This is a genomic window from Candidatus Cloacimonas sp., assembly GCA_035403355.1.
Lineage (GTDB): Bacteria > Cloacimonadota > Cloacimonadia > Cloacimonadales > Cloacimonadaceae > Cloacimonas.
On the sequence record DAONFA010000019.1, the window covers coordinates 1 to 42867 of the forward strand.

A 42867-nucleotide genomic window follows, 5' to 3' on the forward strand; every position below is an offset into this window, starting at 1 on the left:
GTTTTTCTTCCGGCAATGCCGGTGTTTCTACCGGCGTTTCTGGCACGATAACGGGCGTAATTTCGGGCGTTGCTGGTGTTTCTGGGGTTGAAACGGGGATTTGTTCAGCCGGTTGTGAAACTTCCGTCTGTGGGGCTTGTGGGGCGTGATATCCATATTTCAAGAAGGTTTCGCCATTTCCATTGAAAACATCAAGGTCAAGCGGATTGATTCCTGCAACATTTCCATCATTCCAATACTGTTTTATCGCTACAAAAGCCCAAGGCGTTTTTTCTTCTTGAGGATTTTGTTTGTTGTCGAAATGAGCTAACCAAAGTCCATAATCGCCAGCGACAACATTAGCAAAATTATATTCAGTCAAATATGATTTATAACTGTAAAACAATGGCTTGTATCCGTTCATTCTTGCTTTTACAGTTTCAAGAAAACGGAAAGCCCAATCTCCGGAATCACCAGTCCAAGGTTTTTTGCTGTTTTTATTCTCTTCGAGATCGAGAATTAACAATTCGCCTTCTTGGGGAGTGCCTACAACATCGCAGAAATAATTTGCTTCTGCTTCCGGTTCATTGTATTGAGGATAGGCATAATGATAAAAGCCACGCAACAATCCGACACGCCTTGCTTCGTCTCGGTTTCTATCAAATTTGACATCACGATAACCTACTCCATAAGAAGATCGGATAAGAATAAAATCAAATGCTTCTTTTAAAGCATCGAAATTTACATCTCCCTGATGTTTTGAAATGTCGCAACCTTTTAGCATAATTTGCCTCCAATTTATATTTTTCTAGCGTTGATAATCCAATCAACAACCTTATCAAAAACGAACATTATCGCCATTCCCAGACCGGCAGCTAATCCAACATACCAAGCGAATCTTTGCTGTTTAACTTCAATTGAAATGATACGCTTATTGAATCCTTTTTGACAGTTAGCTTCTCTGTCTTTACCTTCCTTGATAGAACTTTCAATATTACCGGTTTTAGTGCGAATCTCGCCCATAAAAGTATAAATATCTTTTATCGTCTGCTCGTCTATTTCAGCCATAATATTTTTGCCCCTGCTTAATGTTTATTTTAATTTTATTGTAAAGCAGTCGGACTTTTTTTACAATTTATTGTTCTGCTTTGAAGGTTATCCCAGACATCGAAGCAAAAGTATTTGTTACATAAGCAGGGTTAACACCGCCGGAAGCATATATATTCCAACGAGCAGCTCCGTTTACACTACCGCCAACAACAATATTGTCTTCTGCTGGACGATAACCTGCCGGCAATCTGAACGCAACTCCGGTAGTATCATTGTCTGCAACAGTTCCGCTTCTTATTAAACCTTTCAAATGAACAAATCCTAGAGCATCTTTCATAAAAGCAGCGACAGCCCAACCAGAACCATAATTTTGCCAACCATTTTGAAAAGCAGGTTCTCCGTCAGCTCCCACTAAATGCCAATCTTCTTTCCCCGTTGTAACTTTATCGGTTTCTATCTTTTGAATTTGTTTTTTTATTTCGCTGATCGTCTTTGCTCCATTGACTGGAAAAGCGCCCAATTGCAAAACGGCTTTAGTGCGGTAAAGATCAACTGAAACAATTACCATATTATCATTGAATGTCTTACTTGTATTCTCGTCAAAGTTCAAAATTTGACAAGTTTGACCTGGTTCTATGCTTTCAATATCATATCCCTTTCCATCGCCTCTGCCGTTATTATCCAATATTTCAAGAACAGTATTTACAGTTAAATTTTTTAAATTTCCCAAGTTTCCAAGTCCTACATTGTCAGCCGTGTCTTGATCTGAAACTCTGTCATCAGAAAGAAATAAATATCTGTCATCAACTCCATCTTCTCCTGAAATTGAATCAGCATCTGAATAAATGTCTGTTTGATCTGCTCCAGCGCTATCTTTATGTTTGAATACGACAACATTCCTTGTCGGTTCCATTCCCTTGTCGGTATCAATTGAAGAAATATGTTTTTTATGAATGAATGTATGCGTTGCAGTAAGTGGTTTCGGTTTTAAATAAATAATATTATCAGCATCAATATAAAAATAAGTTCCCGCCGGAGCTGCCTGTTGGCATTGATTTAAAACATCAATAAAATACTTCATATCAAAAGTATATTTTAGGGTGTTGCCTGTGTCTTCAATAGAATCTGCCGTATAATTTACGATAGGATTTGTCGCATTGGCTCTGTAATAATCAATCGCCTTTTTAAAAACATCTGCTACTTCGGTTGTCTGTTCTTCGTCTTGAGTTCCTAGTCCATCAGCAGTTGAAGTTCTCAATAAAAATGTTGTTGCATCTGATCTTAAACCAGAAGTTGCAAGTTTTGAATTACCTCCCAAAGCAATAAATTGAACTTTTTCTTTTGTGCCTGATTTACTGATCTTATATTTTGACATCACCCCGTTATAAATTCTTTTTCCGATTGAACCGGTGTCACCATCTGAAACATAAATTTCAACTCGATTATTAGCTTTTACGACATATCCTTCATCAAAATCTTCAAATCTTCGGGGAATTGTAACTGTAATTTGACCAAGTCCGCTGTTTATCTGCTTCGGTATTTTATCAAAATCAAAATCTTTCGTTCCGTATGAGATTATAAACGCACCTTCTTCGCCAGGTTCATAAATTTTTAGCAGATAATCTTTATCCATTAAATAAATCTTTTTACATAATCAAAGAATAAATCAATATCCTGTGAACCGCTTATTGCAGAAAGATATGTTTTAAATAAGATATCTTCTGCTACTGATTCAGTATAAGCGCCTCCGCCGTTTGTGGAAATTTTGAGTTTTCCGGCGGGATAAATATCACCTCGCTTGCTTCTGATGTAATATCCATTGCTTGCATCAACTCCTGCCGCCGAAATTACAATCCAATACTTTGTGCCTAAAGTTTCTGCTAGAGCAGTTGAAAGACCAGCCAAAGCCCAAGCAAATTGATCTGTTGAAATATCTCCGGCTGTTATAGTAGTTGATTTTAGTTCAGTATTGGGAGCATCACCACTATCTGAATAAAGTTTGAGAGTTATATTGCCAGGTGTGCCAAATTTTCGTAGATCGAGCAGAACTCCAAACATATCATCATTAACGCCGGAAATATAACTTTGCGCCACTCTATGATTTGTATTAGCCAAAATACGAGCTGATTTGCAAGAAATAGACCAAGAATCAATATAAGGTTCAAGATATGCAGTTCCGGCTAGAACGGCTTTAATCATCAATCCGCTTCCGATTGTGGTAAATACTTTTTCCGTATCAAGAGTGATTGCTTGCCAATTTGAACCCCCGTCTATCGAGGCATAGTAAGTTATTGAACAACCTGTAGGGACTGTCTGCGTGGCACTCAATGTCAATGAAATTATCCCAAAACCGTCAAATGAATCTATACTTGCAATGATATTTCCCGAAGTAAGACATAGATGGGATGTTTTCATAACCTTGCTTATAAAAGTATATTGATACCTATCCCAAACCCCAAAATATAGATTACCTCCGGCTGCGTTTTTAATCGCTGATGCGGTAACGCCATATTGATAACTAAATTCTTCAAACATTTGGACGGCTGCCGAAACTGTGGAAGTGTCCCAAGTCCTCATATATGTTTTTGCCGTAAATTCACCTGTTTGAACATTAAAAATAATATAGAATTTTCCTGAATCGTAAATGACATCAAAAGAAGCGCCTGCACCACTAAACAAATCTACTGGAGAACCGAAAGCAGTTCCATTCCAAGAAACAGCATAGATATGACCTCCAGAATAATAAAAATAATAACAACCCAATGCTGATTCTACTAATTTACCGATATAACTAGTAGTAGCAGGGGTTGACCAACTTGTTCCGTTGTATTCTTTAATATTTGCCATTTATTTTATCCTTTCCCGCTATCATAAGTTGAAATTACTACTAATTTTCCGTCTCTGATAAACATTCCGTTTATAGCTGTATCCCCACCATAACCATTATTAGACCAAGAAGCGCCACCGTCAGTTGATTTGGCTAAAACGTCATAAATAGAACCTCCGCCAGCATTATAATTGAAGGCAACGAATATTCTTCCCGAACTATCAACTGCCACCAATGAAGGACCTGGAGAATTGGCAGGGGTTCCGACTAAACTATAAAAATTACCTGCTGTTTCACTTCCTACCGACCAAGTTTTTGTGCCTGAATTATAAGTTAGTTTTTTATATCTTCCGTAGAAAACGCCGGAAACATAGGTTATATAAACAATATGAATATCGTTATTGGTATCAATAAAATGCCTAGATTGATAATACTGATTCATTGTGCTTATTAAAGTTGTATAAGCATCAACTGTTCCAGCTAAGTTTGTCCAAATAATTCCGCCGTCAATTGATTTCTGCATATACAGAGTGCCACCACCTTGAGAAGTCCCGCTTGCTGGAACTAATCTATACAATGTTCCGTCAGTAGCAGCTCCTACGGCTGTCATTTCGTTGACTAATCCAGTAGAAGGAATCGTCTTTGGTCTAAATCCTAAATCAGCTACGCCGTCAGTTCCCCAATATCCTGTCGTGCTTGCGTCTCTATTTGTTGTCGAAGTAAATGCCTCTGTTTCAGCATCTGCACTTTCGTCTGAAACGCTTTGGTCAAGAATTGATTTATACATTTTGAAGCAAAAATCAGAATTAGGAACTGCAACCCAAGCATTATATTTTCTCATTGCTTCGCCGTCAGCATACGGATTTTTATTTGAGCAAAACCAATTGTAATAATTGTCTTCATCTGAATCAGGAGCATTGACCACAATCCAATATTTAGTTTCAGGTTCAAGCACCGGTTTTGTGTTAAATCCGTAAATCTCATAAATCCAAGAAGCCAAATCGTGAACATTATCTTTATCAATCGTTATTTCTGAATCATTAATGATCGTTCCGCTTGGAGCGGTTGAGTTATCTGTTTCAATCCTCAAACTGATATCGCCAGGTGTGCCGATCTTTTGAAGTAGTAACGCCAATCGTGGAATAACATTACTGATAGAATCGTCAGTCGTGAATGATTGCGCTAATTCTATTTGACCATAAAATGATTTTTTATTTACATTTTCGGTCTGATAATATTGTAAAACTGTTTCGCTAGGTGAATAAAAGTTGATTAGAACATCGTTTAATCCAACTACAAAGTCGGGGAAAACGCCGGAAAAATCAATATCATCTCCGTTTTTGCTTACTCGTAAATTTTCAGTATCAACAACAAATACATCGCCGTCAACAATGGTGTCATCTGAAATTTTAATTTCTTGACCGGTTGTGGCATTTATTATTTCGATTTCGGTCATTGCATTGGCTGTCGCAATTTCAATCCTGATCTTTGGCTTTGGTTTTGCCGTGCCAGCGAATAATATTGATTGAGAAAATAAATCATTTCCAAATCCTTCCGAAGTATGCGCATTTGTTTTAATCAAAGCGCCGGTTGAATCTGAATCAAGACCGAAAGGCGGGTTTGAGGCAATGTAACTGATCTGATAAATACAATCACCGCAATAATCATCGTCCCGTGTAATAGTGCAAGAAGAAGGATAGACAATAAATGTTCGGAATGCATCGCCAATCGGAACTATCAATTTTCCACCTTCGGCAAGGGCATTTAGTTTTAACTCATCAATGGCATCCTGTAATTCTTCGTAAGTATCAAATGCTAATTTTCCGGTAACAATTATTTTCTTCGGGGTAAAATTGCTATTTACAACAACGCTGTCGTCAGAGCCGGCGACTTCCGTAATGTCATTTTTCTTTTCAGTATTTTCATCGTGTCCAGTTTTTTCGATGAAATTCCATTCGGCTGAATCGAATTCATAAGAATTATATTTTAAATTAGCCATTGAATACTCCTTGATCTGCTAACTCGATTCCTCTATTTATGTCCATTCCTATTCTTTCGAGTGTTTTGCTTTCAGTATTATTTATTGTGTCAATATTTATATTGATTTTTTTAATTGAAGTATTGCCTCCACTATTCAAAATGCTTCTCGTGTCGCCTGTGTTGTAAACATTAGAGCCACGAGGCAAGGCAACTAATTCGGGACCGTTTTCGCCAACCATTGCTAAACCGCCGGCAAAATTCCTCACGCCAGTTGCAAAGCCAGGTATGCCTAGTTTTTTGAGAACAGAAGTGCCTACACTTTTTACCTTGTCAAAGTTAGCGATTAAATCTTTTACGGCGCTGATGACTAACCCAACGGGACCGAGCATTGCCCTGAAAGCATCGCTTGTATTCCAAATCCAACTACCGACAGCTTTAAATTTATCAATTATCCAAGTCGCTGCTTCAATTAAATTGGAAAATCCCACAACTAACATTTTTACGAATTGCGCCAATCCTATAATTGCGGCTACTAGGATAACACCGATTGCTTCTCCTAAGAATTTAAGAACTGGTAACAAGATAGGACCTACTTCTGTCCAAAGATCACGCAATGCCGGCAATAACTGATCTCTTATTACAACCCAAACGGAATTTATTGCGGGGAATATAAAATTTGTCCAAATTGAATACATTGTTTCGAGAACGGGTCTTAAAACATTTATTGTTTCTGTAACACCTCCGAAATGCTGTATCAATTGCTGAACCAGAAGCCCCAACGCTGCGCCCGCAATCAAAAAAGGTATAAGCGGAGCCATCACCGCCCAAACGCCCGTAGCCATACCGTAGAGAGCCGGTGTGAGACCTCCAATTATGATTCCGGCTATGACATAACCATTATCAGCAATCCATTGCATTTTTTCATTTAGCAATTTCATCATTCCGTCAGCGCCACCCATTGACTTCATCCAATTATCGAAAGCCAAAGCAAGAGGCATCAAATATGTTGTTATTGCCTGACCGACATTTTCCATAAAATCGCCGAAGTCATTTTTTAATCCGGTCATTACGCCTTGCGGGGTTTTGCGCAATTCTTCATTTACCTTGCCGTAATTCTGCGATAATACCTCGACCAATAAATTTGCTCTTTCGGTTTCATTTGAATTTTTAAGTTGTTCTTTCTGTGCATCTGAAAGAGTAACGCCGTATTTGCTCAATGCACCGATATTTCCGGTCATTACTTTACCAACCAAATTATTTATTGCGACCATATCTTCGGCGGTTGCATTGTGTCCTTTGAGTTGAGCAACCATATCAGTAATTTTTGGTGTCAATGTTTCAATCGTTTTTCCTTGTAACGAAAAAGTCGCCAGTTGAGACATACCGGCTTTGATGACATCATCTTCAATAACGCCAACGCTCTGCAATTGAGAAGCCAACTTTCCGAGAGCAGTGACATTGTCCATTGTGTTGCCTTTTACGGCAAGAAGGTTAGTAGCTAATTTTGTTTGAGCTTGGACTGATTCATTGTATGCTTGAACAGATTTTGCGCCGAAGGCGACAACGGCGGCACCGGCTGCGACTAATACTTCGGCAAATGCTTTTGAACCGGCTTCAGCTTTTTCTAAACTTTGTTTTACTTTATCGAGACCACTTTTAAGAGAGCCATTCGCTTTGTCAGCAACATCGGCTACCTGATTCATAGCTTTCAAGGTAGCGCTGGCATCTGATTTAAATTGAACTAGAGCTTCCCCTAATATCATTTTTTTCCTTTGGCATTCTTATTTCTCTAATATTGAATCGTGTTTTTTCTACTTGAGTTAATTCACTTACTCTTTTTACATTATATCGCTTTGTGCCTTTGGACAACAACTTATCCATTTCAGCAGGGTCTTTCGGGTGAATTATTGACAGTAGTTCTCTTAAATGAGTAGTCCTTCTTTGCTTAATTTTTTCTGAAAGTATTTTTATTTGATTGATCGGATAATTTTGCAAAAAATCTTGCAATCCTATTCCGTATTCACTCATAAATACATCCGCTAATTCAGCCGATAGATCATCAAAGTATTTAATCGCTTCCCGCACTGCCTCTCCGGTAGTTACTTGCTTGCTTTTACCATTGAGATTAGTTCTAAAAAATCGTTTTTTACCCCCATAATATCATTTTGAGAAATGAAGGTTTTTGCTATTGAAAGCAAAGTTTTTAAACTACAATTTTTATCAATGTTTTTTTTGTCTTCTTCTGTTTCTGCTCCGAGTAAAATGCAGACCATTTGAGTAACAATTTCGGGCGCTTTTTTCAACAGCGTTGATAGCATTTTGAGCATATCTTCCGATTTTTCTGTATCTACTTTTTTTAGATCAACATTTTCTTTATCAAGATCGAGCTTGTTGATTGATTCCGCTATTAACGACAAAAGCTCTCCAGTTTTACCTAGTCCTAGAGGGCTTTGTTCGTAGTTTATTTCGCCGATAATATAATTGACCGGCTTTGTTAAAAATTTTGCTTCTTTTTCCATAGTGATTACCTCACGATTTAATTTTTATATAGAGAGGAGAGCGGGAAACCCGCCCCCCTATTTTTTGTTATTCAGTCGGCATTTGGCGAACAAGTTGATGAGTTCTATCGCCTTTTGCTCTAGACATCAGCGTTAAGCCAGATAGTTTGACTTTGAGCGTGCTTTCCTTGTCTTTGTTGAATGGGATTTCTGTATCATTATCAACATAACCAGCATACAAGCAAGCAATCAAATATCCGCCGTCATCTTGTTCGGAAACAAGAGTGATAACTTTGGTAGCCACTACCGGATCGCCTCCGCCCGTGATTGTCGTTTTATTTGGGGTTGAAACTTCGTCAATGGTCAAAACACCGCCATTCATTACATTGATCATTTTTTCAAGATCAATTTCCTTCATTTCAAACTCGATTGAAGGTTCTTCGAATGTCTTTTTGACTTTGACATTTCCTAGTGCTTGCTGTGCGCTTACTTTAACTAGATTTTGTGCAACTTTAAATAATGCATCTCCTTCTGTAAAGCCGACATTCGTTCCGCCGGTTGAAGGAACGCCTGCGGTAACAGAAACAGCTTCACCGCTTGCTGGGAGAGTGCCACCTACATATATTTCAGCAGGTCCTATGTGCAATGCTTCTGGATCCATTTTTTTAATTCTCCTTAGTTAGTTTTATTAAATCTCTTTTCTTGATTTTATTATAGACCTTTTCGGACATTTCTGCCACATAGCCGTTTTCTTTATTGAATGTTGTCGGCTGTGAAGGATCACCGCAAATATATATGTGAGCCGGTCCCACATACTTTACGAGTATATTTTCTTCGATGATTTTTCTTTTAGCCATTTAAGAACCTCCATAAAATTATAGCATTGTTTTATTTAATTCGTGCAACCACACTATATCTTATAATAGTGTGCCATATTCCGGTTTCATTATCTCTCGCAGGCGGTTGAGTTACGCCTTCTTTTTGTGCTTGACCTGAAAATAGCAACCCGTCATATTCGATTTTAACGCCTTCTAATCTTTCGAGAATTAGTTGTTCTATTTCACCGGTTTCAAGCGATGTGCTTGAATTTGAGAAGATATTTACATCAAAATATGTTGATGCTTTGCTTTTTCCCGCCATTTTTAGAACTTGTTGCGGGTGATAAATCTTTTCGGCGCTTGTCCCGATGCCTATACGAGGATAACTGACTTCATTAAGATTGAATGATTGATTTTCAAAAACTCCGTTGGGCGCTTCAACTGTGTAACCCAACTTTGTCATAAGCGCCGTATCTTTGCGCAAGTGATCAATTATTGCCATTATTATTTGAATCATTTTTTGCTTTCTACCTCGTCACTAGCTTTTTTATAATAGTCACGATATTTATCAAGCGCTTCGTCAATGCCTTCAATAAGCGCCGGAAATAAATATGGATGTGGCGGTTGATACCTAGCCGGAATGTTTGCACTTTTTCCGAAAAAATTTCCTTTGCCGTCAGCGAGGACTTTTCTTGTCCTGACTTTTACTGTGTGGGCTTTTATTGTTCCGCCCAATTCCTGAATCGCTGAATATGGAAGGTTTGAGCCGTAAGTGCCGATAATCGTGTCGCCGTCCCTTTTTATTATTTGATTGTTAGGGTCAAGAACATCTCTGCGGAGTGCGCCGGTTTTATATCTTGCTTTTTTACTCGCCCTTTTCGCAAGCATCGAAATATTTTCTTTCGTTGCCTTCGCATTCCAATATCGCAAAATCTCAATAGCGCTTCGGGCGCTTTCCGCAATATCCTTGAATCCTTTTATTTCTATTCCTACCATTATTGCCCCTGTGTTTTCACGCAATCAACCTCGATGTGATGTTCCTGAATGCCCGCAAACGCTTGATTGACTGTCTTAATGAGGAAATGGTCAGTCCCGACAGTAAAACGATTCTGTGCGGCAATGTAGGGGTGATCTGATAGCTTTCCAATGACATAAATGCGTGAATTTACAACCGATTCCTGACCTTGCGGTTTATATTGTTCTGTTGCGCTCAACTGCCTAATTCTGCCTCGCAATGTTTCTTTCAATTGCCATTCACTAACAGAATTCGAAAGTCCGTCAAAAGAACTTATCGGTATTTCTAATTGCAATGATGTTGTCATTAAGCCGTCTAGCATTATGCTTCTTCCTCGAGTTCAGCAAGTCGAGTAGGTCCGCTTGCCGACATAATCGGAGGCGGTTCGATTTCGTAACCTGTTATTGAGCTGATACTCGAATTGTATTCTGATAATAGTTCTTTTTTCTTGCTCGCCCAATCATTTATATCAAAATTGGTGTAACTGTAATCAATAATATTCTCGCTTTTGACCAATTTTTGCACCAAAGGAAGCAACAAATATGAAGTCAGGGCAATCGTTGCGACTTTCAAGAACAAAAGATCATCGCTATCAGCCGTTTTAATTGCTTCGTAGTTTGTTACTCTTTTTTTGATTAGGGCTTCCGCTTTTTGGAGATACGATAATTTTTCGATTATTTCATCGGTAATAATATCGTCTGATACATTTCCAAGGCGCTGTCTGATCTCTTCGTAAAGATTAGTATCAATTATTGCGGGAGTAAAACTCATAATACTCCTTTTTATTTATTCTAAAGTTGGAATTTCGTCAACGGCAGGCAATTCATCACCGGCGTTCTCTGCCATATTTTCTTCTGCGACCTTATTCATCTCTGCTTCTTCGGTTTTGAGCGCTTCTGTTCTAGCTTGCTCAATTGCGGCGATTAACTTTGGCTTATTGCCGTAATCTTTTGGAATTAATTTTAAACCGATTGCGATTTGCTCAAGTTCCGGTCTTTTCATCTCGATCAATAGCTTTTCAGTTTTTGGTTCAATAACTTCTTCTTTTTCTTTCGGCTCTTCCACTTTTTCAACTTCTCCAACGATAACAATGCGACCTTTTTCAATCGCTTTTTTAATCTCAAAATTGTGTGCTACAACAAGTTCCTTGTCGCCTGTCAATCTTACGCAACCTCTCTTATTAAGAGAATTGTTTGCTTCTTTATGCTCTGGATTTTCAGCCCAAAACATTTCTTTCGGGTTAGCTAACTTGATTTTTACTTTCTCCATTTTTGACTCCTTGTTTTAACAATTTTTTAATAGTCCTTGCTACTTTATATTTTAATATTATACTTTTTCAAAACAAAAAGCGAGTAACCGAAGCCACCCGCTTTTTTATTTATTTGAAAAGATTGATTCTTTAGTTTGCTAGATCAAGTATTCTGGTAGCTTCGTTATACAACTTAGCGTAGCCGTTTACTTCGGTCAAAACGATTTCATTGAATTGAGAACTGATGATCTTATCTGTTTCTGTGATATTAGCACCGATCTCGGTTACTTCTTCAAGAGCAAATCGCTTGTCGCAAGCTGCTAAGGTGTCATCAGGAGCGCCGTTTAACAAGACCAATCTAACAGTTGTGAAAACGCCTTGTGCAAGCTGAACCTGCATTGGAGCGCCACCAACATACTGCGCTAGAGCCATCATCGGGTCAATGCCTGGGAATTGCATTGTCATTATCTGCAATAATGCTTCCTTGTTACCTACGACAGTTGTTCCCTGATATGGATAGAAGTTCATCAAGAAGCTAATCCAAGCTTTGTATGTCAATGAGCCGTTAGATGCGCTGTCAAGATCAGAAAGTTTGTCAACTGTAGCTGCATTGTCATTTCCGTCACCATTTATAAGAACGCTAACCGCTGCCGAACCCTTGTCTAGAGAAGTTTGAAGACCAATCATAGCCAAGTGAACACGAAGCAGATCAATTCTTACTCGGCGCAATGCCTCGTAGGTTGCCTTAATTCTGATACCGAACTTGTTTAGATTGATAGCGTTTTCGCTAGTTTTCAAGATTGCGGTTGGAACTTCTGAACCTTCTGCAACTCTCTTCATTCTAAACTTGGTTACATCGGACATATCAAGATAAATTGATTTGTAAACAGTAGCATCAATAGGAGTTCGGGCTGCGATCAATTCTCCGGTGATATCCTGCTCAACTCTTGCAGCTCTCATTTCCCTGTTCAAAAACTCTGGAAATAGGAACTGTGATTGAGGTTGATCTGATGCATAAAAGTTTTCAATCTTATCTGCAAAGATCCCTTTTTCAGGAATTGATTTTGTCCTGATGCCACGAACAGCAAGTTGTCTCTCAAAAGCATCAAGTGAATCGGCTTCGTCCGAAGGATCAATCGTTTCCAAATGAGCTGATAGGGAACGACCTTCCTTGAAAGCATCCTTGTAGAGATCAAGCCCTAATTCGACTTTTTTTGTTCTCTCTTCAAGTTCTTTTCTGGTATAAACTCTTTTATTCTTTTCGTTCATTGTAGTTTAATCCTATTTTTTATATTAGTTGATTATAATTTGAAAGTAACCAATTTATTTGTAGTGTCGACCGAAACTACAATGTTTGTGCTGACGTTGTTGCTTGTTGCGATTTGAACTTTTCCGTCACCATCGCATTCAACTGATTCGCCAAGCGTAGGAGCTGAACCGCTATACTCGATTGTCAAGTAACCAGCATCAGCTACGGAAACAATCCCGTCGCTTTCATACTTTTTAACTTGACCAACTAACTTATCACCTGCATCACCTTTTCCAACAGTTGCATTGTCAACCATTGTAACGGCTGCGCCGGTGTTGCTATCTCCGCCGGTTGGGGCGTCATTTGCTGTTAAACCAGTAGATTTGAAGCTTGTTAAATGGAGACCAATTTCTTCAAATGATACTTCTGCTCTTGGATCGCTCATTTTAGTTTCTCCTTAGATTATTAGATTTGTTAAATTTATTGTAACACTTTTTATTTTACAATACTATTTATATTCTTCGGCTGGAACAATTTTTTCGCCTTCTTTGTCTTCCTTGCCTTCATCACCTTCTGCGCCTTCATTGGCTTTGTCGGGATCGGTATCGGTTGTGTCCTTGTCTACTTCATTATTCTTTTTTCCGAATAATTTTTCAACAATGGTATTGTATTGTGCTTTGTGAGCTTTTATCACATCTATTGTAGCACTTTCGAAAAAGTTTTGCATAGTTTCTTTATCAAAACCTTTTCCCATAGCTCGGACACCTTCTGCAAGAGTGCTTTCGATAAGATCAGCTTTGTATTGATCGCCAATTTTTGCTCTTTCTTCCTTAGCGATGTTTTCAGCTTCAAGAGTTTTTACAGCGTTACCCAAAACTTCAAGTGCTTTTTCAGCGCCGTCTTCATCTTGTAATTTTTCGACTTCCTCGCCGATAGAGTTCTTTACAGTATCGGATATGCCTTCAACGGCTAAGAAGTTTTTGAGGATTTCTTTTGCTTTCATCTCTTTTTCTTCTCCTTTATTATTTTGTTCTATCTTTATATTAGCACGCAAATTTTTATTTAGCGAATTCACTTGTGCCGATGATAATTTTCCTGATTTGAATAGGTTTAATGCTTTGTCAATGATCGCTTCTGGTGTAGCTCCAGTATAGCACAATGTGCCTTCAATAACATCTCCGTCTTCAACCCAAGCATATGCAGTTTGTCCGTCATAAGTTGCTCCGATGACGTGTTCACATTCAACGCCTACCGCTCGGCTGAACCAACCTGGCACCATAGCGCCACCGCATATTGAGCAAGTGTAACCGCCGGCAATAAATCCTATTGACATATCCTTTTGCACGCCGGTTTCAATTTTTCGGATAACTACATCGCCGGAAATGATTTCATTGCTGTCGCCTCTGACAATATATGATCTGATCTTCAAGCGATTAACGCCTGAATCGTCCCTGATAACATCACCTTTGAATATTCTCCCCATTGGAAATAATTCTTCAATGTGATGAACCATAAGAGGAATGCCTTGACGATTGATCTTATCAGCGTAATTCTGCAAGCTCTCGATGGTCATTCTCGTATAGTAATAGTCAATGTTGCTGTTTGAAAGTTCTGCTTCAAAAATAAATACATCTTCGGCGGTCAACTTTATTGCGCCTTCGGGCTGTTGCGCATTGATTGCCTTGATGTCTGATTCAATAGTTCCGTTGTCGCCTTGAAAAGCAATGTTCGTGATATTACATTGAACATTACCCATCAATTTATTCATTGTTTTTTGAAAGTTTTTCATATGCTCCTTTTATTTTAGCACATATTTAATAAATGTTGGCAAATCTTACATTCTGATCTCGTAATCCCGAAGCATTTGAGTATTTTTCAACCGCATTTTAGGGCTTAACCGGTGGCAATTAGGACAAGCCCCGTCATCAATTGGAGTTCCGCACTTTGCACAAACGGGACCTATTTTAGCCGTTACTTCTTCACTGCTTTTTTTGGTCATAATAAAGTCGCTTCCATTGTTTTTTAATTCATACCAATTATTACAATCTCCGCACTTCAATAATAGCGGACTGTCTGAAAAAATTAAATATCGGCGCTTTTTAATAAGAATATAGCCGTTCCTGATTTCCGCAAGAACGGGGTAATGATCGCAACCGCATCTAAAAATTTTATTTATCATTTTTTGTATGAATACATTCCTTTGCAGGGAATGAATTGAAGATTATGACTTTTATTTAGCTTCTCACCGCACTCATCGCAATAAACAAAGTTCTGTTTTCTTCGTTCTGCGCATCGTTTACATTTTTTCTTTTCTTCTGCCATTATTGCCCCTGCCAAAGTTCAGCAGGCGGATCCCAATCTTCATCAATCACTTCGGCGATTTGACAACGGCAATTAAAGTCAGCCGGAGGCGCATCATCACCGCTTTGAAATGTTTCATAAACCCCTATCGCTCCTTGATCTTCGTTTGCTTGATGTTCTGGACGAACTCTATCATCTCCAACTGTCTGCCATTCCTTTTTACTTACGCCGTTTTTCTGCATCGTTGTCAGAGAACCTTGAGAAGTAGCCCAATTCAATTCTTGATTAGCGATCAGGTTTGACCGGCTCGTGCGCATACTTTCAAACTTATCTCTCAAATCAGTAGCGATTTCACTAGCGCCTTTGTTTTCTTGATATCCCCGTGTAACAACTTTAGCGATGTCATTTTGGGCTGTTTCAAATGAACTGGTAGGGAAAAAGCTCGCTCTTTCATCAATAAGCTTCTGAATTCCTAAATTGTCGAGTTTGAATTCAGCGCCTTTGTAAGTAGCGTTTTTTCTGCCTAGATTTATCAAAGTTCTTTGAGCATAGTTCTCATACGCTTCGGTCAATATGCCTGCGCCTTCTTCGCTCAAATTGTTCATTATCTTTTTGACTTTGTTGCCTTCAAAATACTTCTTTACAATATTGAGAGTATCTTTATAAACCGGCGAATTAACATCTAGCTTGTTGCTATCCGTTGGAATGGTGTTTTCAGGGCTTTTCGGGTGTAGTTTATAAACTTCATTCGCTATTTTTTCGGAAGGAATGATTGCTTCTATTTCTGAAAAAGTATCGCCCAAAACATTCAGGAAATTATCACGGAGTTGCTTATATTTTCTTTTCTGCTCCGTTATCGTGAGCTTTCTATCTTTTTTTTTAGAGTTTGTCAGTTTGTTTCCTGTGGGCGGAATTGTTTCCGTGTTATCACCACCCGTTGGCGCCGGATTACCCCCAACTGGAATATCCGCCGGAGTAACTTTTGGCGTAGGTTCTTCGATTGCTTCACTACCGGTTATTTCAATAGATGCTTCGTCCTGTGATATCCAACCCTCATCACGCTTAGCAACAGCATTTTGAATTTCAATAGCTTCCGCATCGGCTTCAACTTTTCTATCGGTTGTTTGGACTTTTTCAAATTCAAATTCTACTCTTGATTGAACGCCTTCCATTCTCAAATAAAATTCCAAAAATCTTTCCATTAAGTTTTCACTCATTTGCTGAATTGAATTTATGCCTTCCGCATATATTTCAAACTGGACTGTGCCGTGTGTTTCGGTTGTGCCTTCGTTGCTTCCCATAAATACCGGCAATTGTTTTAGCGCTCTGATAACTCGGCGCTCAATGCAACGCAACAATGCTGTCGGGTCAAATAGTCGTCCGCCTTGGCTTGCAGGATTAGCGCTTCCGACTTGAATAGCATCTAGGTGAATATAGGTATCGTCTGGCTTTACGCTGTTATAGGTTGATTCGATCTCCTTGAGTTGTTTGTTGATAAAATCGTTTAATTTATCCTCGTCCATTTTGATACTCTCGGGCGCATTGGCTCTCAAAGTATCAGACATTACGGTTACATCTAGTCGAGGCCAACCCTGACTATGAATAACTTTCCTTAGATCAAACATCACTTTCAAATTGAAAAATACATCAGCAATAGCAGCCGTTGCCGGACCTCTGCCGTAAGGATCGCCAATTGCTGGGTCAAGCGGAATATACCAAAATCTTTCTGTGTTTAATTCTACATAATTGTTATCTAAAACAATTGCGCCCTCTTTTGGCTTTAATTGGTATTGATATGTTTTAAGAGTGCCGTCATCTGGATCAACTTTAAAATGAATTGTATGAGGGTTTGTAGGAGCAAAATCAATTACTTTTTTTAAATTGCCGTCCATTACTGCTTCACCGCAAATAGCACCTTGCAAAAATGCTGAACGATGCATTTGATTGATGAGATTATTCAATCCGCCGGCTCCCTTGTTTATTTCAAGAACGAAATTATCAACAAGTTTCTGCCCTCTAGTGTCAATGATGTTATCGCTTGTTTGCTTGTAAACTTTGATATTCCAACCCTTATTAGAAAGGCGGAGCGTATTCCAAAGCGCCATAGAAACATCGGGGTCAATATCAGATAAGAGTTCGAGAATTTGAGCTGAATTAAGATGCTTTGATTCTAGAACATCTTCAATATCAACATTTCGGTAAGCTCTGCGGGGAATAAATGAAAGGTTACTTAACCAATTTTCGTTAAACTGGACGGTCTGCTTTCCTTTTCCGAACAAGCTGGCTTGACTGCTAGTGCCACCAACTGCTCTTTTTCCAAGACCGAAAAAGTTTAGTATTCTATCAGTTAATTTCTTTTTTGCCATTGTTTAGTCCTTTATTATTATTGTGAGAATATGAACAAAATCTTTTTATAATATTAGTATACACTATTCAACCCGATTTTTAGAGGCGATACCGGTAGGTATACCCCAATGCTTACGCTTCTTGTCTTCTTCTTTTTCGCCAAATAAATATTTCATTAAATATCTTTCATCGTCCATAAGGTGATTGTCTTCATCGGCTGGCTTGTCTGTGCCTGGCAAGTAGTGATAGCTTCTCTTTTCCCGCAAGTAATTGTGTAGATCGGGGCTGATCTTTATTCTATGAGCTTCGTGCAATGATTTAACAAGTTGAACACCTTCTTCAATGCCTGTCGGCATAGGAATTAAAGCGCCGATCTTTCTGCCTTCTTCATCTTTGGCTTCTTTCATTTCTCGGGCATAACCTTTTCCGGCGGGGTCGTGAAGTCCGCAAATTAAATTCTTGCCCCATTTTACTTTCCTCGGTATTAAATAAGTTTTCGCAAAACGGCTTGCGCTTATTTTATTAACATACAATTCATTGAATAATACGATAGTTTTTCCGTCATCTTGTAATTGTCCAAACAATGAAGCCATCGGGTCATTATCTCCAAAGTCCTGTGCAAAATAGATAGGAAGTCCGGCTTTAGGTTTATAAACTTCGGGCAAAATATCTGCTTCATCAAATTCGTTTCCATAAACAAGACCTTCTTTGCTCGGTTTTTCACAAGCCCATTGAGTTTGAAAAGTATCATAACTCATTGAACTAAATTTTTTTACAAGGTCTTCAATCGGGTAAAATCCATTTGTTCTTCCGGCGTATTTCTTAGCAATATCATAAAAACTAATGTGTCCGTCTTTTGTCGGTTTGATTATTTCTTTCCATTCTTCTTTCAATTCAAAAGGTTCTGTTACTTCCCAAATGCACCACATATAAATCCTAAACCCTGGCATATTTCCGCTTTGTATCTCATCTAAAAGCTGTTGAATCACGCCGTAAGCGTATTTTCTTGTGCTGCCTAGAACATCAGTCGCTTTGATACCGATATTCTTTTCTGATTTTGACATTGAAAAAAATTCCTGCAAAATATCCCATTTCGTAAGTTCAACTTCATCGAAAAAGGATTTGTGCGGGTGAGGTGAATTCAATGCGTTTATAGTGCCTGGCGCAATCTTTACTTTTGAACCATTCTTAAGCGCTGTTTCCATAATAAGAGGATCACGATATATTTCCGCAAATGCTGGCGCTTTTATAAACTGCTTAAAATATGAATAGCACTTTTTAGCTTGTTCTTCGACTGCACCGATTGAAGCGGTTTCACAACCTGAATAAAACCGGCTATGTAAAGCGTGGAGAATAGCAAAATCAAATGTCTTGCCTCCGTCACGATTAGCAACTGCAAGCGCTGACTGAACCTTCTGAAAGAAGACATCAGCAATAAAGTCCATCGGTGAACAATGATTTTCACATACTGATCTATTCGGAATCCAAATACCAAATTCACGATGAATAAAGCGCCTTAGCCATTCCTTTTTTTCTTCATAAGTAAAATCACGCTCAAAAATTAGTTCATCAAGCGCTTTTGTCGGGTTCTGGCTTTTTGCTAGTATTTGCTTCGTTTCCTTTTGGTTTAGAAATTCCTCTAAATTCATCTAATAATTCCCCAAGTGATTTTTTAGTAATGTCAATTTCTCCTGAATGCTCAACAAGGATTTTCTTTAATCCTAACAATTCAGCTCTTTCTCGGAGTAAATTAGCTAGTGATCTAGTGTCGCCGGAAGTATAGGCAAGTCGGTATGATTCATCATTGCGTTCAATCATTAAGCCCAATTCAGCGAGCCGGTCAATATCCGCCGTCTTCTGAAAATACGCATTGGCTTTGACGATGTATTTTCTAAGCATACCTTCCGTTATATTCCAACCTAATCCATTTGTTGAGCCGTCCTTCTTTTTTGTTGCTGGGTTGGTAACAAATTGGAACATTTGAGAGAAAGTATAGCCCTGTCTTTTCATCGTAATAACAATAGAAACACGGTCAATTACTTCCTGTTTCGTGATTCTCGGCGTAAATTTTTTAACTTTCTTTTCCATTTTTGATCACTTTACACGATTAGTTTTTTTGGAGCCGGCGCAAATATCTTACTTTGCTTTTTGGGAGTAATGCCTGTTAACTGTTCTACAATCTCTTGCTGTCTTCCTGCTAATTCCATTAAATCTTTTTGAGATTCAGCTAATGACTTTTCTTTTTCTGCTACTTCATCGCATTTAGTAATAATGCCTTTTCTTACTGCTATTAAATCTTGCAGTAGTTTTTCCTGATTGTTTGTCATAACGCTCCTTTGCGTGTTTTTAATTTATTAAAATTGCTCGTTATCATCATTATTTTTCATCGCCCAAATCATCGCTACAAAAATTACAAGGATTATTCCTGTGCCAACGCCTATCCAAAACGATTTAATTTGTTCGAATATTACCATCTTTGACCGCCTCCATTATCCAACGATAGAAATTTTGTTCAGTTACTAATTTTCCCGTTTTCCAACCTAATGCCTCGTAATTCTTTATCAATTTACGATTATACTTCTTCTTTTGAAGCCATTCCCAAATTGTTTTTAATTCTGGTTTCATTTTATTAAGATTTCATTTGCTCTTTTTGGGTTTCTTTTTAAAAACTTGGGATACTTTCTTAATAGATAATTGGCGCACTCTCTTTCAATCTGCTCGTTTCTGTAATCTACGCAACCGCCTTTGTTAGTGTAATGTTCGGCTTCTATTGTATAATAATCCAATCTTAAAGCCCCGCCAAATTTTATTATGTTCTGCAGAGTAAAATCGTAATCTTCTTTCACTTTCAAATTGCTGTCATATCTTAATTTATTGTTGATTATTCCTGTCAATGTTCCGATTATAAAGTGATGATTGCTCAATTTTGGCTTCATAAAAAAGGAATTAGCGATAGGATAAACGCCCCAAAGTTTATAATTGTGCGCCGTGCATAGTGAAAATCCGAAAGAAAAGAACTGTTTTACACTTACATTTGAACTCAATCTTTTGTTAATGAGCTTTTTGACCTTCTTAATATCATCATCTAGCATTATTATTTTTTCACCTTCTGGGAAGTAATCAAGTATGAAATTGCGCTGATTGACGATTCCCTGTGGGGCGTTGGTTTGTATGATCTGCGCTCTACCGGCGTTTATCTGATATTTAGCATAATCTTCGGCATCGTGAACGAAAATAAAAACTTCTTCTTTGCTGAATTCTTTCAAAAGTTCAAGAGTTTTTACATTTGGTCTGCGATAACTTGGGATTGCGATTTTCATTTGTTTGCCTTAAAAAATGCTTCTGCGAACTTAGGATTAGTAATGCTTCTTTTAATAGCCGTAATTGACATATTAGCGTCTATAACATAATCGGCTGGGATTTCTGGCAATTTTCTTGAATTTGTATCAGTCGTATCAAAACGCTTATAGCCAAATTTCTTCTTCGGAGAATTAAAATATCCCCAAATGTCAGTTGCCTTATTATAATCTGCGCCAAACTCAGAAGGATCGAATGTAAACACGGGTTTTCCTATAAATTGTCTCAATAATCCTTTAGGGTTTTCCATTGCCCAAAATTGCAATTTGTTTGATAATCTAGCTTTCCATATTATCTCTAAACAAGCCCTGACTATCTTCATTGCGCTTTCTAAATCGCGGGGAGTTTTTGCTGTTGTTCTGGCTAAAGAAAACATTGTGCAGGGGGGGGCTGCTAAAATGCCATAAACATTGTCGGGCATTAAATCAATATAATGAAGCACATTGTAAGCTGGAAAGGTGATAACCCTTACATCGTATCCAGCTTTTTTATATGGCTTTGACCAACCACCGGTTCCTCCGCAAAGATCTAATATAATTTTGTTTTTATTTTCTTTCATTTCCAAACTCCTACATATTTATAAATTAAATCTCCGTTTTCATCTTTATCGAATGGTCGTAAAGCCCCGCCAAAGTATTTGTATGGACCGTGCAAATCTTTCGGGTTATTCCAAGCGTTTCTCATAAAATCATACATTGTTAAGTTTTTGCGTTTTAGCCGTTTGTCATTATTTCCGGTATTAAAGCCCTCCGCATTACGCCAAAGGAATGATTTCAACCATTCAAAATCTTCACTAATTTCGCTGAATTTGACTGTCCCGTTTTTGCGTGCCATTACGATTGCGTTTGTGAACTGTGATTTTTGATAATTGCTCAAAGTCGGGTGATTATCTGGAAGCCCGCAACAACTGCCCGTGCAGGAAAGTTCTTTGTGGTGAGCATCGCTGACGTGCAATCTTATCCCGTATTTTTCGCATTCTTCTTTAACTGCCTTAATGTATTTTTATTTAATTTGATAGTTCAGGCGCAGATAACCGCACCCTGTGGACAACTTTTTATAATAATCTACTATGTCGAATCCGCACAATTTGCTCATCGCATTGTATCGAGTTTTTAGCGCCGGTGTCATTCTAGTTTCTAGGCAAAAGAACTCTGTGCTTACGCTCTTGACACCCGCTTCCGCTCCCATTCTGATTAACTCTGGCATCGTTTTGTCAGTGATTCCAATGATGAACGGGAGCATTCTTAAGGTTGTTTCAACTCCGGCGTCTGAAAGGGCTTTTAGCACCTCAAATCTTCTCTTAGGCGTTGGAACGCCCGCCTCAATAATTTTAGCGATTTCCTCGTCTGCCGTAATAATGGAAGCTTTATAGTGGTAGTTTTCTTTATTAGCCATAAAGATATCCCAATATTTTTTATCAGTAAGAAGAAGATCACCTTTACTAGAAAAGGAACACGGGTATTTGTGCTTTGCGAGAAGTTGTAATATCTCATAACCTACTCCTAATTCTTTCTCAATCGGGCAAAAGGGGTCGCTTAATCCGCCCCATTGCATCGGTTTGCGGTTTTTAATGATGTATTTGAATTGTCCTTTGTATTCGGGAGTAAATAATTTTGCGAATTTTTTGACATCAACCGCCTTAACTTCTTCTCTGTGCCAATAATCTTCTTTTGTTGATCCGATTGCTCTCTGAAAAGTCGAAAAACAATATAGACAGTTATGCCCGCAATTATTGTATTGATCGAAAGTCATCGGCATCGAACAATCCAAAATTTCACCCGTAATTCTAGGGCTTCCGTATTTATCCTTGCTTATTCTCATTTAATTTCTCTTCCTTCTCTTGATAGAGAGTTACACAACTCAATAATTTTTCTAAATCGTGATCTGCTTTTCCACCAAAGAACTCGTGTAACTGATTGAAGATTGTCTCGCTTTCAATATAAAAGGTCAGTTTAAAATTTCCTTCGCTTATTTCTCCTTGTGGAAGTTCAGCATCACTTCCGTTTTCGCTTCCGCTTGGGCTATTATTACCGCCGTCTGGATTGAAAGTTATAGTGTCATTAAAATATTGCAACTCGCTTTCAGTAAAACCGGTTAAGCTAATATCATCGAGTTCATTCAATAAAACTACCAATTTTTCAGGATTAAATTCACCAACTATTTTATTGAGGGCTAAATTTAGCTTCTTTTCTTGGTCTTTTGTAAGATCAACTACAATAACCGGAACTTCTGTTAATCCCAAATTTTCGGCAGCGGCAACTCTTTGATGTCCACCAATAATCGTATTGTCTTTATTGATTATGATCGGTTCTACAAATCCAAATTCACGAATAGAATCCTGCAACTTTTGGAGCATATGCTCGCTGATTCTTCGGGGATTGTATTCCGCCTTGATTAACTCTGTAATTTTTCTGGTTTCCATTTTTCGTTCCTTTCTAAAATTATATTTTTTACTTCATCAATATCGGTTACAACATAATATTCAAAGCCAAGTAATTTTATTTTAGCTTCGAATAAATGCTGGTTTTGATTTTGCTTCCCGCCTTCTCTTTTTACTTCAACAAATACGGTTCTGCCTTCTGGCAAATAAATTATGATATCGCTACTGCCCGACTTTCCAAAGCGCATAAAACGCCTTGCACCGCCAACCGGCTGAACAGCAAAAGCGCCGGTATTATTTCGGATAAAATAAAGTTTTTTCATATTCTCTAGCATCTGCAAATAATTGCAAATAGCGGTTACAATCTGACTTTCTTTTACTGGCATAATTTACCCCATTCACTTAAATAATTTTCATACCATTTCGGAATTATTACCGAAGCGCTTCTTTCTCTTAAAACATAATTTTGAGCCGTTTTTCCCATTACTTTTCTATATTCTGCGTTTTCTATCAATAATTTTAATGATTTGAACCAATCATTTTGTTTGGCTAAAATACCTCTAGTTTTATCAATTACTTCGCAATATTCTCCTACTTTTGAGGCGATTGTTGGAATTCCGCACATTGAATATTCATAAAATTTGATAGCGCTTTTTGACTGATTGAACTGATGATCTACAAGCGGAGCGATACCAATGTCAAGATGCAAAGATCTTAATTTTATCGGGTAATTTCTAACTTCAACCATTTCTTCAAATTCAACTCTCGGAATGTCTTTGAATAATAATCTTAAATCAGTATTCGATACAACCGGTCCTGCCTGAATTCCAAATATTACCAAAGTTGTATTTGAATAGTGTTCTTGAACATATTTTAAATCTCTAACGATTAATTTCAAATCATCATAATGAGTATTCGAACCGGCGAATCCTATTCTGATTTGGTCTTTATATTTAACCGGTCTATTGAATTTATATCTGAATTCCCAATTTTCAGTATCAACAGAATTAGGATTGATGATTAGATTTTTGTTCAAATATCGGTATCTTTCAGCGAGTTTTTTTGTAGAAACTGACAATGTATCGCTTTTCTTAATCCACTCTTCCATTACCTTAAATATCGGGCTATTTGGCTTGTAGGAAGCATAGCAAGGATTATTCTTAGGAACATCGTGCAAATAGTCATCAGTATCATAAATAAAAAGTTTCGGGAATTTAATTCCAGCGCTTTCCATTTGTTTGACACCTTCCTTTGATTGTTCGAATACGCCTTTAAATTCAGAACTATCATATTTTCTTTGGCAAATAATAATGTCAGACCAAACTAGATCACCTTTACCGAATTTGTCCATAAAAAGAATTCTAGTCCTAGCTAGATCAAGCTTCGTAAGCCATTTTGAGATCATTTCAACTCTATAATGGAATACTCCGCCTTTATCGCTCGGCAAAAATAAAATATTCAATTTCATTTCTTTTTTCCTAGTGCGCAAAGCGTTGGATACCCTGCGTTATCTTTAACCTCTATTATTTCGATAATTTCAAAACCTTTTAAAATAACATCTTCAAAACTGTCTTTTGTGAATCGCCAATAATCTTTCGGGTAAGCGTGATAAGGAAAGCCCAATGTGGGAGCAGAAACAAGAAAATATCCGCCATTTTTTAATATGCCGTTTATATTTCTCAAGGTTTCCCAAGGTCTGTCATCGTGTTCAAGCATTTCTAAACAAATAACCATATCAACTGACGCTCTATTTTTTTGAGTATAAATTTTATGAGAATTTATGACTAAATCTACGCCATTGCCTGCTTGCATATCTGTGCTAAAATAATTTTTCCCATTATCAAAAATATCTCTTACGCTTCCGTTTATGTCTAATCCTCCGATTTCAACTATTTTTTCAAGATCAGGAAGGAATCTTTCATTAACACTTTTAGCCCATTCTTTAATTTGATTTGTCATTATTCCTCTTTTCATAATAATTTTTAGCCCAAAGTTGATGCATTCCGTTATCTGAATAACTTAACCAATAAGCATAACCTTCCTCTTTGGCTTTTTCGTCCTTCAAAAACGAAGCAAAATCTTTTTTATAAGTTCCCAAAAAACCATAGACATATTTCCAAAGCATATAATCAGGATCAATTTCATCGTTTCCGACTGTTCTAGCGCCGTGCATATAAAGATAGGCATATTGCAATCCGAGTTCATTTGCCTTCTGTGAAATATATGCTTCCTCTCCGCCGTATAAATGATCTTGGCTTTTTATTATTTCGTTTCTTGCGTTTCTATAAGCGACTTTGAATCCGCCAATATTTTTGAAAAAATTTGCATCAATAAATCCGAGTGGGATATTGGCTATTTTGGGATTCCAATAAACAACATCGGTCATATACTTTGCATTTTCGCCGTGCATCTCCCGCACAATCAGTTCTTCTTGTAAACGATTATCTCCGAAAAAATTTGTCCCCAAAAAAGCAATGCCGGTTTTTTTGAATAAGCTTAATATCTCATCAAAATCAATGCAATTATAAAGCATTGTGTCGTCATCGCATTTAACAAGCACCTCAACGCCTTTGTAGTTAGTGATAATATGATAAAAGCCGTAATTGAAGCCATTGTGGCAACCTAAATTCTTGCCAGGGCTTAAAACTACGACATTTTTATTCATCATTTCCAAGTCAACTAAATATGAGATCGTTTTAATATCGGGAGAACAATTATCAACAATAAAAAGAGGGTATTTGCCGTCAATCAATTTTAAATTTTCTTCGACTGATTTTTTAACGGATTCGTAACTGGCATAAGCCACCATTACAATACCCATTTTTAGAGTTTTCATTTTACCCTCTGCGATTATTTCGCTTTTAATATATGTATCCTTTGATTTCGTTTGCTGTAAGAATGTGTTGTGTTATCTTTCCGACAATCCAGTTTGTATCATTAACTATCAATTTTCCGTCTTCTGTCTTTCCGAACAAAGCGCCGGCGTGATGATAATTCCTGAATATTACGATTGCTCCGATTACCGGTTCAGTTCCTTCCGGCTGAACAGTAATTCCATAACCTAATCGCTTATTAATTCCCGTGAATTTTGTCGCATAAATTGCACAATTACTTTTTCCTTTTTCATCTCTATACGCTGTGTCTTCGCCTATTATTTCTACTGAATTATCGTATCTTTTCGCTGGACTATCGTCTCTAGCAATGGGATCGGCTCTTCCTGAAACTGGATTATGTTCACTTTGCAAAGGTTGCTCTGCCGGTTTAACCGGATCAGCGAAAGTGAATTTACGAACTGGAGCAATAGAATAATCGCCAACAATAATATGAGATAAATTTTGTTTGTTGATTGTGATTTCATTCTGTATACTCGGAGGCTCGTTGTCTGAATTTATTTTTTGATTGTCTTTTGTGGCTACCATAACTACCGTGACAGATACCGCTATCGCAGTTGCGACAATGCTTTTGGTAAATTTCATAATGTTATTATACACCTTTTGCGAACTCGGGGAACGACACTAAATTGGGCGGAGGGGGAAATTACCCAACTCCTTGTCGAAGGGAGGTGTCGCTCCCTGAACTCACAAAAAGCCACCTTTTTGGAGTGGCTTTTTTATTATAAAAAAATTATATTTTGGTTCCCACTCCAATTACATTTTAGTTTTATTTATTTTGTGTGTCAATCCCTTTTTAGAGTTATTTCTTGAATATCGAGTTCTTTCCCCTTCGCTTTAATAATCCATTTTCCGTCTCTTAATTTATCAACAGCTTCTTTTTGATCATTAGAGTTGATTTTTATGCAATATTCTTTATGATATTTGACTTTAAAAATAAACTGTTTCATTTTTTCCTAAAATCATCAGCGTTCGGGCAATTTATCCAATGAGGTTGATTGATATATACTTTCTCAATTTCACCGGCTTCATTTAAATTAGTCATTTCTATCACATCAACAGGCATACATTTACCCGCTTTAGTTTTTAGAAATTTGATCGGCGCCCCGCATTTCTTACAACCATATTTAAAGTCCGTCATTATAAATATCCTTTCAAAATTACCAAGACAATGGGAACATCTTCCGCCCATTCTTCTATATCGAATCCTTCAAAATCGTGCTTAGACCAAGTGGAAATATGAGATTCGGAAGCGTGTCCACCGACAGCGCCTTGGATAAATCTAATCGGATATTTAATAATGAGCCATTTGCACCGGTAAATCATATAATTTATGAAGTCAATCCCTTGCGATTTTGGCATATGCTCAATGACATCTCCCATTATGCAAATATCGGTTTTAAAATCGGCATTCCTGATCAATTTGTGGGCATCAAAATCGTAAATTGAATCATACACATTATTCAAAGAAAATTCTTCAATATAACTTTCGTCTTTCTCTATCCCTACAAGCTTACAATCTGGTCTTGATTCTTTAACCATTCTGCCATATTTGCCCGAACCGCAACTAATATCAATAACCTTTTCAAATTCTATCTTTCTCAAAAAATCTTTCACATTATTATCAAGCGCCATTGATGAACCAGCCATTATTTACCGCCTTCCCAATGGTCAGCCATTATGGACAGATCAGTTATTTCAACTTTTCCGTCAAGATTAAGATCGCCTCTTTGTGCCATTTTTAATTCGTGTTCTGAAACGAAATAAAATATTGTTATCATCACTACCCAAACAAAGAACATAAATTTTAGTATCTTGTCTTTACAAAGCAAGCCGGTAAACTTTCCAAAATTTTCTTTTAATTCTTCAACCGCTTGGCTGGTTGTTTGTTTTTGACTGATGAATTGCTTCAAGAATTGACGATACGGTTTGTCAATCTCGCCCCGCTTATTCATTGGCAAAAAATGATATTTGTTTCTCGTGGGATAAATATCCAAAATCCCGTTAATTCTGAACTGATACGGTGTCAACTCCTTCACATCGTAACCATACTTCGACAAAGCAATTATTTGCTCTGTTCTACTGTCCCGTGCTTGTGCCTTTGAAAAACGATTGTGATCGTTCATCATTCTAAAATTTTCGACTTGTTCCGAGGGCATACCTCTCCTTTTTTTAGTTTATATTTTTTATAAAGATCATTGACTGCCGATATCAGCTCAAACTTAAATTTTTTTATGATTTTTTCAGTTGCTATCATACCTTCTTTGACTAGTATCGCTATCATTTCTTGATCAGATTTCATCTCAAATCTTTGTTTTGGATAAACCAAATCTCCGTTTTCATACAAAGCCACTAAAGCATCTCCGAATATTTGAAGTTCAATGCAAATTTCAAGTTCATTTTCCTTGTAAGAAAGATAAGGTATTCCTTCCAATTTAATTGTTTCAAAATCTCCGAAGTTAATAAATTTCATAGTGAACCGCCAATATTAAATAACTTACTTTGAGTAGCTTTTTGATTGGCTTTAACACCGGCTTCGTAATTGGCTTTAGTCCAATATCCCATCGCTTTAAGCCATTCTTCTTCATTCATTCCACGCTGTAACGCTATTTTTAAATCAGTCGGAAGAAAGCGGGGTTTGATAGGGTCATTCTGAATTTTAGCCCGAATTCTTTTGATATTATCTTCTCTTGGTAATTCATACAGATCAGAAACTCTTATCATTCCGCTACCGATTATTTTGCTGTTATAAAAGCACTTCCAAATCTGAATCATCAAAGTAATGTCGCTGTTGCGTGTTTCTTCGTAATTTTCTAAAGTCCATTCGACTTGGTCTTTTAGATTTTTTATTGATTGATAGTTCATATCCGCCTCGCTTTTTTTTAATAACCTGACCGAGGAAGGAGAATTTTTTGGAGGGTAAATTGCAATTGGTGGTAGCGTTTCGACCTTCCCCTTGTTCTCCTATCGGTAAATTGTGATGAGGTTTCCCTCGGTCAAATTATTATGTGAGCCGGAAGGGATAGAAGCAGAGTGTCGAGGAGAGGCATCCGGTTCGAACGGACATTAGCGTGCCAATTTCGCTTACCTCTCCCCGACATTCCGCCACTATCCTTCTTCCTTTTTATGGCTCTAATATTTCAACGCCTTATGGCTTGTTGACTAATTTTAATTTCTCTGTCGTTTCAAGAATAGCTTTTGCTATCAATTCCAATTCATCAATGCTGAAAATATTGAAATGTTGATTGAATAATGGAATTACTTCCTGATTTGTTTCATCTCCACCAAACATAACCGATATCCCTGAATTATAGAGTGTAAATTCTTCGCCATATTCATTTTTGAATTTGCTTTTTGCTATTGTAGGTTCTGGAAATTTTTTCTCGAATTCTTTTATTTTCATTTCATCCTTAATCATCGAGTAATTCGATGTCATTTAATTCTTTAAACTTTGAATACAGATCATTTTCCATTAAGTAAGCGTGCATATCACTCGCCATAGTGATTAACCATTCTTTCGCCATCATATTTGTTTTGTTGGTGATCCAAACAACCGATACTTCCGTTTCCTTCGTGTATTGATTGTAATGAATGATGCGAACCTTCTTAATTGGAAACCCCTTGACGTGCATTAAATACCCGTAAAGTATCCCCTGCCAACCTCTAGCGTATCCGCTACTTGATGCAACTCCGGTCTTGAATTCTTGTATTACCAAATCACCCATATCAACGCAATCAGGCACAAATACTACTTCCATAAATTCTGCAAACTCTGAAATTTCTTTTCCGTCAATGACTATCTTTTCTTCGCACATTGCATTCTTAAGTTGATTTCCTCCCAGCTCATCGGGAAGTTTTCCGGTTCTTTCAATATGCTTCTGCCAAAGTTCGTGATATTCCTTGCCTATTATCCATTCCTTCGGGATAAATGTATCAATCTTGAAATAAGATTTGATCGCATCGTCTATTTTCTTTTGATACCAAAGGTTGCAAACAGTAAATGAAGCCCTAAATTTATTCTGCGTCATCTTCTACCTCTACTTCCTCGCCGGATTCGAGTTTCCTTTCCAGCGCTTCGGCATCTTTTTTTAGTTTGAATGTTAATCCTTTTTTCCTATTGGCATTGAACATTAAACCTGACGGCAATTCGGCGTGATCTTTGACATATTCATCAATGGCTTTCGAATCAGGAACGATTGCAATTTTTACCAATCCGAGGGCGTTCAATTCTTTCATTGCTAATTTATAATCGTCAGCCGACAAACTTTCCGTGTCCAAAGCGTATTTTTTACCACTTTCAGAGAGATAGCAAGTAATATTATCAGAAGTAATTGATTTAAATAGTGGCTCTACTTCAAGCGCTTTTTCTTTCAAAATTTCTTTTAATATTTTCTTGGCTTCTTTAACACGCTTTTCGTGGTAAATCAATTTTTGCAAAAACTTTTCCAATTCGGGGTGAAAGAATATCCCGTCAGCCCGCTTTATAATCGCTTCAAGATTGTAAAGAGATAGAGTCAACACCGATTCGTTTTTTTCAATTCTACTATAAACTTCGCTTTCTGCTACATTGGCTTTCAGTGAACCAGATTTTAATTGAACTAATTTTTGCGCAATTTTTGCATCAATCAATTTAATTTCGTTCGGGTCTTTCACATTCAACCGGCTACAAATGAAAGGATTAGCCAATTTCTGCCGATATTTTAAATCAATGAATTCCTGTTCGTCCGGCGCCAATTGCTCGACAAGCGATTGGTCATTGATTAGTTGATTAAATTCTGTCATAGTTCCGCCTCCATTAATAATACGATTTAATTCTATTTTATTTTGATTTATTTTGTCAAATGTTATCGGGTAATTGGTGTTTTGACTGTATAAATTCTGACGCCTGGTATCTCTTTTATTCCCGCTTTTATGGCATTGTCAATCTTTGTTTTGTCCGGAGAGCAAAGCGTGTGCGGAACTAATTCTTCTTGAATAATCTCAAACTTGGTATCAACCCTGAATGATGTCTTTGAAAATTCAGTTGTAACCGGTTTTACCGGCGCCGAAACTTCCTTGATAGCAGTTTCTTTTTCTTCTATGGTTTTGTGCGCTTCTTCCATTTTTTCAACGGCTTCATCTGATTGTTCTTCCTTGCCGTCTTCTTCGGCTCTAAGCGCCTCCTCTGCTGCTTTTCTAGCTTCTTCCTCGGCTTTGCGCTTTTCATCTTCCAATCGTTTCTGCTCGGCTATCCTAAGGCGTTCCTGCTCGTCATCGTAAGCTACTAACATTGAATTGAGTAACCTTTTTATTTTTTCAACACCGTCTTTAGCTGGTTTGAATTCAGAATTCCATTGCTTGACCAATTCGTTCAAAGGTTTCACAATCATTGTCCGAAAAGTTTCAATGTCTTTTTCTCGTTTCTTGATCTTTTTTAGTATGTCGCAAAAATACGCATATTCTTCGGCTGTATTTATTTTCTTGTCAAGCAACCTCTGCGCCATTTCCGGCAATCCTTGAGAAAGTGCCACTAATTTTTTATTTTTGTCTTCTTCTAGGACTTGTATATCAAACATCATTTTGTTTTTTCTCCTAAATCATTCGCCTTTAATGATTATGAAATTAAATCGTCAAGCAATCCCTTGTTCTTGTTTGCTTCAACGGCTTTAGCATCGGCTTGTTTCATTTCTTCGACCTTTTTATCCATATCCAAGTGATTCACCGCTACCAATTCATCATCATCGTCATTTCCGGTAACGACTGTTTGCTTTGGTTTTTCCGGAACGCTAGGCATATCTTCCGGCTCAAGACCTAAAGCGCCGGTGATTTCTTCTTTATTCTCTACCTTTTTAATTGTCATAACTCCGTTATTTTCTGCAACTTCTGTATCAACAATTTCTTTTTCTTGATCTAACTTCTCGATTATTTTATCGTTTTTTTCGCTTAAACTTTCTTCCGGTTCGAGAATTGCTTGTCCCTGGGGACTAGAAACTTCTCTCGAACTTTCTGCTTCTTCTCTAGCATTTTTTGAACCTACGCCTGTCCCGCTTAAAACTTGATCAGCCCGTTCGTTCTCAATTTCTTCTTTCTTTTTAGCTTCATCAAGAATTGCCTGTGCTTTGGCTAACTTATCACGCCTTGAAATTTTATTGCCGGAATTATCTGTTTCGGCATAATCTTGAGAAACTTCAACAATACCGCTAACCGGTCCCAAAACATTAGGGATATAGGTTGAAATTATCAACGAAAGCACATTATAACGCATCTTTTTGATTCGGTTTATGCCTTCTTTCCAACCGACTTTTTCTTTATTGTAACTGTCTTTTGTGTAACCTGATTTGACAGCATCTTCATATTTGAAGTCCTCTGTATAATCTTCATTTGGGATTACTTTTCCTTCTTCGTCTTCCTTCCAAACTCTGGCTTTACAATGTGTCTGGTCTTCTTCTAAAAACTTGAATTTGTATTCGTGTTTTTTTAATCTATTAGGAACTGCTGCGCCCCAAATATTCAAAGCACCATTTACGATATAAATTGATCTTAGTGCCTCGACCCAATTCATATCCATCATCGCACCGGCTTGCATAATCATAACTGCTTGACCTGCCGTTGTAATACCCTTAGGCAAAGCATTATCCTTGAGCATATCGTTAGCGATGTATTTCGCCTGCATATACGCTTGAGGATTCAAGAAGCTACTTGCTGGGCTTCTCATTATGCTAAATTTACCGCCCTCTTGCTCGACTGGCAAAAGTTCATTTGTTTCTTCTTTTTCGTTCACGAAAACCGCCTCTCTTTAAAAATTAGTTTCTTAATACAGTTTTATTTTATTCTTTTTGTTTTATTTTGTCAAACTATAACTTTTGTCTGCTGTCTAGCTCGATAATTTTAGAACCGATCATTTTATAATACGAATTTTTTTTTCCCTGAATTTCCGTATAATCTTCTTTGTCTAATTGCCCTCTTGTGATCTTGAAGTAAAGTGCGTAGTAGCCCAAACCCTTAATCCAATGATTGTCGCCGATCTCTTTGAGAGTGTAATAAGTGTCCGGTTCTATCAAACTCTTTGGCATATTATAAGTTACTCTCTTTTTTCTTCCTGCCATTTTATTTTTCTCCGCCCCTCCGACTTTTATAAGTTGTAATTGATTGAAATGTAAAGTGCGAATAATATTACCCCTACCGTGAACACGATCCCGAAAGCAGCGCCGGCATAGAAAGAAATGTGCTGTTTAATTTTATGCTCGTATCTTTCTTTAAAGATTAAATCAGCATAAAAAACGCAAATTTCCGCCTTTGTCCTTTGTTTTATATCAATCTTCTGCATTATTTTTTCGCTTTCTTGTCATCGTTGCGCCAATCATTCATCAAACTTAAAGCGCTACAATAAGTAAAAGTTAAATTCTTGCTAGGAATATAAACGCTGATACGATAAACGAACCCGAACAATTTACCTTTTTTGAACTCAAGCACTTTCACTTTGTAGAAACAACCTTTGCGCAAATTCTGTAATCTAGGTATAGTTCCCACATACCTTAAACGCATCTCCTTTTGAATTAAATTCTCCACGCTCCCCTCACTTTCTCCCTTTCGGGTTAAATTATTTATCTAAATACTTTTGATATCTTCCGTTGATATAGTCCGACCAAGCGCCGAATCCTTGCCAACTTTTGAATATTTTATGTGCGACCTGAATATTTATTTCTCCATTTTGCAACGATTTAATTTTTTCATCTCTTGTTGCGCCTGGTATCTTGTCGGCGTTCCAATCAACATTTATCTGACACCAGCCAATATCAGCCGTTTTGTCCTTGTTCATAGTGTCTTGAATATCTTTTTCGTTTTCGGCTCTGTTTTCACTTCTGCAAATTGCTTTCATTATGCGGGCATCTTGCGGGGCAAAATACTTGTCAATCATCTTATCTCGTGGGGTTCGATTATCTACTTCCGGTATTTTTGGCGGTTCTGATACTTTGACCGGTTCAGAAGTCGGCGCTTTTGCCTCTACAAGGACGGCAGGGGCGCTTTCCTTCTTTGACTTAGGTTTTGGTTGATTGTGTTGATAGCAGACAATCCAAAGCCCATAAATGAGCCAAACAATGAATCCTATCTCTACAAAGTAATTCAAAGCCGTCTTTTTATTCTTTTTTTGATAGTGATTTACACGAATGTGCATTTCCCCTCACTTTTTAATGATTATTGGATACTTCCTAAAATTCCAATCAATAACAGAACGGCGCAAAAACCAAGTTTAACAAAACCAACAAAGCCGATTGATCGGACAAAGCCAGTTCGTCTTCGGTTTATTCTAGGATCAGAACCTTCATAAGTGACGATTTGTTTTGAAAATCTTTCGTCCTTATTGGCGATTTCTGTTCTAGGATTCATACCGTAATTGTGATTGATTTTAATTTTCATAATGATTTGGTTTAATATTTCGTAACTATTTTATTATATTCTTTTTTATTCTTTTTGTCAATAGCTTCCTGTTTTTCTTGCTTCTTATCTTTCCGTTCGGCTCTATTTTAGGGCAAGTTAAATGTTCGTGCGTTCCATTGCCAAAATCTCGGCATATCTGCGGGCGTTGTTCATAAATTGCGCAACTATTTTCTAATGTCAAAAAACAACAACTAATATCTTCCGTAACCGGTATAATAAAATCTTCTCCGAATGAACTAACTTCTCTTTCTGACACTATCGGTCTTTGCTTAAACTTTAAAACACTTTGATAAAATACTTTTTCAAATGGTATTGGACCGCAACAATCAGCGCATTTTAGTTTTTTGCAATTAAAATCACACATTATTTTTTCCTTAATAAATCAAGAAATTGTTCCTTTTTCTTGCAATCTCTGCACCTTCTGCTCCAACCCCAAACAAAACCTCCGGTGTATTCCCAATCGTGTTTACCTAAAAAGCAACGAATTTTAATCATTATTTTTTTCATCATCATTCTTTCTATAAAGAAATTCGCACCAACGCCAATGCTTGACAGCCGTGACAGGAAAGCCCCATTTATTGACAAGGGTTCGGGCTGTGCAAGTGCAAAATGGAAATACAACTCTTTTACTCATATTGTTCAAATTCCTCTCTCTGTTGGCAAGCATTAATATTTTCTTGTTCGATTTCTTTTAATTGTTCGCTTCTTAATTCTTCGGTTGATTTTTCTTCATCAGGTAGAACCGGCACAATATGACACGGACAACGCCTAACAGACAATGATTCAATTCTTTCTTCTTCTGTTTCTTCGTAACTGAATTTTGGCAACGTGCTGAATGTTTTCTTGCACTCGCAACAAGTATAAGTGTAATGACTGCCCTGATCGTTATTAACAAATTGAGTTTTCTTTTTGCAATTAGGACATTCTTCTTCTGAATAAAAATTGCTCATTTTAATACTCCTCAGCAAGCATTATAGTAATAATTCTTACGCAAGCGGGGTCGAGCGGGTCAATTCCGCCTATCAAGTCCGGCGCATAATAATCAATCTTCCAAAAAACTTTAGTTCCTTTTATATTTCGGGACTTGTCCTCGCCGAAATTGATTGAACCAAAATCGTGCTCGCCGTAGGGGTCGTTTTCTTCTGTGAATGTATTAAAATTAGCGATCTCCGTTAACAAAGCTCTTGGGTCTGGGAATTTGTCTTGTATTCCGAAAGTTGTTACTGATGGTTGAAATCCTGTCGGCAACAATCTTCTTGCTTTGTCATTTAATTCTGCAACTTTACTTGAACCGTCTTTAATTTCGTTCATTTCTTCCCTTCCCTAAAATCTTTTAGTGCTAATTTAATAACCGAAAATGCATCTTCTAAAACGCTGGCGCCGAGTTTTAATTTATTGTATTCCTAGATGTGTGATTCCAGCGCTAATTTAGTTGCAACCGCTTGCTCAATCGTCATTTCAATTTTTATTGTGTTTTTCATATTTTTATTTTAATTTATTTTGATTTATTTTGTCAATACTTATTTCTCAACTTCTCTTTTTTTGATCTGTCACTTCGCTTAATATCATAAATATATAAATATTGATAACCTGGCAAATAATCCCAATTCTGCCAATGCTCTAAAATGTTTAACCTAATGGCTTCTTCCTTTGTCATTTCTAAACCAGTTGCAGGATCAATTCTTGAAAAAGGATAATGAGTTTTTTCAACGAAAGCGAAATTAGCGCCCTTGTAACAAATGCCGATTCCATTTTTAACGCCGTCCCCATAAGTGAATATGTGTCTTAATTCGGGAAATTGTTTTCTTATGCATTTGATTGTCAAAGAGATCGCACGGCTTTCTGAATTCTTTGGAAGATCATCGCTCAAGTGCATTCTTAAAAGTTCTACAAATTTACCTTTTACTATTTTTTTAAATCTTCCGACATTCCAACATTCTCCGTAAATTAAAACGCCGGATAATTTTTCTTCCTGATAAATTCCAAAACTGATTAAGATATCTCCTTTGAAATTATGCAAATAATGTTCCCTGACGATATAGTGAATCGCCATTTGATTATCAATAGGTTTTACTGTGAAATTAAGCATAGTTTTTTACTTTTCAATCTTTGCTATTCTTTTATATCCGTGTTTAACAAAATCGTGTATCCAAATCAATTTTTTTGAACTATGATTTTTGCCGCAAGGTTGCAATCTAAAATGACCTGAAACCTCAAAATCTCCATTGTGAATAATTGTCCTGAACCAAGTGCTATCAATTATTTCAATATCTGTTCTTATGTCTGTAACAATTTTTTCATTTCCAAAATATGCCTTTCTCTTACCCTTTCCAGCGTTCATAATAATTTTTTCGGTCTCTGCAAATTCAATAAATGAAGGAAGGGCTGCAGCAAAACTTAAAATAAAATTTGAGTATTTACTTTCGACTAAAGATTTTTCAAGTTCTGTTTCCTTATTAAAAGTTTTAGAATGTTGTGTGAGAGTCAATGGTATTTTTTCTTCGGCAGGAAGAATAAATTCTTCTCCCGCTAAAACGATTGTTCCTTTCTTAGCCATACAAACAAAAATGTTATTATTTTTCATTTTCGCAATACCGATCATAATTTTTTCATAAAAATACCAACAAGTTTCAATTTTTGCTTCGTTTGATAATAATGCTAACTGATCAAACAATTTTTTCTTAACAATATAGTCAGTAATCGTTTTCCTGACAACCCTATATTTACAGCATCGTTGTAATTCGTTCAGAGCATCTTGGCATTCATTGTCATTATTAACAAACTCTAAAACTCCTTTAGTAATAGTGAATGGTCTATTTTCTAGGTTTGGATAATCTGATTGCTTTATTTTCATATTAACCCTGCTTCCTTTTTCATTTGGTCTAATTTTTCTAAATTTTTATAATTTATTTTTTGATTTTCCCTGTTTATATTGGTTATTAAAGAATGGTTATAATTGGTTATAGGCGAGTTCAATTTGGTATCATTTTTGATACTACTAATGGTATCATTTTTGATACTACCTAGTATCTTTTTTGATACTATTTTCGGTATCCAATTTGATACTACCCAAGTTTCATAATCCTTGTTAAATTCATAGTCGTTTTTGTTCTTTTCTTTATGAATGATTAAGATGTTTTTTTCAGATAAAGATTCAGAAGCCCGCAACGCTGAAATTCTTTTTAAAGCCGTCCCTTCGCAAATCTTTTTAAATCCAAGTCCGCCGGTGCGCTTTTTATTCCAACCCCAAGACATACGAATTATGAAACGCAAAAATCTCCACTCACTACCGCTAAGTGGTAAAGTGCATAATTGATCTTCAAGTTCTGTAGCAACTCGAATGTGTCCGTTTTCTGCCTGCGGATTAGCCATTTTCCCCTCGCTCTATTTGATAATAGAATTTCAGGAGCGTTCGTTCCCATACGGCGTGATTGTTTCCGTGATTAGTTTTGGTTGACCACTTACCGCCGTTGATTTTGTTTATGAGTGTTAAAATAACACCCGAATCTTTGGAACGCCAGCGCTGACCTTTTTTGAACCTTATATTACAATCTTTCATAATCCCCTCCCAAGGATAATAAAGAAGAGCCAACCGATGCAGTCAGTTAGCTCTTCAGATATTATAACAATTGTTTGCTTTTATGGCGACTGCATTTCGCTAATTTCATTATGCTCCAATTTTTTAAAAAAACAAAATAAATAAAAAGTATGTCGAAAAAATCAATTACTGTGTCGCCTTTTTTTATAAAAATATGCCCTCCGGACGGCAAAGGACATATTGAAATATATGTTTTGAGATTAAATTTTTAATGTGCGCCGTCCTATGTATTTTTGAATACAACATATGTGAAGGCGGGAGAAGGTTAGCCACGGGGGGACAAATTGTCCCCACCTAACCCAATACTGGGATATTGCCGGCAAGTCCCTTCTCCCAAAGTGTTATCGTGTATGCGGTATTATTAACCGCTCAAGACGCTCCAAACGCCTTTCTTGATCTTTTACGAACCGATCCCGCCATTCCGGCGTTGTCCACTCCATTATAATGATAGCGATTGCTTCTTCTGGCGTGGCATTGTCGAATATAGTGTGATACGCTTCGTGCTTCTTGACATCCTTTTCAAGAAGATTGGTGCTGTCGGTCTTACCCCCGCGACTGCGCGGAACGCAATGATGCTTATTCTTTCGTCGTTTCATTTACGCCACTCTCCTCGATCCAGAGTTCTTCTTCAATGGACGTAACTACAACCCTGACTACAAAAGAAAACCCGTGGCAGTTCGGACAACAACGCCTTTTGAGCGTTTTGCCTTCTACGGTTACTCGAACCATTGTGATGATTGCGCCTCCACAGAAAGGACAAACCGGTTTTACTTCCAAGCGATCACCCCCTTGGTTAAGAACTCATAGTTACACAGATTTGCAAAATTTTTACTTATCTGTGTAATATACAAAAACTTAATTTTTTTATGTCGGTTATAGGTTTATTGATTCTACCGCTACTGTCGGATCATCATCATAATAAACTCGCAAATTACGGGTATAAACATTAACGCCGAATGAAGCGGTTTTGACTTTCAATATCAGTTGTTCATCCAATCCCCAATCACGAATAATATCGTCGGTGAATGTGGCATAGGATGACGAAGTCGTTGTATGTTCTGGTCCTAATGCAACGCCGGATTGATTGATAAGTTGACCCGTGACGGTAGTGCCAGCAGTCGCCGCTTTAAGGTCGAATCTAACCCTAATAGAACCATTTAAACCGTGAGGAAATTGCATTCCTTTTATATTAAAATAACCAGCTGAAGTGCTAAATCTTTCTTCATCGTGATGATTTTGTAGAGTGTCAGAGGCAACTTTGCGTATAATATGTGGAAGTTCAATTTTATCACCACAATATATACCACTTCGATCTAATCTTGCTTTTATAATGCCAGCGGAATTGATGAATTGTGCCATTAACCTATCAACATATACTCTTTCAGAAGTAGAGGAATAACCTTCGTGAATTCTATCGAGTTGAATCTGACCTTCTGATATTGCCAGAATATTATACGTGTAGTTAATGATCTTAATAGAGTCATTTATATGGAGTCTTGGCGTAGCAGATAGAAAACTGTCCCCAGCGTTAGTCGGCGTAATAATATCGCTTCCATTAGTAACCGTAACAATAATATCGCTTAAACCTGAATTTTTAAGTCTTAGAGCAGAGGAAACATTTTGGACGTTAGCCATAGCTGGATTTTCTGAAACGTCAGAACTAGCTCCTATCATAATACCCCTAGGGAAATTATAATCGGTTGATCCACCGAAGAGACCGGGTCCTATTCCTGGAGCACTAATATTCTTAATGCCAGAACCGTCAGGGCATATAATTGAAGCAACAGCTAGGGTGAGTGATCCATTTGAATTTACGGTTCCATCTGGACTTGGCGCTCCTAACACTATCTTTGGTTCTCCTCCATTATTGGGATCAGAAATATACCAAACCCCAACTGGACCTCCGTCAGTAATCATATATTGTTGATCTTGCCCCAAATAAACGATTGGGATACAAACTGCCTCTCCTTCATTTCCGCCGTTGTGAACTAGATACCCGTCGGCATAATAGATATGGTAATTATCAAGCTCGATGCCATAGATGTTTCTATCTTCTCGGATAATTTGTTTTGTCTCTATTGTTTCAGTGCCATTATTAATTTTTAGTTCATCTCCGATTTCAAGACGGAAAGCTGACTTCTTTTCTCCGTTTGAAAGAATAAAAAAGTGGAAAAAACTACAACGAATTTTGTCGTTTATTAGATAATAGACAGGAGTAGTTTTTTGATAGTTATCGGTTATTGTGGCGGTTACTGGTTGATTGGTTTCAAGGTCATAAGAATTAACAACATCACCGACTTTAAGTTCTTCAATATTTTTCTCTCCGTCGGGAGTTGAAACTTTCGTCCCTTCTAAAAGAGAATAGCCTCCTTCAATCAAAGACTGTCCTGGTCTAACATATAGTGGAGCAGTGTAATTACTTCCATTGGGATTGTAGGGATAACCGCCGTCAGAACGAACTCCGTGGACACCCATATCCACGCTATTAGATGTCCCCGTCAGGGGAAGATAATTTGCCAATGACGCAACAGTGGTATAAAGAGTATCGAAATATGTCTTGAGGGCTGACTTGATACCAGACCAAGGAGATTTTTTGATTACGTTAGAATCCTCCGAGTCCATAATGGGTATCATATCGGAGTTAGCAGGGGTGAACTTAGCAGTAGCGCTATTTATCTTGCTCCCCAATGAAATTGGTGTCTCGTCACCGGAGTTTGTATTGGACGTGTTACCAATGACTGTCTTTTGAGCGTCAGTAACATATCTCTTGTCAGAGGAATCACTGATGTCTGCGGTTGTTGCGTTATGTGGGTTTCCAGATGACTGTGAATGATCATATGCCGTTTTGCCTCGATCGCCTCGGTATGCCGTGCCAGATGTCTCTCCGATAGCAAGAGAAGGATCAAGAACACCGTATGCCGTGCCAGTCCACCGATAGGTCAGATTGGTATCTTTTGCTACATAAATCTTGCCGTCTTCGCCGGTAACGGGAAATGCTGCCAAGTTTGCATAGGAAAGAACATCATCAACAAATGAAGGTAATTGATTCGCAGGGACTAATCCACCGACTAAATCCGCCTTACTATTAAGCGCAGTCTGCTGCGCAGTTGAAACCGGCTTGTTCACATCTGAAGTATTGTCAACATTAGTCAATCCGACATCGCTTTTCCCTATTGGGATTCCTCCGATGCGATAAACTTGACCAGTGGCAATGTTTACATCACCGCCAAAAATATCAAGTAGGTATGCCGGAGAAATCATATTGATGCCGATGAACCCTACCGTGGCATCGTTTTTTGAAGAGATAAATAAACGGTCTTTTATTTGAGTTCCAGCCTTACCCGTTCTCAACGAAATTCCAGTGTCTGAGTAGTCTGAAATTCTAAATGGTTTTGATGATCCAGTGCCGGCGTGATGAGAAAGTTCGTCAGAAGTAGTTGATGTTTCGATGGCGAAATATTGTGTCAAACTTCTAGCCCATTTTGAAATTCCAGTTCCTTGATTAACCGTAACCGAACCATCAGTATTTTTCTTCTGATAATTGCTTGCAATTTCATTGATTGCATTAACAATGTTGTCTTTGGCTGTAGTTAATAGATTAGCCAAAATACCGACCAACCCGACAGCGGTGCCAGGTGTTTCAAAATCAACCCCGCTTTGGGCTTGTGCAACTTTTCCGTCTTTTCCTTTCAATATGCCTGAAATACTTGAATCTGTTGAGGTTGAAACTTGATTGGGACCCGCTTCGCCGGTTGCACCCTTGAGGTCAACGGCAATATATTCTTCTTGACCTTCAATCCTCACCCCTAATTGAGTGCCTTGCCATTGAAATTCTAACCCTAAACCGGTATCGCCTTTGTCGCCTTTATTTCCTTGCGCACCTTTTGTTAAACCGGCATCAATTTCGGTCTGATCAGATAAAAATACGATCAATCTGCCTTGATTATTTATTTCGGCGCCGGTCACGGAAAGACCTTCGTCCCCTTTCGGACCCGGGACAGCTTCGGTCATCTCAATAGTAATATCAGGTTCCTCTTTGGAAACACTAATTTCAATGATCGGATCATTGATTACATCTATTTCGATATTTTGTTCTGCCATTAACTTGTCCTTTGTGTAACATCTTCTTGAAAAGTTATTGTTGAAACGATAGGAGTAATAATCACGCCATCATCTTTTTTAACTTGAATGTCGTAATAATATTTTCCATTTAGTGCAATAGTTTCTTCTGGCAATAGAGCAATTCGAGTTTCGCCCTTCGAGGCATCTGTATGCTCGTCATTTCCGATATCTTTTTTAATCAAAGCAACATCATCGCTATCGTTTCTGTTTTTTTTGACAGTAAAAAATATAGTCCAATCTGTAATATCGGTTGCAGTTCCGTCTTCTTTTATTACTAATTTTCTGCCGAAGCTATCGCCTCTAATCGCTATCAGTTCAAACATTAGATTCCTTTCTTAATGTTTCTGCTTTGGTTGTAACCCATTTTACAAATCCGAAATAAAATCCGTTCAAAAACGCTGTCATTGCCAAATTCTGAATATCGTCAGTCAGCAAGAAACTGAATGTCTGATAATGAAGCGGGATATCGTGAAAGTGCATTCCGGCGAAAATTTGCAAAAGAAAGTTAGCAATTGCCGCTAAAGAAACATAGAAGAATATTTTAACTAATTTTTTAATTCCTTCCCAAAGTCCAGCTTTTAGGAAATTATAAACGCCGGCAACGGTAAGTTTCATATCTTTCAATGCGTTCCAAATTACGCATAATAAAATCATTCCGAATTTTTTTGCTTCTTTTTTCTGTTCATCTGTTGGAAACTCGAAAACTGGAACATTCGCCGGCTTTTCTTCGGCTGGTTTTTCTTCCGGCAATGCCGGTGTTTCTACCGGCGTTTCTGGCACGATAACGGG

59 protein-coding genes are annotated in these 42867 nt (G+C 37.5%); all 59 read right to left on the minus strand.

Translation table 11 applies throughout. The features are described 5' to 3' along the window. Nucleotides 1-763: GH25 family lysozyme (locus PLE33_05760; GenBank protein ID HPS60750.1), on the minus strand; the 763-nt coding region annotated here is incomplete at its 3' end. A 14-nt stretch (nt 764-777) separates the two neighbouring features. Then, the gene (locus tag PLE33_05765; protein ID HPS60751.1) at nt 778-1047 is read right to left on the minus strand and encodes a hypothetical protein; all 270 of its coding nucleotides are present in this window, start codon (nt 1045-1047) and stop codon (nt 778-780) included. Nucleotides 1048-1114: 67 nt separating this feature from the next. Further along, nucleotides 1115-2662 (minus strand): hypothetical protein, encoded by a 1548-nt coding sequence (locus PLE33_05770; GenBank protein HPS60752.1) that lies wholly within the window; start codon nt 2660-2662, stop codon nt 1115-1117. Further along, the gene (locus PLE33_05775; GenBank protein HPS60753.1) at nt 2662-3876 is read right to left on the minus strand and encodes a hypothetical protein; all 1215 of its coding nucleotides are present in this window, start codon (nt 3874-3876) and stop codon (nt 2662-2664) included. Before PLE33_05775 ends, PLE33_05770 begins: the two co-directional genes overlap by 1 nt. Before the next feature lie 5 nt (nt 3877-3881). Continuing rightward, complete coding sequence (locus PLE33_05780; GenBank protein ID HPS60754.1) at nt 3882-5855, minus strand: hypothetical protein; 1974 nt, start codon at nt 5853-5855, stop codon at nt 3882-3884. After that, complete coding sequence (locus tag PLE33_05785; protein HPS60755.1) at nt 5848-7599, minus strand: hypothetical protein; 1752 nt, start codon at nt 7597-7599, stop codon at nt 5848-5850. Before PLE33_05785 ends, PLE33_05780 begins: the two co-directional genes overlap by 8 nt. After that, the gene (locus tag PLE33_05790) at nt 7568-7921 is read right to left on the minus strand and encodes a hypothetical protein (protein ID HPS60756.1); all 354 of its coding nucleotides are present in this window, start codon (nt 7919-7921) and stop codon (nt 7568-7570) included. Before PLE33_05790 ends, PLE33_05785 begins: the two co-directional genes overlap by 32 nt. A 14-nt stretch (nt 7922-7935) precedes the next feature. Continuing rightward, the gene (locus PLE33_05795) at nt 7936-8355 is read right to left on the minus strand and encodes a hypothetical protein (GenBank protein HPS60757.1); all 420 of its coding nucleotides are present in this window, start codon (nt 8353-8355) and stop codon (nt 7936-7938) included. A 67-nt stretch (nt 8356-8422) separates the two neighbouring features. Further along, on the minus strand, nt 8423-8995 hold the full coding sequence (locus PLE33_05800; protein HPS60758.1) for a hypothetical protein: 573 nt from the start codon (nt 8993-8995) through the stop codon (nt 8423-8425). Nucleotides 8996-8999: 4 nt separating this feature from the next. After that, nucleotides 9000-9191, minus strand: coding sequence for a hypothetical protein (locus PLE33_05805; GenBank protein HPS60759.1), 192 nt, complete (start codon nt 9189-9191; stop codon nt 9000-9002). A gap of 31 nt (nt 9192-9222) precedes the next feature. Continuing rightward, nucleotides 9223-9654 (minus strand): hypothetical protein, encoded by a 432-nt coding sequence (locus PLE33_05810; GenBank protein ID HPS60760.1) that lies wholly within the window; start codon nt 9652-9654, stop codon nt 9223-9225. Nucleotides 9655-9665: 11 nt separating this feature from the next. Then, nucleotides 9666-10148, minus strand: coding sequence for a hypothetical protein (locus PLE33_05815; GenBank protein HPS60761.1), 483 nt, complete (start codon nt 10146-10148; stop codon nt 9666-9668). Beyond that, entirely contained in the window at nt 10148-10489 is a 342-nt protein-coding gene (locus PLE33_05820) for a hypothetical protein (GenBank protein ID HPS60762.1), read from the minus strand. The genes PLE33_05815 and PLE33_05820 overlap by 1 nt, the downstream gene beginning before the upstream one ends. After that, nucleotides 10489-10938: a hypothetical protein gene (locus PLE33_05825; protein ID HPS60763.1), complete on the minus strand. Its 450-nt coding sequence runs from the start codon at nt 10936-10938 to the stop codon at nt 10489-10491. Before PLE33_05825 ends, PLE33_05820 begins: the two co-directional genes overlap by 1 nt. A 15-nt stretch (nt 10939-10953) precedes the next feature. Further along, on the minus strand, nt 10954-11436 hold the full coding sequence (locus tag PLE33_05830) for a hypothetical protein (GenBank protein HPS60764.1): 483 nt from the start codon (nt 11434-11436) through the stop codon (nt 10954-10956). A gap of 130 nt (nt 11437-11566) precedes the next feature. Next, entirely contained in the window at nt 11567-12685 is a 1119-nt protein-coding gene (locus tag PLE33_05835; GenBank protein HPS60765.1) for a hypothetical protein, read from the minus strand. Nucleotides 12686-12717: 32 nt separating this feature from the next. Beyond that, nucleotides 12718-13110 carry a hypothetical protein gene (locus tag PLE33_05840; GenBank protein HPS60766.1) on the minus strand — a complete coding sequence of 131 codons (393 nt, stop codon included), beginning with the start codon at nt 13108-13110 and terminating at the stop codon, nt 12718-12720. 63 nt (nt 13111-13173) lie between these two features. Beyond that, nucleotides 13174-14433 (minus strand): hypothetical protein, encoded by a 1260-nt coding sequence (locus PLE33_05845; protein HPS60767.1) that lies wholly within the window; start codon nt 14431-14433, stop codon nt 13174-13176. Between the two features lie 66 nt (nt 14434-14499). After that, complete coding sequence (locus PLE33_05850; protein HPS60768.1) at nt 14500-14844, minus strand: hypothetical protein; 345 nt, start codon at nt 14842-14844, stop codon at nt 14500-14502. Nucleotides 14845-14986: 142 nt separating this feature from the next. Further along, a complete protein-coding gene (locus PLE33_05855) occupies nt 14987-17332 on the minus strand; it encodes a phage minor head protein (protein ID HPS60769.1) in 2346 nt (781 codons plus the stop codon). Nucleotides 17333-17395: 63 nt separating this feature from the next. Beyond that, on the minus strand, nt 17396-18961 hold the full coding sequence (locus PLE33_05860; GenBank protein ID HPS60770.1) for a hypothetical protein: 1566 nt from the start codon (nt 18959-18961) through the stop codon (nt 17396-17398). Then, nucleotides 18882-19400 carry a hypothetical protein gene (locus PLE33_05865; GenBank protein ID HPS60771.1) on the minus strand — a complete coding sequence of 173 codons (519 nt, stop codon included), beginning with the start codon at nt 19398-19400 and terminating at the stop codon, nt 18882-18884. Before PLE33_05865 ends, PLE33_05860 begins: the two co-directional genes overlap by 80 nt. Before the next feature lie 11 nt (nt 19401-19411). After that, nucleotides 19412-19639: a hypothetical protein gene (locus tag PLE33_05870; GenBank protein HPS60772.1), complete on the minus strand. Its 228-nt coding sequence runs from the start codon at nt 19637-19639 to the stop codon at nt 19412-19414. Between the two features lie 124 nt (nt 19640-19763). Beyond that, nucleotides 19764-19937 carry a hypothetical protein gene (locus PLE33_05875; protein HPS60773.1) on the minus strand — a complete coding sequence of 58 codons (174 nt, stop codon included), beginning with the start codon at nt 19935-19937 and terminating at the stop codon, nt 19764-19766. Next, complete coding sequence (locus tag PLE33_05880) at nt 19934-20632, minus strand: hypothetical protein (GenBank protein HPS60774.1); 699 nt, start codon at nt 20630-20632, stop codon at nt 19934-19936. The genes PLE33_05875 and PLE33_05880 overlap by 4 nt, the downstream gene beginning before the upstream one ends. Next, nucleotides 20629-21228 carry a hypothetical protein gene (locus PLE33_05885; GenBank protein ID HPS60775.1) on the minus strand — a complete coding sequence of 200 codons (600 nt, stop codon included), beginning with the start codon at nt 21226-21228 and terminating at the stop codon, nt 20629-20631. Before PLE33_05885 ends, PLE33_05880 begins: the two co-directional genes overlap by 4 nt. Then, entirely contained in the window at nt 21225-21503 is a 279-nt protein-coding gene (locus PLE33_05890; protein HPS60776.1) for a hypothetical protein, read from the minus strand. Before PLE33_05890 ends, PLE33_05885 begins: the two co-directional genes overlap by 4 nt. Before the next feature lie 168 nt (nt 21504-21671). Further along, entirely contained in the window at nt 21672-22490 is an 819-nt protein-coding gene (locus PLE33_05895; GenBank protein ID HPS60777.1) for a radical SAM protein, read from the minus strand. Beyond that, nucleotides 22471-23091 (minus strand): ParB N-terminal domain-containing protein, encoded by a 621-nt coding sequence (locus PLE33_05900; protein ID HPS60778.1) that lies wholly within the window; start codon nt 23089-23091, stop codon nt 22471-22473. Before PLE33_05900 ends, PLE33_05895 begins: the two co-directional genes overlap by 20 nt. Continuing rightward, nucleotides 23064-23435 carry a VRR-NUC domain-containing protein gene (locus PLE33_05905; protein ID HPS60779.1) on the minus strand — a complete coding sequence of 124 codons (372 nt, stop codon included), beginning with the start codon at nt 23433-23435 and terminating at the stop codon, nt 23064-23066. The genes PLE33_05900 and PLE33_05905 overlap by 28 nt, the downstream gene beginning before the upstream one ends. Beyond that, nucleotides 23426-24517, minus strand: a complete 1092-nt coding sequence (locus PLE33_05910; protein HPS60780.1) for a glycosyltransferase — start codon at nt 24515-24517, stop codon at nt 23426-23428. The genes PLE33_05905 and PLE33_05910 overlap by 10 nt, the downstream gene beginning before the upstream one ends. Continuing rightward, the gene (locus PLE33_05915; GenBank protein ID HPS60781.1) at nt 24514-25008 is read right to left on the minus strand and encodes a methyltransferase domain-containing protein; all 495 of its coding nucleotides are present in this window, start codon (nt 25006-25008) and stop codon (nt 24514-24516) included. The genes PLE33_05910 and PLE33_05915 overlap by 4 nt, the downstream gene beginning before the upstream one ends. Continuing rightward, the gene (locus PLE33_05920; protein HPS60782.1) at nt 24992-25885 is read right to left on the minus strand and encodes a glycosyltransferase; all 894 of its coding nucleotides are present in this window, start codon (nt 25883-25885) and stop codon (nt 24992-24994) included. Before PLE33_05920 ends, PLE33_05915 begins: the two co-directional genes overlap by 17 nt. A 25-nt stretch (nt 25886-25910) precedes the next feature. Beyond that, nucleotides 25911-26525, minus strand: coding sequence for a hypothetical protein (locus PLE33_05925; protein ID HPS60783.1), 615 nt, complete (start codon nt 26523-26525; stop codon nt 25911-25913). Between the two features lie 200 nt (nt 26526-26725). Beyond that, nucleotides 26726-26890, minus strand: coding sequence for a hypothetical protein (locus PLE33_05930; protein HPS60784.1), 165 nt, complete (start codon nt 26888-26890; stop codon nt 26726-26728). Continuing rightward, the gene (locus PLE33_05935; protein HPS60785.1) at nt 26887-27081 is read right to left on the minus strand and encodes a hypothetical protein; all 195 of its coding nucleotides are present in this window, start codon (nt 27079-27081) and stop codon (nt 26887-26889) included. The genes PLE33_05930 and PLE33_05935 overlap by 4 nt, the downstream gene beginning before the upstream one ends. Continuing rightward, nucleotides 27081-27590 (minus strand): class I SAM-dependent methyltransferase, encoded by a 510-nt coding sequence (locus PLE33_05940; protein HPS60786.1) that lies wholly within the window; start codon nt 27588-27590, stop codon nt 27081-27083. Before PLE33_05940 ends, PLE33_05935 begins: the two co-directional genes overlap by 1 nt. Continuing rightward, nucleotides 27590-28099, minus strand: coding sequence for a hypothetical protein (locus PLE33_05945; GenBank protein HPS60787.1), 510 nt, complete (start codon nt 28097-28099; stop codon nt 27590-27592). The genes PLE33_05940 and PLE33_05945 overlap by 1 nt, the downstream gene beginning before the upstream one ends. Next, on the minus strand, nt 28066-28413 hold the full coding sequence (locus tag PLE33_05950; protein ID HPS60788.1) for a hypothetical protein: 348 nt from the start codon (nt 28411-28413) through the stop codon (nt 28066-28068). The genes PLE33_05945 and PLE33_05950 overlap by 34 nt, the downstream gene beginning before the upstream one ends. Beyond that, nucleotides 28410-28805, minus strand: a complete 396-nt coding sequence (locus tag PLE33_05955) for a hypothetical protein (GenBank protein HPS60789.1) — start codon at nt 28803-28805, stop codon at nt 28410-28412. The genes PLE33_05950 and PLE33_05955 overlap by 4 nt, the downstream gene beginning before the upstream one ends. 283 nt (nt 28806-29088) lie before the next feature. After that, nucleotides 29089-29343 carry a hypothetical protein gene (locus PLE33_05960; protein ID HPS60790.1) on the minus strand — a complete coding sequence of 85 codons (255 nt, stop codon included), beginning with the start codon at nt 29341-29343 and terminating at the stop codon, nt 29089-29091. Between the two features lie 7 nt (nt 29344-29350). Continuing rightward, nucleotides 29351-29968, minus strand: a complete 618-nt coding sequence (locus PLE33_05965) for a hypothetical protein (protein HPS60791.1) — start codon at nt 29966-29968, stop codon at nt 29351-29353. Further along, nucleotides 29955-30722 (minus strand): hypothetical protein, encoded by a 768-nt coding sequence (locus PLE33_05970; GenBank protein HPS60792.1) that lies wholly within the window; start codon nt 30720-30722, stop codon nt 29955-29957. Before PLE33_05970 ends, PLE33_05965 begins: the two co-directional genes overlap by 14 nt. 62 nt (nt 30723-30784) lie before the next feature. After that, a complete protein-coding gene (locus tag PLE33_05975) occupies nt 30785-31498 on the minus strand; it encodes a hypothetical protein (protein ID HPS60793.1) in 714 nt (237 codons plus the stop codon). 35 nt (nt 31499-31533) lie between these two features. Beyond that, nucleotides 31534-32700, minus strand: coding sequence for a hypothetical protein (locus PLE33_05980; GenBank protein HPS60794.1), 1167 nt, complete (start codon nt 32698-32700; stop codon nt 31534-31536). 73 nt (nt 32701-32773) lie between these two features. Next, entirely contained in the window at nt 32774-33025 is a 252-nt protein-coding gene (locus PLE33_05985) for a hypothetical protein (GenBank protein HPS60795.1), read from the minus strand. Nucleotides 33026-33519: 494 nt separating this feature from the next. Beyond that, nucleotides 33520-34095 (minus strand): hypothetical protein, encoded by a 576-nt coding sequence (locus PLE33_05990; GenBank protein ID HPS60796.1) that lies wholly within the window; start codon nt 34093-34095, stop codon nt 33520-33522. 20 nt (nt 34096-34115) lie between these two features. Next, nucleotides 34116-34337 (minus strand): hypothetical protein, encoded by a 222-nt coding sequence (locus PLE33_05995; GenBank protein ID HPS60797.1) that lies wholly within the window; start codon nt 34335-34337, stop codon nt 34116-34118. A 25-nt stretch (nt 34338-34362) separates the two neighbouring features. Then, entirely contained in the window at nt 34363-34722 is a 360-nt protein-coding gene (locus tag PLE33_06000) for a YkgJ family cysteine cluster protein (GenBank protein HPS60798.1), read from the minus strand. Between the two features lie 262 nt (nt 34723-34984). Next, complete coding sequence (locus tag PLE33_06005; GenBank protein HPS60799.1) at nt 34985-35308, minus strand: hypothetical protein; 324 nt, start codon at nt 35306-35308, stop codon at nt 34985-34987. 1 nt (nt 35309) lies between these two features. Further along, nucleotides 35310-35669 carry a DUF3768 domain-containing protein gene (locus PLE33_06010; protein ID HPS60800.1) on the minus strand — a complete coding sequence of 120 codons (360 nt, stop codon included), beginning with the start codon at nt 35667-35669 and terminating at the stop codon, nt 35310-35312. Between the two features lie 202 nt (nt 35670-35871). Beyond that, the gene (locus PLE33_06015) at nt 35872-36447 is read right to left on the minus strand and encodes a hypothetical protein (GenBank protein ID HPS60801.1); all 576 of its coding nucleotides are present in this window, start codon (nt 36445-36447) and stop codon (nt 35872-35874) included. A 6-nt stretch (nt 36448-36453) separates the two neighbouring features. Beyond that, on the minus strand, nt 36454-37212 hold the full coding sequence (locus PLE33_06020; protein ID HPS60802.1) for a hypothetical protein: 759 nt from the start codon (nt 37210-37212) through the stop codon (nt 36454-36456). Further along, complete coding sequence (locus PLE33_06025) at nt 37209-37730, minus strand: replication protein (protein ID HPS60803.1); 522 nt, start codon at nt 37728-37730, stop codon at nt 37209-37211. Before PLE33_06025 ends, PLE33_06020 begins: the two co-directional genes overlap by 4 nt. After that, complete coding sequence (locus PLE33_06030; protein HPS60804.1) at nt 37723-37917, minus strand: hypothetical protein; 195 nt, start codon at nt 37915-37917, stop codon at nt 37723-37725. Before PLE33_06030 ends, PLE33_06025 begins: the two co-directional genes overlap by 8 nt. 380 nt (nt 37918-38297) lie before the next feature. After that, entirely contained in the window at nt 38298-38552 is a 255-nt protein-coding gene (locus tag PLE33_06035) for a hypothetical protein (protein HPS60805.1), read from the minus strand. Between the two features lie 277 nt (nt 38553-38829). Beyond that, entirely contained in the window at nt 38830-42057 is a 3228-nt protein-coding gene (locus PLE33_06040; protein HPS60806.1) for a Hint domain-containing protein, read from the minus strand. Further along, nucleotides 42057-42401, minus strand: coding sequence for a BppU family phage baseplate upper protein (locus PLE33_06045; GenBank protein HPS60807.1), 345 nt, complete (start codon nt 42399-42401; stop codon nt 42057-42059). The genes PLE33_06040 and PLE33_06045 overlap by 1 nt, the downstream gene beginning before the upstream one ends. Continuing rightward, on the minus strand, nt 42394-42867 hold a 474-nt coding region (locus PLE33_06050), incomplete at its 5' end, for a hypothetical protein (GenBank protein ID HPS60808.1). The genes PLE33_06050 and PLE33_06045, both read right to left, overlap by 8 nt.

Bases quoted from the DNA above. Each gene is read 5' to 3' on its own strand.
- PLE33_05960 (HPS60790.1), bottom strand. From the start codon at position 29,343: ATGAAAATAAAAGAATTCGAGAAAAAATTTCCAGAACCTACAATAGCA.
- PLE33_05810 (HPS60760.1), bottom strand. From the start codon at position 9,654: ATGGCAATAATTGATCACTTGCGCAAAGATACGGCGCTTATGACAAAG.
- PLE33_05915 (HPS60781.1), bottom strand. From the start codon at position 25,008: ATGACAAATCAAATTAAAGAATGGGCTAAAAGTGTTAATGAAAGATTC.
- PLE33_05800 (HPS60758.1), bottom strand. From the start codon at position 8,995: ATGGATCCAGAAGCATTGCACATAGGACCTGCTGAAATATATGTAGGT.
- PLE33_05855 (HPS60769.1), bottom strand. From the start codon at position 17,332: ATGGCAAAAAAGAAATTAACTGATAGAATACTAAACTTTTTCGGTCTT.
- PLE33_05805 (HPS60759.1), bottom strand. From the start codon at position 9,191: ATGGCTAAAAGAAAAATCATCGAAGAAAATATACTCGTAAAGTATGTG.
- PLE33_05890 (HPS60776.1), bottom strand. From the start codon at position 21,503: ATGGCACGCAAAAACGGGACAGTCAAATTCAGCGAAATTAGTGAAGAT.
- PLE33_06040 (HPS60806.1), bottom strand. From the start codon at position 42,057: ATGGCAGAACAAAATATCGAAATAGATGTAATCAATGATCCGATCATT.
- PLE33_05905 (HPS60779.1), bottom strand. From the start codon at position 23,435: ATGCCAGTAAAAGAAAGTCAGATTGTAACCGCTATTTGCAATTATTTG.
- PLE33_05775 (HPS60753.1), bottom strand. From the start codon at position 3,876: ATGGCAAATATTAAAGAATACAACGGAACAAGTTGGTCAACCCCTGCT.
- PLE33_05825 (HPS60763.1), bottom strand. From the start codon at position 10,938: ATGAGTTTTACTCCCGCAATAATTGATACTAATCTTTACGAAGAGATC.
- PLE33_06005 (HPS60799.1), bottom strand. From the start codon at position 35,308: ATGAGCAATTTTTATTCAGAAGAAGAATGTCCTAATTGCAAAAAGAAA.
- PLE33_05930 (HPS60784.1), bottom strand. From the start codon at position 26,890: ATGAAACAGTTTATTTTTAAAGTCAAATATCATAAAGAATATTGCATA.
- PLE33_05925 (HPS60783.1), bottom strand. From the start codon at position 26,525: ATGAAATTTACCAAAAGCATTGTCGCAACTGCGATAGCGGTATCTGTC.
- PLE33_06045 (HPS60807.1), bottom strand. From the start codon at position 42,401: ATGTTTGAACTGATAGCGATTAGAGGCGATAGCTTCGGCAGAAAATTA.
- PLE33_05795 (HPS60757.1), bottom strand. From the start codon at position 8,355: ATGGAAAAAGAAGCAAAATTTTTAACAAAGCCGGTCAATTATATTATC.
- PLE33_05965 (HPS60791.1), bottom strand. From the start codon at position 29,968: ATGACGCAGAATAAATTTAGGGCTTCATTTACTGTTTGCAACCTTTGG.
- PLE33_05770 (HPS60752.1), bottom strand. From the start codon at position 2,662: ATGGATAAAGATTATCTGCTAAAAATTTATGAACCTGGCGAAGAAGGT.
- PLE33_05820 (HPS60762.1), bottom strand. From the start codon at position 10,489: ATGCTAGACGGCTTAATGACAACATCATTGCAATTAGAAATACCGATA.
- PLE33_06025 (HPS60803.1), bottom strand. From the start codon at position 37,730: ATGGCTAATCCGCAGGCAGAAAACGGACACATTCGAGTTGCTACAGAA.
- PLE33_05850 (HPS60768.1), bottom strand. From the start codon at position 14,844: ATGATAAATAAAATTTTTAGATGCGGTTGCGATCATTACCCCGTTCTT.
- PLE33_05950 (HPS60788.1), bottom strand. From the start codon at position 28,413: ATGAAATTTATTAACTTCGGAGATTTTGAAACAATTAAATTGGAAGGA.
- PLE33_05990 (HPS60796.1), bottom strand. From the start codon at position 34,095: ATGCACATTCGTGTAAATCACTATCAAAAAAAGAATAAAAAGACGGCT.
- PLE33_05995 (HPS60797.1), bottom strand. From the start codon at position 34,337: ATGAAAATTAAAATCAATCACAATTACGGTATGAATCCTAGAACAGAA.
- PLE33_06010 (HPS60800.1), bottom strand. From the start codon at position 35,669: ATGAACGAAATTAAAGACGGTTCAAGTAAAGTTGCAGAATTAAATGAC.
- PLE33_05895 (HPS60777.1), bottom strand. From the start codon at position 22,490: ATGAGAATAAGCAAGGATAAATACGGAAGCCCTAGAATTACGGGTGAA.
- PLE33_05830 (HPS60764.1), bottom strand. From the start codon at position 11,436: ATGGAGAAAGTAAAAATCAAGTTAGCTAACCCGAAAGAAATGTTTTGG.
- PLE33_05975 (HPS60793.1), bottom strand. From the start codon at position 31,498: ATGATGTTTGATATACAAGTCCTAGAAGAAGACAAAAATAAAAAATTA.
- PLE33_05870 (HPS60772.1), bottom strand. From the start codon at position 19,639: ATGACAAACAATCAGGAAAAACTACTGCAAGATTTAATAGCAGTAAGA.
- PLE33_06015 (HPS60801.1), bottom strand. From the start codon at position 36,447: ATGCTTAATTTCACAGTAAAACCTATTGATAATCAAATGGCGATTCAC.
- PLE33_05845 (HPS60767.1), bottom strand. From the start codon at position 14,433: ATGAATAAATTGATGGGTAATGTTCAATGTAATATCACGAACATTGCT.
- PLE33_05955 (HPS60789.1), bottom strand. From the start codon at position 28,805: ATGAACTATCAATCAATAAAAAATCTAAAAGACCAAGTCGAATGGACT.
- PLE33_05880 (HPS60774.1), bottom strand. From the start codon at position 20,632: ATGAAAATCGCAATCCCAAGTTATCGCAGACCAAATGTAAAAACTCTT.
- PLE33_05780 (HPS60754.1), bottom strand. From the start codon at position 5,855: ATGGCTAATTTAAAATATAATTCTTATGAATTCGATTCAGCCGAATGG.
- PLE33_05860 (HPS60770.1), bottom strand. From the start codon at position 18,961: ATGAATTTAGAGGAATTTCTAAACCAAAAGGAAACGAAGCAAATACTA.
- PLE33_05865 (HPS60771.1), bottom strand. From the start codon at position 19,400: ATGGAAAAGAAAGTTAAAAAATTTACGCCGAGAATCACGAAACAGGAA.
- PLE33_05945 (HPS60787.1), bottom strand. From the start codon at position 28,099: ATGCCCTCGGAACAAGTCGAAAATTTTAGAATGATGAACGATCACAAT.
- PLE33_05970 (HPS60792.1), bottom strand. From the start codon at position 30,722: ATGACAGAATTTAATCAACTAATCAATGACCAATCGCTTGTCGAGCAA.
- PLE33_05785 (HPS60755.1), bottom strand. From the start codon at position 7,599: ATGATATTAGGGGAAGCTCTAGTTCAATTTAAATCAGATGCCAGCGCT.
- PLE33_05765 (HPS60751.1), bottom strand. From the start codon at position 1,047: ATGGCTGAAATAGACGAGCAGACGATAAAAGATATTTATACTTTTATG.
- PLE33_05840 (HPS60766.1), bottom strand. From the start codon at position 13,110: ATGAGCGATCCAAGAGCAGAAGTATCATTTGAAGAAATTGGTCTCCAT.
- PLE33_05920 (HPS60782.1), bottom strand. From the start codon at position 25,885: ATGAAAACTCTAAAAATGGGTATTGTAATGGTGGCTTATGCCAGTTAC.
- PLE33_06030 (HPS60804.1), bottom strand. From the start codon at position 37,917: ATGAAAGATTGTAATATAAGGTTCAAAAAAGGTCAGCGCTGGCGTTCC.
- PLE33_05835 (HPS60765.1), bottom strand. From the start codon at position 12,685: ATGAACGAAAAGAATAAAAGAGTTTATACCAGAAAAGAACTTGAAGAG.
- PLE33_05815 (HPS60761.1), bottom strand. From the start codon at position 10,148: ATGGTAGGAATAGAAATAAAAGGATTCAAGGATATTGCGGAAAGCGCC.
- PLE33_05875 (HPS60773.1), bottom strand. From the start codon at position 19,937: ATGAAACCAGAATTAAAAACAATTTGGGAATGGCTTCAAAAGAAGAAG.
- PLE33_05935 (HPS60785.1), bottom strand. From the start codon at position 27,081: ATGACGGACTTTAAATATGGTTGTAAGAAATGCGGGGCGCCGATCAAA.
- PLE33_06000 (HPS60798.1), bottom strand. From the start codon at position 34,722: ATGTGTGATTTTAATTGCAAAAAACTAAAATGCGCTGATTGTTGCGGT.
- PLE33_05985 (HPS60795.1), bottom strand. From the start codon at position 33,025: ATGGCAGGAAGAAAAAAGAGAGTAACTTATAATATGCCAAAGAGTTTG.
- PLE33_05940 (HPS60786.1), bottom strand. From the start codon at position 27,590: ATGGCTGGTTCATCAATGGCGCTTGATAATAATGTGAAAGATTTTTTG.
- PLE33_05910 (HPS60780.1), bottom strand. From the start codon at position 24,517: ATGAAATTGAATATTTTATTTTTGCCGAGCGATAAAGGCGGAGTATTC.
- PLE33_06020 (HPS60802.1), bottom strand. From the start codon at position 37,212: ATGAAAATAAAGCAATCAGATTATCCAAACCTAGAAAATAGACCATTC.
- PLE33_06035 (HPS60805.1), bottom strand. From the start codon at position 38,552: ATGAAACGACGAAAGAATAAGCATCATTGCGTTCCGCGCAGTCGCGGG.
- PLE33_05885 (HPS60775.1), bottom strand. From the start codon at position 21,228: ATGAAAGAAAATAAAAACAAAATTATATTAGATCTTTGCGGAGGAACC.
- PLE33_05900 (HPS60778.1), bottom strand. From the start codon at position 23,091: ATGGAAACCAGAAAAATTACAGAGTTAATCAAGGCGGAATACAATCCC.